This is a genomic window from Micromonospora sp. WMMD754 (genome assembly GCF_049315235.1).
GTDB classification, from domain to species: Bacteria; Actinomycetota; Actinomycetes; order Mycobacteriales; family Micromonosporaceae; genus Micromonospora; species Micromonospora sediminicola.
Genome location: NZ_CP186058.1, coordinates 285,609 through 343,279 on the forward strand (window position 1 = coordinate 285,609; position 57,671 = coordinate 343,279).

The window sequence follows — 57,671 nt, forward strand, 5'->3', positions numbered from 1 at the left end:
CGGCTCGCCGAGCCGGTGCACGGGCTGGCGAAGCAGATGCTGGACAGCCCTCTGATGAGCGTGGACACGCGCACCGTCGACGAGTTCCCGGAGCTGCCGCCGGACCTGCTCAGCGCGTTCGGCGCCACCGACGAGCAGTTGGCCCGGCTGGCCGCCGCCACCCACCTGGTGGTGGTGCAGGCCGAGTACCGGCCGGGCTGGCCGCCGGCGCACGAGTGGGCGGCCCGGGCGGTGGCCGCGGCGGTCGCCGAAACGGTCGGCGGGGACGTGGTGGACGTCTTCGGGCTCCAGTTCCTCGACCCGGCGGCCGCGCTGCGCTCGCTGCCCGACGAGCACGGCCGGATCCGGCTGGTCGACTGGGTGCTGGTGCCCTACTCCTCGGACGCCGACGGGCTCTGGTTCACCACCAAGGGGCTGCGCCGGTTCGGGCTGCTGGAGTTGCAGGCCCAGGGCGTGCCGGACCACCTCACCCGGGCCTGGGGCGCGGTGATGACCGGGGCGGCCCGGCGGCTGCTGCGGGACTGGACCGACGGGCTGGCCGGCGAGGAGGTGCCGGCGTTCGTGCAGCTGCCGGTGCTGGCCACGGTGACCGGGCACGACATCGCGGTCGCGTACGGCAATCCGGAGCAGCACGGCGCGACGGCGCCGGTGCTGCTGCGGTTGGAGCTGGACCCGGCCACCGACCCGGACGCCGACTCGTTCCTGAGCCTCAACCCGCCGCCCGGGCACCCGGGCCCGCCCGGGCGCTACTTCGCCGCCGCCTGCGCGACGCTGTTCAACGGCATCCAGCCGGACGTCCGCTACACCCGCACCGGCGACGCGATGAGCCGGGCGGTGGCCACCGCCCGCGCCTCGCTCGGCGACATCCGGGCCCGGTTCCTGGCCGGCCGGCTGCCCGACGAGAGCCAGCTCGTGGTCAAGTACGGCCTGCCCGGTGACGAGGGCCCCGAGTACGTCTGGGCCGGGGTGACCTCCTGGGAGGTCCCGGAGCGGATCGTCGGCGCCAGCGCCAGCGACGCCAACACCGACCCCGGCGTGCGGATCGGCTCGCCGGTGGTGGTGGAGGCGTCGGACGTGGTCGACTGGGCCGTGCTGGACGGCACCGGCGTGCTGGAGGGCGGCTGGACGCAGGCCGTCCTCGACGCCGGCGAGCGCCTCGCCGAGGACTGACCCGCGCGGTTCAGCGGACGGACGGCTGGACGAACGGGGGCTTCGTCAGGCGCATCCGGGCCCGCCGGCCGCGGATGTCGACCTCCAGCTCCTCGCCGTCGGGCAGCTTCGGGTCCGTGGCGACCAGCGCCAGTGCGACGCCGTGCTTGAGCGTCGGGCTGAACGTGCCGCTGGTGACGACGCCGACCTGCGTGTCGCCGGCGTACACGGCCATGCCGGGACGCGGGATGGCCCGGTCGACGGCGGCGAGGCCGCGCAGCGTACGGGCCGGGCCGGCGGCCTTCTCGGCGCGCAGCGCGTCCCGGCCCCAGAAGGCCGGCTTGTCCCAGCCCACCGCCCAGCCGGAACGGCCCTGCACCGGGGTGATCTCCGGGGAGAGGTCCTGCCCGTGCAGCGGGTAGCCCATCTCGGTGCGCAGTGTGTCCCGGGCGGCCAGGCCGCAGGCGCGCACGTCGTCGGCGGCGGCGAGCAGCGCGTCCCAGACCGCGACCGCGTGCTCGGCGGGCACGACCAGCTCGTAGCCCAGCTCGCCGGTGTAGCCGGTGCGGCAGACGGTCAGCTCCACGCCGGCCAGCGTGGCGGTGGAGAAGCTCATGTACTCGTGCCCGGTGGGCAGGCCGAGCCCGTCGAGCAGCTCCGCCGACCGCGGGCCCTGGACCGCGAGCACGGCGTACGCCTCGTGCTCGTCGGTGACGGTCACGCCGTCCGGCGCGGCGGCGCGCAACCGGCGGGCCACCTCGGCGGTGTTGGCCGCGTTCGGCACCAGGAAGACGTGGTCGTCGGCGTGCAGGTAGGCGATGATGTCGTCCACCACGCCGCCGGTGGCGTCGTCGCAGCAGAGCGTGTACTGCGCCTTTCCGGGCGCGATCCGGCCGAGGTCGTTGGTCAGGCAGGCGTTGACGAAGTCGGCGGCGCCCGGCCCGGTGACCCGGACCTTGCCCAGGTGCGAGACGTCGAACACGCCCACAGCGGTCCGCACCGCCGTGTGCTCCTTGAGCACGCCGCCGCCGGCGTACTCCAGCGGCATCTGCCAGCCCCCGAAGGGGGCGAACTTCGCGCCGAGCGCGGTGTGTCGCTCGTGCAGCGGGGAGCGGCGCAGCCGGGTCTCGGCGGCGTCGGAGGTCACCTCGGTCATGGGTGGCAACTTACCGGCCCGGACCGGGCTGGTTAGCATCGGCGGGATCCCGTCGACGTCCATCGGCGGGACAGCCACGCCTCCGACGGGTAGGTTGCCGCCGGAGAGACCTTCACCGCCGGTACGCGACGACGCGGCCGGCCCGGCCCGCCCGGAGTAGCTTTCGTGACATCGCCCCGCACCACCCTCAGCCTGGTCGACACCGACCCCGCCGAACTCGCCGTCGACGCGATCGTGATCGGCGTGCACAGCCAGACCACCGAGCCGGGCAGCGGCGCACCCGCCCACGCCCTGCTGCTGGCCAGCGGCGCGGAGAGCATCGCCGCCGCGTTCGACGGCAAGCTGACCGAGACGCTGGCCCTGCTCGGCGCGACCGGTGGCCCCGGCGAGGTGATCAAGCTGGCCACGCTGGGCACGGTGACCGCACCGGTGGTCGCCGCCGTCGGGCTCGGCCCGGAGCCCTCCGGCGCCGCCCCCGGGCCCGAGTCGCTGCGCCGCGCCGCCGGCGCCGCGGTCCGGGCGCTGGCCGGCGCCGCGCGCGTCGCGCTCGCCCTGCCGCTGCCCGACGACGCCGACGCGCCGGCCGCGCTGCGCGCGGTCGCCGAGGGCGCGCTGCTCGGCGGCTACCGGTTCGCCGGCTACAAGACCAAGCCGCAGCCGACCCGGCGGGAGCCGGTGGCCGAGGTGCTGGTCGCGGTGCCGGACGCGGCCGACGCGACCGCCCAGGCCGAGGTCACCCGCGCGCAGGCGGTGGCCGGCGCGGTGCGGACCAGCCGGGACTGGGTGAACACCGCGCCGAACGAGCTGCGTCCCCCGGCGTTCGCCGACGTCGTCTCCGCCGCCGCCCGCGAGGCGGGGCTGGAGGTCGAGGTGCTGGACGAGGCGGCGCTGGCCGCCGGCGGCTACGGCGGCATCCTCGCGGTCGGCCAGGGCTCGGAGGCCCCGCCGCGGCTGGTGAAGCTCACCTACACCCCCGCGGGTGGCGGCAACGGCAAGCGGGTCGCGCTCGTCGGCAAGGGCATCACGTTCGACACCGGCGGCATCTCGATCAAGCCGGCGCAGGGCATGTGGGAGATGAAGTCGGACATGGCCGGCGCGGCGGCGGTCGGCGCGGCCATGCTGGCGGTCGCGGCGCTCAAGCCGTCGGTGACGGTCACCGGTTACCTGCCGATGGCCGAGAACATGCCGTCGGGCACCAGCTACCGGCCGGGCGACGTGATCAGCATGTACAACGGCAAGAAGGTGGAGGTGCTCAACACCGACGCCGAGGGCCGGATGGTGCTGGCCGACGCCATCGCCCGGGCGTGCGAGGACGGCGCCGACTACCTGTTCGAGACGTCGACGCTGACCGGCGGCCAGGTGGTCGCGCTGGGCAAGCGGATCGCCGGCGTGATGGGCACCCCGGAGCTGTGCGAGCGGGTCCGGGTGGCCGGTGACGCGACCGGCGAGCCGGCCTGGCCGATGCCGCTGCCGGACGACGTGCGCAAGGGCATGGAGTCCGACGTCGCGGACATCTCGCAGGTCAACGCCGGGATGGACCGGGCCGGGCACATGCTGCAGGGCGGCGTGTTCCTGCGTGAGTTCGTCACCGACGACGTGGCCTGGGCGCACATCGACATCGCCGGGCCGGGCTACCACTCGGGCGAGGCGACCGGCTACTGGACCAAGGGCGGCACCGGCGTGCCGGTGCGCACCCTGCTCCACCTGGTGGACGACGTCGCCGCCAACGGCTGACGTGCAAGGAAGGGCCCCTTCTTAACGCCTGGCGTTGTAGAAGGGGCCCTTCTTAACACCTGGGCTCAGGTAGCTCAGTACAGCTCGGGCCGGCGCTTGCGGCGCTCGTTGTAGTCGCGCATCCGCTGCGGGTAGCCCATCAGCCGCACGTCGTAGATCGGGATGGCGATCTTGTGGGCCCACCGCCGGGCCTCGTCCGGGCTGCCGACCCGCCGACGGGTCCACTCGCCGTCGTCGGCGATCAGCATCACGGTGGTCTCGGTGACCGTCGTCCGCGGTTCCAGGAACGCCTCGACGCCCCGGCGGGTGCGGACGAAGTTCTCAAGGTGGTCCAGATCGGCGCGGTCGGCGGCCCGGTCGCGGCTCACCGCGGCCACCCGCTTGCGTCGTCGGAACAGCGCCACCGGACCCACTCCTCCCCCGGACGTCATCGAAGACGATGCCAAGGGTACGTGTCGCCGACGTGTCGTTGGGCACCTCGGTACGCGCTCGGTCCGTGGTGGTGACAAGATGACCGAGGTGGGGTGTGCCTGTTACTCCGCCGTAACCCCCGATGCAGTGACGCGACCTGGGAGTTGGATGTGAGCGAGCCGAACGACACGACCTTCGACATCGTCATCCTCGGAGGTGGTAGCGGCGGCTACGCGACCGCCCTGCGCGCCGTCCAGCTCGGCCTGACGGTCGCGCTGATCGAGAAGGGCAAGCTCGGCGGGACCTGCCTGCACAACGGGTGCATCCCGACCAAGGCGCTGCTGCACGCCGCCGAGATCGCCGACCAGACCCGCGAGTCCGAGCAGTTCGGCGTGAAGGCCGAGCTGGTCGGCATCGACATGGCGGCCGTCAACTCGTACAAGGACGGCGTGATCTCCCGGCTGTACAAGGGCCTTCAGGGCATGCTCAAGAGCAACAAGGCGATCACCATCGTCGAGGGCCACGGCAAGCTGGTCGGCAAGAACGTCGTCGAGGTCGACGGCAAGCGCTACACCGGCCGCAACATCGTGCTGGCCTCCGGCTCGTACGCGAAGAGCCTGCCCGGCCTGGAGGTCGACGGCGAGCGGATCATCACCAGCGACCACGCGCTGACCCTGGACCGCGTCCCGGCGTCGGCGATCGTGCTCGGCGGCGGCGTGATCGGCGTCGAGTTCGCCAGCGTCTGGAAGTCCTTCGGCGTGGACGTGACCATCGTCGAGGCGCTGCCCCGCCTGGTCGCCGCCGAGGACGAGGAGTCGTCGAAGGCGCTGGAGCGGGCGTTCCGCAAGCGGAAGATCAACTTCAAGGTCGGCAAGCCGTTCGAGAAGGTCGAGAAGACCGACAACGGCGTCAAGCTGACGATCTCCGGTGGCGACACGGTCGAGGCCGAGCTGCTGCTGGTCGCCGTGGGCCGCGGCCCGAACACCGCCAACCTCGGCTACGAGGAGCAGGGCGTCAAGATGGACCGCGGCTACGTGCTGACCGACGAGCGGCTGCGCACCAGCGTGCCGAACGTCTACGCGGTCGGCGACATCGTGCCCGGCCTCCAGCTCGCGCACCGCGGCTTCCAGCAGGGCATCTTCGTCGCCGAGGAGATCGCCGGGAAGACCCCGGCCGTGATCGACGAGGCCGGCATCCCGCGCGTCACCTACTGCGACCCGGAGCTGGCGTCGGTCGGGCTGACCGAGGCGAAGGCCAAGGAGCAGTACGGCGCCGACAAGGTCAAGACCTACAACTACAACCTGGGCGGCAACGGCAAGAGCCAGATCCTCAAGACCGCCGGCCACGTGAAGCTGGTCCGGGTGGACGACGGCCCGGTGGTCGGCGTGCACATGGTCGGCGCCCGGGTGGGTGAGCTGATCGGCGAGGCCCAGCTCATCTACAACTGGGAGGCCTACCCGGCCGAGGTGGCGCAGCTCGTGCACGCCCACCCGACCCAGAACGAGGCCCTGGGCGAGGCGCACCTGGCCCTGGCCGGCAAGCCGCTGCACGCGCACGCCTGACACGACAACCGCGGCGTCCGGCGACGGGCGATGATCCCACCAGGGGAATGAAGGAGTCTGGAGAACATGCCGGTATCGGTCACCATGCCCCGGCTCGGCGAGAGCGTCACCGAGGGCACCGTCACGCGCTGGCTCAAGCAGGAGGGTGACACCGTCGAGGTCGACGAGCCCCTGCTGGAGGTGTCGACCGACAAGGTCGACACCGAGATCCCGTCGCCCGCGGCGGGCGTGCTGAGCCGGATCGTGGTCGGCGAGGACGAGACCGCCGAGGTCGGCAGCGAGCTGGCCGTCATCGCCGGTGAGGGCGAGGACGCGGGCGCGGCCCCCACCGAGAAGGCCGAGCCGGCCACCGAGCCGACGGCCGCCGCCGAGGGCACCGGCCCGGAGCCGGAGCAGCAGGCCGAGCAGGCCGCCGCCGAGCCGGGCGCCGAGGCCGAGCAGCCGGCCGTCGAGGAGCCGGCCCAGCCCGCCGCGTCGTCGGGCGAGGGCACCCCGGTGACCATGCCGGCCCTGGGTGAGAGCGTCACCGAGGGTACGGTCACCCGCTGGCTCAAGCAGGTCGGCGAGACCGTCGAGGTGGACGAGCCGCTGCTGGAGGTCTCCACCGACAAGGTCGACACCGAGATCCCGTCGCCGGTCGCCGGCACGCTGCAGGAGATCAAGGTCGCCGAGGACGAGACCGCCGACGTCGGCGCCGTGCTGGCGATCGTCGGGGCGGCCGGCGCCGCGCCGGCCCAGCCGAAGGCGGAGCCGAAGCCCGAGCCCAAGGCGGAGGCGAAGCCCGAGCCGAAGCCGGAGCCCAAGGCCGAGCCGAAGCCGGAGCCGAAGGTCGAGGAGCCGACCCCGGGTCTGTCCTACAACGAGCCGTCCGCCGAGGCGGAGACGGCCGCGCAGCCGGCCAAGGCCGAGCAGGCCGCCCAGCCGGCCGCGCCGACCGCCACCCCGCAGCGCCCGACCGCCCCGGCCCAGGGCGGCGGCGAGGAGGCCGCCGGCTACGTGACGCCGCTGGTCCGCAAGCTCGCCGCCGAGCACGGCGTCGACCTGGGCTCGGTCAACGGCACCGGCGTGGGTGGCCGGATCCGCAAGCAGGACGTGCTGGAGGCGGCCGAGAAGGCGAAGGCCGCCACGGCCGCGCCGGCCGCCGCCGAGCCCGCCGCCGCGAAGGCGCCGGCCCAGCCGGCCGCCAAGCCGGAGCCGAGCGCCAAGCGGGGCACCACGGAGAAGCTGCCGCGGATCCGGGCCACCATCGCCAAGCGGATGCAGCAGTCGCTGCACGAGACGGCGCAGCTGACCACGGTCGTCGAGGTCGACGTCACCAAGGTCGCCAAGCTGCGGGCCCGGGCCAAGGACTCGTTCCAGGCCAAGCACGGCGTGAAGCTGTCCTTCCTGCCGTTCTTCGCCCTGGCCGCGATCGAGGCGCTGCAGACCCACCCGATCATCCAGGCCAGCATGGACCTGGAGGGCGGCACGATCACCTACCCGGCCGCCGAGCACCTGGGCATCGCGGTGGACACCGAGCGCGGCCTGCTCGTGCCGGTCATCCACAACGCCGGTGACCTCAACATGGGCGGCATCGCCAAGCGGATCGCCGACCTGGCCGAGCGCACCCGGGCCAACAAGATCACTCCGGACGAGATGGCCGGCGCGACGTTCACGCTGACCAACACCGGCAGCCGGGGCGCCCTCTTCGACACCCCGATCGTGCCGTCGCCGCAGTCGGCGATGCTCGGCACGGGTGCCGTGGTGAAGCGTCCGGTCGTGGTCAACGACCCGGAGCTGGGCGAGGTCATCGCGGTGCGGTCGATGGTCTACCTGGCCATGTCGTACGACCACCGCCTGATCGACGGCGCCGACGCCGCCCGCTTCCTGACCTCGGTCAAGGAGCGGCTGGAGGCCGGCAACTTCGAGGCCGAGCTGGGTCTCTGACGTTCGACAGCGGAGGGGCGCGCGGCGACTGCCGCGCGCCCCTCCGGCGTTTCACCTGTCAGCCGCGCAGGTGCTCCTCGGAGACCGTCCAGAGCCGCTCGGCGGACTCCGGGTCCCGGGCGTACGGGGCGTAGCCGGTGCGCGTGCCCGGCTGGTTCACGCCGGCCTCCTGGCAGTCCTCGAAGTACCGGCCACCGGCGCCGGCGACCAGCGGCGAGGCCGCGACCAGCACCGAGGTGGCCGCCCCCTGCTCGGGCGTCTTCCAGTACGCCGCTCCCCCGCCGCTCTGCGCGCGCATCCGGTCCAGTTCCTCATCGCTGATGTAGCGCTGGAGGTTGGTCCGGATCGCTCCCGGCATCAGCGCGTCGACGACGATCCCGTCGTCGGCCCAGCGCCGGCTGGCCTCGACCGCGAAGAGCACGTTCGCGGTCTTGGACTGCCCGTACGCCGCCCACGGGTCGTACGGCCGCTGCCGGAAGTGGATGTCGTCGAACACCACGGGCGAGCGCAGGTGGGCCGCCGAGCTGACCGAGACGACCCGCGCGCCCCCGGCCGCGGCGAGCGCGGGGTGCAGCCCGGTGGCCAGGGCGAAGTGCCCGAGGTGGTTGGTCGCGAACTGCATCTCCCAGCCCTGCTCGGTGCGCATCTCGGGCGAGGCCATGATGCCGGCGTTGTTGACCAGCATGTGCAGCGGGCCGTCCCAGGTGCGGACGAAGGCCGCCACCGAGTCGAGGTCGGCGAGATCGAGCGGGGCGACCAGGATCCGGTCGTTACCGGTGGTGCCGGTGATGTCGGCGGCGGCGCGCTGCCCGGCGTCCGGGTTGCGGACCGCGAGGGTGACGTCCGCCCCGGCGGAGGCGAGCGCGCGGGCGGTCTCGACGCCGATCCCGGAGGCGCCGCCGGTGACGACGGCGCGCCGGCCGGTCAGGTCGAGGTCGCGGACCACCTCCAGGGCGGTGGTCTCGCGGGAGAACGGGGTGGTGACGGGAGTGCTGGTGGTCATGATCCATCCTTGTCGAGGGCGGGGCGGATCGACGTCCGCCCGCTACGATGAGAAGCGGAGGACCCTCCGTTAACACCGAGACTAACCGGAGGATCCTCCGGTTGCCAGTCCGGCCGGGTGCCCGCCCGGTCGAGCCGAGGAGGAGCCGTGCCCGACCGACCGCTGCGCGCCGACGCGCTGCGCAACCGGCAGCGACTGCTGGACGCCGCGGTCCAGGCGTTTTCCCGGGCAGGCGCCGAGGTAACGCTGGATCGGGTGGCCAAGGAGGCCGGGGTCGGCATCGGCACCCTCTACCGCCACTTCCCGACCCGGGAGGCGTTGATCGAGGCGGCCTACCGCAGTGAGCTGGCCAAGCTCTGCGACGCCGGGCCGGAACTGCTGGCGGACCGGCCCGCCGAGGCGGCGCTGCGCGCGTGGATGGACCGGTTCGTCGACTACCTCGCCACCAAGCGGGGCATGGCCGACGCGCTGCGGCTCGCCATCGCCTCCGGCGCCAACCCGTACGCGCACAGCCGGGACCGGCTGCTCGCCGCGCTGGGCGACCTGCTGGCGGCCGGCGCGGCCGAGGGCACCGTGCGCGCCGACGTGGCCGCCACCGACGTGCTCGCGAGCCTGAGCGGCGTCTCCCTGGTGGCGGGTGAGCCCGACCAGCGCGACCAGGCCGGCCGCCTGCTCGACCTGCTGATGGACGGGCTGCGTCACCGGCAGGGCTGACCGGGACCCGGTCCGCGTCGTTCCGGCCCGCCGCCGCCGGGGCGCTGACAGACTCGGCCGGTGAGCGGGTACGGGTGGCGGGGGCGCCTCGGGCCGGCCGTGCCGGTGGCCCCGGGGGCCCGGGTGGACCGGTTCGAGATCTTCTTCGACCTGGTCTTCGTCTTCTCGTTCTTCATCATCACCCGGGCCACCGCCCTCCAGGTGACCGGCGGCGCACTGCTGCACGCGCTGCTGGTCCTGGCCGTGCTCTGGTGGTCGTGGGTGGTGCACAGCGTGGTGGCCACCCGGGTACGGCTCGGCGAGGGCTTCGTCCCGGTGCTCATGACCGTCGGCATGGCCGCGCTGTTCACGTTCGCGCTGTCGCTGCCGAACGCGTTCCGCGACCCGCGCGGCAACGCGGCCGGACCGATCGTCGCGGCGCTGAGCTACACCGTGCTGCGGCTGGTGCACCTGCTGCTCTACCTGCACGTCGTGCGGGACAGCCCGAACGAGCGCCGGCAACTGGTCCGGTTCGCCCCGGAGGTGATCGGCAGCACCGCGCTGCTGCTGGTCGCCGCGCTGGTGCCGCCGAAGGTCGACGGTCTCACCTCGGCCGCGGTGGTGCGGGACGGGCTGTGGGCGACGGTGGTGCTGCTCCAGTACGGCACCGGTCTGATCGCCGGCACCTGGGGCTGGGGCGTCGCCTCGGCCGAGCACTGGACCGAGCGGTACGACCTCATCCTGATCATCGCGCTGGGCGAGTCGGTCATCTCGGTCGGCGTGGGCAGCAACCTGCTCGGGCAGCCGCCCACCTGGCCGGCCGTCGCGGCGGCGGTGCTCGGCATCTTCTTCACCGCCGCGCTCTGGTGGGCGCACTACGACATGGTCGGGCCGGCCGCCCGGATCGCCCTGCACGCCGCCGAGGACGGACCCCGGGTGGCGATGGCCCGGGACGCGTACGCGTACCTGTTCCTGCCGATGATCGCGGGCATCATCCTGTTCGCGCTCGGCGCGGAGATGATCGTGCACGGAATCGCCGACCCGAACGTGCCACCGACCGAGCGGGCGCACGGCGCGGGCGTGCCGCTGCTGTTCGGCGGCGTGATCTGCTTCCTCTGCGGCAACATGCTGTTCCAGGCGCGGACGCTGCGCACGCTGAGCTGGACCCGGGTCGCGGCCGTCCTCCTGCTCGGCGCGTCGATCCCGCTGGCCGAGCGGGTGCCGGGCCTGGCCGCGCTGGGCCTGCTGACCGCGATCACGGTCGGTATGGTGGCCGCCGAGGTGGTCGTCTTCGACGAGGGCCGGCGGGCGCTGCGGAAGCTGGTCTTCGAGGAACGGGCCAGCCACGAGGCGCACGAGGCGGCGTGGCGGGCCCGCTGGCACGAGCAGCCCGACGACCGCGACGAGGGCGAGTGAGCGCGCTGCGGTGAACCGATCGGCGGTGGCCTCCGTGGAACCACTCGGCCCACCACCGGGCCAGGAGAGAACGGGGACCGCATGACCACCGACACCGTCCACGCCGGCGCGGCCGGCACCTGGCAGCTCGGCGACCTGACCGTCAACCGGATGGGCCTCGGCGCGATGCGGCTGACCGCGAACGCCGACGGCAGCCCGAGCGACCGGGACCGGGCCGTCGCCGTGCTGCGCCGCGCGGTCGAGCTGGGCGTCAACCACATCGACACGGCGGCGTTCTACTTCTCCCCGCTGCGCTCCGCCAACGAGCTGATCAACCGGGCGCTGTGGCCGTACCCGGAGGACCTGGTCATCGTGACCAAGGTCGGGCCGGGCCGGGACCCGTCCGGCGAGTGGCTGCCGGCGGCCCGGCCGGACCAGTTGCGCGGCCAGGTCGAGGAGAACCTCCGCCAGCTCGGCCGGGACCACCTCGACGTGGTCAACCTGCGGGTGCACGGCCCGGAGCCGCTGGCCGAGCACTACGGCGCGCTCGCCGAGCTGGTCGACGCCGGGCTGATCCGGCACCTCGGCGTCTCGGCGGTGCGCCCGCACCAGGTCGCCGAGGCGCGGACGGTCGCGCCGGTGGTCTGCGTGCAGAACTCGTACGGCCTCGGCTACCGCCGCAGCCACGACGAGCTGATCCGGGACTGCGCCGCGCACGGCACCGCGTTCGTGCCGTTCTTCTCCATCGTCACCAGCGGGCGGGAGGCCGGCGCCACCGGCGAGGAGCACCCGGAGGTCGTCGCCGTGGCCCGCGAGCACGGGGTCAGCCCGGCCCAGATCCGGCTGGCCTGGACGTTGGGGCGCGGCCCGAACGTGCTCGCGATCCCCGGCACCGGCAACCCGGCACACCTGGAGCAGAACATCGCCGCCGGCGCCCTGCGCCTCTCCCCCGCCGACCTGGCCCGCCTCGACGCGGTCTGAGGCGGCGGGCAGACCCACCCCTTCGGCCCTCGGCAGAAGGGGTGGGTGCGGCGAGGGGCGCGGCCGGAGACTGGGCCGATGGCGATCTTCTCCGTACAGGCCCGGCCCACCGACGCGGCGAGTTGGGCGGAGCTGGCCCGCACCGTCGAGGCCGCCGGTTTCGACGCGCTCTCCGCGGCCGACCATCCCGGCTCCGGCCCGTCCCCGTTCGTGGCGCTCGCCGCCGCGGCGACGGTGACCGGCACGCTGCGCCTGCGCTCGTACGTCTCCAACGCCGGCGTCCGGGAGCCGGTCCTGCTCGCCGCCGACGTGGCCACCCTGGACGTGGTCTCCGGCGGGCGGGCCGGGCTCGGCCTCGGCGCCGGCCACACCCCGGCCGAGTGGCGGGCGGTCGGGCGCGAACGCCCCGACGTCGCCGGCCGGGTCCGCCGGTGCGTCGCGGTGGCCGAGGCGGTGCGGGCGCTGCTGGCCGGCGACGAGGTCACCGTCGACACGCCGGACCTGACCGCGCACGCCGCCCGCCTGGACGCGCCCCGACCGGTCCAGGACCGGATCCCGCTCACCGTGGGCACGGCCAACTCGACGTTGCTGCGCTGGGCCGGCGCGCACGCCGACGTGGTCGGCCTGACCGGCTTCGGCCGCACCCTCGCCGACGGCCACCAGCACGAGGCCCGCTGGCGGGCCGACCAGATCGAGGCGCAGCTCGCCCACGTGGCGGCGGGCGCGGCCGGCCGGGACGCGCCGCCGGTCCTGGAGGCGTTGGTCCAGCGGTTCGCCGTGACCGACGACGCCGAGTCGGTCGCCGCGGAGACGGCCGCCGAGACCGGCCTCACCCCGGCGGAGGTGCTGGCCACCCCGTTCGTGCTGGCCGGCACCGCCGACGAGATCGCCGCGGCCGTCGCCGGGCACGAGCGCCGCTGGGGCGTCACCCGTTTCGTGGTACGCGCCGACGCCGTCGCCGCGCTCGCGCCGCTCCTGCCCCGGCTGGCCGGAAACGGGTCGACTTCGAGCGCGCTCGAGATAGGACACTGAGGCCATGACGACGACACGACGACTCGGGCGCAGCGGCATCGAGGTCAGCGCCATCGGCATGGGCTGCTGGGCGATCGGCGGCCCGCTCTGGGCCGGCGCCCAGCCGCTGGGCTGGGGCGAGGTGGACGACGACGAGTCGGTCCGCACCGTCCACCGGGCCCTGGACCTCGGCGCGAACCTCTTCGACACCTCCTGCAACTACGGGGCCGGGCACAGCGAACGGGTGCTCGGCCGGGCGCTCGCCGGTCGCCGGGACCGGGCGGTGATCGCCACGAAGTTCGGCTACCTCACCGACGAGGCGACCCGGCAGGCCACCGGCGAGGACGCCGGCCCCGCACACGCGCGGCGCAGCCTGGAGGGGTCGCTGCGCCGCCTCGGCACCGACCACGTGGACCTCTACCAGCTCCACCTCAACGGCCTGCCGGTGCCCCGCGCGCTGGACCTGGTCGACACCCTGGAGGCGCTGGTCGACGAGGGGAAGATCCGGGCGTACGGCTGGAGCACCGACGACCCCGAGTCGGCGCGGGCGTTCGCGGCGGCCGGGCCGCGCTGCGCGGCGATCCAGCACGACCAGTCGGTGCTGCGGGACAACGCCGCGATGCTCGCGGTCTGCGAGGAGTTCGACCTGGCCAGCCTCAACCGGGGCCCACTGGCGATGGGCCTGCTCACCGCGAAGTACCAGGGCACCCCGGCCGCCCGGGGCGGCGACGACGTACGCGGGTCGGCTCCCGAGTGGCTGGACTGGTTCAGCGAGGGTGTGCCGCGCGCCGAGTGGGCCGAGCGGGTGGCCCGGGTCCGCGAGGCGCTCACCGCCGACGGCCGCACGCTCGCCCAGGGCGCGCTGGGCTGGCTGCTCGCCCGCAGCGCGCGCACGCTGCCCATCCCCGGCTGCCGGACGGTGGGCCAGGCCGAGGAGAACATCGGCGCGCTGGCGTACGGGCCGCTGCCGGAGACGGCGTACGCCGAGGTGGAGCGCCTCCTGGCCGACCTGCGCACGGCTACGGCGGCGGCGTGAGCGCCGTGACGCCCGGAGACGCCGGGTCCGACCGCCGCTTCGCGCTGCCGCCCGGCGCGGACGAGCGCACGCTGCTCGACACGTTCCTCGACTTCCAGCGCGACGCCCTGGTCCGCAAGTGCGCCGACCTGTCCGACGAGCAGCTGCGGTCGCGGCCGGTGCCGTCCACCGGCCTGTCCCTGCTCGGCCTGGTCCGGCACCTCGCGACCGTCGAACGCTGGTACTTCCAGGGCGTGGTCGCGGACGCGCCCTGGCCCGGCGACCTGTTCGACCTGACCGACGACTTCGACGCGCCGTTCCACGACGTCGCCGAGGCCACCGGCCCGGGCACCTTCGCGATCTGGCGGGACCAGGTGGCGACCTCCCGCCGGATCGCCGCCGCCCTCCCCCTCGACGCGGTCGGGCGCACGCCGGGGACCGGGGCCGAACGATCGCTGCGCTGGGTGCTCCTGCACATGATCGACGAGTACGCCCGGCACCTGGGCCAGGCCGACATCCTGCGCGAGGCCGTCGACGGCCGCACGGGCGAGTGAGTGAGTGAGACGACTCCGCAACACGGGGGCGTGACGAGTGAGTGATTTCGCTCAACGCATCCGGATCGCGCTCCGTACTCGAAGATATGAGCATGCGGATCCTCATGGCCGGCGTCTCCGGCTTCCTCGGCACCCGACTGGTCGACCGGCTCGCCGCGGACGGCCACCAGGTCATCCGCCTGGTCCGCCGCGCGCCGCGCACCCCCGACGAGCGGCAGTGGAATCCGTCCGCCGCGCAGCTCGACCCGCAGCTGGTCGCCGACGCCGACGCGGTGGTCAACCTGGCCGGCGCCGGGGTGGGTGACAAGCGCTGGAACGACGACTACAAGAAGCTGATCCGGACCAGCCGGGTGGACAGCACCACCACACTGGCCATCACGATCGCCGGGCTGCCCGCGACGGACCGGCCGGCGGCCCTGCTGAACTCCTCCGCCGTCGGCTGGTACGGCAACACCGGCGACCGGACCGTCGAGGAGGACGCGCCGGCCGGCGAGGGGTTCCTGGCCGACGTCTGCCGGGTCTGGGAGGCCGCGACCAGACCGGCCGAGGATGCCGGGGTACGGGTGGTGCGCCTGCGTACCGGGCTGCCGCTGCACCGCGACGGCGGTCTGCTCAAGCCGCAGCTGCTGCCGTTCCGGCTGGGTGTCGGCGGCAAGCTGGGCAGCGGCCGGCAGTGGCTGCCGTGGATCTCGATGCGGGACTGGCTGGACGCCGCGGTGTTCCTGCTGGCCCGCGACGACGTGGCCGGCCCGGTCAACGTGGTGGGCCCGGCGCCGGTCACCAACGCCGAGTTCACCCGGGAGCTGGCCCGTCAGCTGCACCGGCCGGCGATCATGCCGATCCCGGCGCTGGCGCTGAAGGTGGCGCTGGGCGGCTTCGCGCACGAGGCGCTCACCAGCACCCGGGTGCTGCCGGGGGTGCTCGGCAGGGCCGGTTTCACCTGGGCCCACCCGGAGCTGGCGGGCGCGCTGCACGCCGCCCTCACCGAGTGACCGGCGAGGGCGGCGCGGTGCGGGCGGTCAGCAGCCGATGACCCAGTAGCTGGGGCCGGTCTGCTTCAGCGCGGTGGTGTAGAAGGTGTTGTAGAGGCCCATCCGCTGGCCGCTGCCGAGCGCGTAGGCGTACCCGCCGGACTGGTAGGCCCGGCCGGCCACGACGTGCGCGTAGTTGCTGGCGGTGACGCAGACCGGCGACGTGGTGGGCGTCGGCGAGGGCGACGAGGTCGGGGTGGGCGAGGCGGTCGCCGTCGGGGTCGGGCTCGGCGTGGTGCCGCCGCCCAGGCCGAAGAAGAGCGCGTCCCGGTAGGTCGAGCAGATGGTGTCCAGGAAGTACGCCCCGGCGGTGCCGCACTGGTCGGCCGCCGAGCCCGGGTCGACCGGGGTGCCGTGGCCCATGCCGGAGACGCGGTAGACGCGCACCTGGTCGTTGCCGTAGACCTCCAGGCTGGTGCCGCCCGGCAGCGACGAGGTGCTGGTCGGGGTCTGGGACACGCCCAGCACGTTGGTCCACTGGTCGCGCGACTCGGTCGCGTTCGCCACGTTGACCGTGTAGTCGCTGGTGCCGTGCCAGACCGCCACCCGGGGCCGCTTGCCGGAGTAGCCGGAGTAGGCGTTGCGGACCAGGTCGCCCCACTGCGCGGGGGTCTTGTCCACGCCCGGGTTCATGCAGCTGAAGGCGCTGGTCGTGCTGGTGGCGCAGCGGTACGGGATGCCGGCGATCACCGAGCCGGCGGCGAACACGTCGGGGTAGGTGGCGAGCATGACGGAGCTCATCGCGCCGCCGGCGGACAGGCCGCTGACGAAGACCCGGCCGGCGTCGGTGCCGTAGTTCGTCTTCGCGTAGTCGACCATCTGCTTGATCGACAGGGCCTCGCCCTGGCCTCGGGCGGTGTCTCCGGTCTCGAACCAGTTGAAGCAGGAGTTGGCGTTGTTGCCGGACGGCTGCTGCGGCACGATCAGCGCGAACTTCCACTGGTCGGCGTACTTCTGCCAGCCGGAGTTGGTGAAGTACGTCGAGGCGTTCTGGGTGCAGCCGTGCAGCAGCACCACGGCCGGCGCGTTGGCCGGCAGGCCGTCCGGCCGGTAGGCGTACATGGCCAGGTTGCCGGGGTTGGAGCCGAACCCGCTGACCTGGGTCAGCGAGGCGGCCTGCGCGGGCAGGGCGGAGACCAGGACGGCGGCCGCGGCCAGCACGACCCCGGCCGCCGCCCCGGCGAGGCGGGTGATGAGGGATGAGGAGCGGGACACGGGGACCTCCCGATCGTGGAATGTGAACTGAGTCACCCTCCGAGTTGCCGCGACGTTACGTCCGTGTTTCATCGACAGGAATGGTTGCCGGTCACACATTCACCGTCCGGGCGGTGTGCCCAGGTCCGATTGGTAACGTCCGCTGCGTGCCGTTCTCCCCGTCCCCGGTCACCGGCCCGTCGCCGGGCACCGCCGCTCGCGACCGGCGCGCCGACCTGCTGGTGACGCTGGCCGCGGTGGCCCTGGCGCTCTGGGTCACCAGCGGCATGTGGCGGGACCCGAACAGCCGCACGATCACCGTCAACTCCAGCGACCAGGCGCTGTTCGAGTGGCTGCTGGCGTTCGGCGGACACGCGTTGACCCACGGCGAGAACCCGCTCTTCACCCACCTGATCAACGTCCCGGACGGCGTGAACCTCGCGGTCAACACCTCGATCACCGTGTACGCGGCGGTCTTCGCGCCGCTGACGTACCTGATCGGGCCACCCACGACGTTCCTGGTGATCCTCACGCTCAACCTGGCCGCCACCGCGGTGGCCTGGTACTGGCTGCTCAGCCGGCACCTCGTCGGCAGCCGGCTGGCCGCCGGGGTGGGCGCGCTGTTCATCGCCTACTGCCCGGCCATGGTGTCGCACGCCAACGCGCACCTGAACTGGACCGCGGGCTGGCTGGTGCCGCTGCTGGTCTGGGGCGTGTTCCGGCTGCGCCGGCCGGGGCGCGCGGTCACCGGGGGGATCGTGCTGGGGCTGCTGGTGGCGGTCGCCTTCTCGATCGCCGCCGAGGGGCTGTTCTTCACCGCCCTGGCGCTCGGCGTGTTCCTGCTGGTCTGGGCGCTGGCCCCGGCGCGCCGGGCCGAGGCGCGCGCCGCGCTGCCGCGGATGGCGGCCGGGCTCGGCGTGACCGCGCTGGTGGCCGGGGCGCTGCTGGCGTACCCGCTCTGGCTGCACTTCGCCGGGCCGCAACGGTTCCACGGCACCGGCTTCGACCCGCTGGTGCACTCCGAGGACATCGCCGCCTACGGGTCGTACCCGCGCCGCTCGCTGGCCGGCTGGGCCGGGTGGGGCACCTCGCTGGCGCCCAACCCGACCGAGGAGAACTCCTTCTTCGGCGTCCCGCTGCTGCTGGTCGCGGTCGCCTGCTTCGCCCTGCTCTGGCGGCGCGCCGACCGGGCGTTCCGGGCCACCCTGGCCGCGCTCGGCGTGACCGCGGTGGTCTTCGCCGTGCTCTCCTGGGGGCCGACGGCCAAGTGGAACGGCCGGCGCACCGACCAGCTGCTGCCGTTCGGGGTGCTGGACAACCTGCCGGTGGTCAACGCCGCGCTGCCGTCGCGGTTGGCGCTGGTCGTCGCGCCGGTGATCGGCCTGCTGCTGGCGTACGCGGTCGACAGCCTGCGGGCCCGGCCGCCCCGGCGCCGGCTCGGCGGCGCGGCCTGGACGGTCGGGTTCGCCGTCGCGCTGCTGCCGTTGCTGCCCACCCCGCTGCTCACCAGCGTGCGCGAACCGGTCCCGGCGTTCATCACCACCGGCGCCTGGACGCGCTACGTCCCGCCCGACGGGGTGCTCACGCCGCTGCCGCTGACCGTCGACGTCTACCCCGACGGCCAGCGCTGGCAGGCGCACGCCCTGGCCCACCGGCAGGGTGAGTTCCGCATCCCGGCGGGCTTCTTCCTCGGCCCGGGCGGCCCGGACGACCGGGGCCGGATCGGCCCGGTGCCGCGCACCTTCGACACGCTGATGGACCAGGCCGGCCGGACCGGCCTGGTGCCGATCATCACCGAGGGCAGCATCCAGCAGTCGCGGGCCGACCTGCGCTACTGGGGCGTGCGGGCGGTCGTGCTGGCCGACCGGGTGCACGGCGCCAAGTACGACGTCGACGAGGAGGCGCTGCGCCGCACCGCCACCGCCCTGCTGGGCCCGCCCGAGCGGGTCGAGGACGTCTGGGTGTGGCGGGTGCCGGCGGCGTGACGCGACGAGCGTCACGGGTCGGGGTCCCGGCCGGCGGGACTAGGCTGGACGGGTGAGCGTGACGACTTCCGGGCTGACCGCCGTCCGCGCCGGCCTGCTCGACTACCAGGCCGCCTGGGACGAGCAGCGCCGGCTGCACGACGCCGTGGTGGCCGGCGAGCAGGGCGACACCGTGCTGCTGCTGGAGCACCCCAGCGTCTACACCGCCGGCAAGCGGACCGAGCCGTGGGACCGGCCGGTGGACGGCACCCCGGTGGTGGACGTGGACCGCGGCGGCAAGATCACCTGGCACGGCCCGGGGCAGCTCGTCGGCTACCCGATCGTCCGGCTGCCCGACCCGGTCGACGTGGTCGCGTACGTCCGGCGCACCGAGCAGTTGCTGATCGACGTCTGCGCCGAGTTCGGGCTGACCGCCGGCCGGGTCGAGGGGCGCAGCGGCGTGTGGGTGCCGGAGGACGACCGGGGCCCGGCCCGCAAGGTGGCCGCCATCGGCATCCGGGTGGCCCGCGGCGTCACGCTGCACGGCTTCTCCGTCAACTGCGACTGCGACCTGGGCTTCTTCGACCGGATCGTGCCGTGCGGCATCCGCGACGCCGGGGTCACCTCGCTCACCGCCGAGCTGGGCCGGCCGGTCACCGTGGCCGACGTGCTCCCGGTGGTCGAGCGGCACCTGCCCACCCTGACCCGGGTCTGAGAATTCTGCCGGTGGTGTGTCCCGCCGGCCGGCAGGCCGATCGTCCCTATGGTGAAGGCCGGCGAACACGCCGGCCACCGAGTTCACCGGAGGCGACCATGCCCCTGTACGCCGCGCTGATCTACGCCGCCGACGTCGACTGGACCCGGCCCGAACACGCCGCCGAGATGCGGGAGTACAACGAGTTCGGGGCGGCCGCCGCGGCGGTGATCAGAGGCGGGAACGCGCTGTACCCGACCGCGACCGCCACCACGGTCCGGGTCTCCGGCAAGGGTGGCGAGATCCTCACCACCGACGGCCCGTACGCCGAGACCAAGGAGGCGCTGACCGGCTTCTACCTGCTGGAGTGCGCCGACCTGGACGAGGCGGTGCGGATCGCGGCCACCATCCCGGCGGCGTGGGCCGGGGCGGTCGAGGTCCGGCCGGTCATCCAGTTCTGAGATGGCGGCGTTGCCCGGTGACGCGGCCGTGGCCCGGGTGGTCCGCGACGAGCGGGCGCGGATCCTGGCCACGCTGATCCGCGTCACCGGCAGCGTCGACCTCGCCGAGGACGCCACCCAGGACGCGGTGGTGCGCGCGCTGGAGGTGTGGCCGCGCGACGGCGTGCCGGACAACCCGCGGGCCTGGCTGCTCGTGGTGGCCCGCCGCCGCGCGATCGACCTGATCCGTCGGGAGGCCAACCGGGCCGGGAAGGAGGCCGAGGCGATGGCCCTGCGCGACGTTCCCCCCGATCCACCCGGAGCGGTTCGCGACGACCTGCTGCGGCTGGTGTTCACCTGCTGCCATCCGGCGCTGTCGCTGGACGCGCAGGTGGCGCTGGCTCTGCGTACCCTCGGCGGGTTGACCACCGCGGAGGTGGCCCGCGCGTTGCTGGTCGCCGAGGACACGATGGCCAAGCGGCTCACCCGCGCCAAGCAGAAGATCACTCAGGCCCGGATCCCCTACCGGGTACCGGAGGCGGAGCAGTTGCCGGACCGGCTCACCGGTGTCGCCACCACCATCTACCTGATCTTCAACGAGGGGTACGCGGCCGGCGCCGGAGCCGACCTCGTGCGCGGCGCGACGGCCGACGAGGCGATCCGGTTGGCCCGGTTGCTCGCGGAGTTGATGCCGGACGAGCCCACCGTGCTGGGCCTGCTCGCGCTGCTCCTGCTGCAGGACTCCCGCCGCCACGCCCGACGCGGTCCGGACGGGCGGCTGCTCCTGCTGGCCGAGCAGGACCGGTCGACCTGGGACCGGGACGCGATCGTCGAAGGGGTCACCCTGGTCGGGCGGGCGCTGCGTCGCGCCCCGCACCGACCCGACCGGTACGCGGTGCAGGCCGCCATCGCTGCCTGCCACGCGCTCGCCCCGAGCTGGCCGCAGACACCGTGGGAGGCCGTGATCTCCTGGTACGACGTGCTGCTCCGGCTGTGGGACACGCCGGTGGTCCGCCTCAATCGGGCTGTGGCAGTGGCCGAGCGGGACGGCCCCGGGGCCGGGCTGGCCCTGGTCGACTCGATCGACGGGCTGGCCGGCTATCCGTGGTGGCACGCTGCCCGGGCCGAACTGCTGCGGCGCCTGGGTCGGTGGGTCGAGGCGGTGGCCGCCTACGACCGAGCGTTGACGCTGGAGCTGAACGAACCCCAGGCCGCGCATCTTCGACACCGCCGGGCCGAGTTGGCCGGTTGACGCGTGCCCTCGTCCGGTCCGGCCGGCCCGACGACGCCGGGCCGGCCGGGTCGGTCACGGCGTCAGGCGGTGCAGGTCGCGCGGGAAGGCGGTCACCTCGCGAACGTTCGCCGCGCCGGTGAGCCGGGCGACGAACCGTTCCAGCCCGATCGCGAAGCCGCCGTGCGGCGGCATCCCGTGCCGGAACGCGTCCACGTACCCGGCGTAGGGCTCCACCGGCTCCCCCCGGGCCGCCAACGCGGCCAGGTAGTCGGCGTGCCGGTGCAGCCGCTGCCCGCCGGTGACCAGCTCGACGCCGCGGAACAGCAGGTCGAACCCGTTGGAGTACGCCGGCCGGGCCGGGTCCGGGTGGGTGTAGAAGGGGCGCTTCGCCATCGGGTAGCCGGTGACGAAGAGGAAGTCGCTGCCGTGCTCGGCGTGGGCCCACTCCCCCAGCGCCCGCTCGTGGGCGGGAGCCAGGTCGGGTTCGTCGGCCGGGGCGCCGGCGATCGTCAGCGCATCGGTGAAGTGGACCGCCGGGATCTCGGCGGGCACCGGCGGCACCGTGACGCCGAGCGTGCCCAGCGCGGCGCCGGCCCGGTCCGCCACGGCCGCGAGCATCCCGGCCACCGTGTCCCGCAGCACCGCCATCACGTCCCGGTGGTCGGTCACGAACCCCAGCTCGACGTCGAGCGAGGTGTACTGCGCCAGGTGGCGCACCGTGTCGTGCGGCTCGGCGCGGAACACCGGCCCCACCTCGTACACCCGCTCGAAGACGCCCACCATGAGCTGCTTGTAGAACTGCGGCGACTGGGCCAGGTAGGCGGGCCGGCCGAACCAGTCCAGCGCGAACACGTTCGCGCCGCTCTCGGTGGACGAGCCGACCACCTTCGGCGTGTGCACCTCGACGAACCGTCGCGCGTCGAGCGTGGCCCGGAAACCGGCCACCGCCGCCGCCGAGATCCGCAGCGCGGCGGACCGGGTGGGGTGGCGCAGCGCGGTCGGCGCGTGGTCGAGCTGGGTGGGCAGGCTCGCGGTGAGCGCCGGCCGGTACAGGTCGAACGGGGGCGGTACGGCGGGCGGGCCGAGCGGACGTACCGTCGGCTCGACGACCTCGACCCCGGCGGGCGCGGCGGGGTTCGCTACCACGGTGCCGACCACCTCGACGACGGTCTCCTCGGTCAGCGCCTCGACCTGCGCACGCACGTCGGGCGCGGCGACCACCACCTGGGCGAGCCCGGCGGCGTCCCGGACGATCAGGAACGCCACCGACTTGAGCAGCCGGCGGCGGTGGACCCAGCCGGCGAGCCGGACGGTCGCGCCGACATGGTGGGTGAGCTGGGAGGACAGGATGCGTTGCACGGTGGCTACCTCCTCGGTCGTTCGCAACGCGATCCGCAGAGAGGCGTGGGCGAGCGGGAACCTCGCGGTGCCACCACACCTTCGCCCCCGCCGAAACGGGAGCCTCGTTCGTCGCCTTTTCACCGGGGCCAGCCGGGCGGGTTCTACTGGGCGCGGGTGTTAGAAGGGGGCCCCGCCTCTACCGGAGACGTTAAGAAGGGGCCCTTCCTTACACGCGGCCGTTCCTCCCGCAGCTCGGGAGGGTCTTCGCGGGCCGGCGCCAGACCGCCTCGCAGCAACCGGCGGCTCTCTGGGCTGGCGGGTCGGTCCGCTACTCGGCTCCGTCGCAGCTCTGCCCGGCACGCTAGCACCACGATCGCCGGAATGTGACGGGGTTTTTTGACCGCTCGTGTCCGGTGTCACAACGTTTCCGGGGTGACGGCCGTCGCCCGACGTTCATCGACCGCCGCCGACCGGCGTAGGCTCGATTTCGTGACGATCGAGCAAAACGCGCCGACGACTGAGCAGCCAGCGCGCACCGCGACCGCCGCCCCGGAGGGGCGGCGCCTGCTGCGGATCGAAGCGCGCAACGCCGAGACGCCGATCGAGCGCAAACCGCCGTGGATCAAGGTCAAGGCCAAGATGGGGCCGGAGTACACCCAGCTGCGCGGGCTCGTCTCGCGCGAAGGGCTGCACACCGTCTGCCAGGAGGCCGGGTGCCCCAACATCTACGAGTGCTGGGAGGACCGGGAGGCCACCTTCCTCATCGGCGGCGACCAGTGCACCCGGCGCTGTGACTTCTGCCAGATCGACACCGGCAAGCCGGCCGAGTTCGACGCCGACGAGCCGCGCCGGGTCGCCGAGTCCGTCGCCGCGATGGGCCTGCGCTACGCGACCATCACCGGCGTGGCCCGTGACGACCTGCCCGACGGCGGCGCCTGGCTCTACGCCGAGACGGTCCGGCAGATCCATGCCCTCCAGTCCGGCTGCGGCGTCGAGCTGCTGATCCCCGACTTCAACGCGGTTCCCGAGCAGCTCGCCGAGGTCTTCGGCTCGCGCCCGGAGGTGCTCGCGCACAACGTCGAGACGGTGCCGCGCATCTTCAAGCGGATCCGCCCGGCGTTCCGCTACGAGCGCTCGCTCGACGTGATCCGGCAGGCCCGGGCCGACGGCCTGGTCACCAAGAGCAACCTCATCCTCGGCATGGGCGAGGAGCGCGCCGAGATCTCCCAGGCGCTGCGCGACCTGCACGAGGCCGGCTGCGAGCTGATCACCATCACGCAGTACCTGCGCCCCTCCCCCCGGCACCACCCGGTCACCCGCTGGGTCAAGCCGGAGGAGTTCGTCGAGCTGCGCGAGGAGGCCGAGGAGATCGGCTTCGCCGGCGTGATGAGCGGGCCGTTGGTCCGCTCGTCGTACCGGGCCGGGCGGCTCTACCAGCAGGCGCTCGCCGCCCGCCAGGAAGTCGTCGCCACCCGCTGACGGCTCGTCCTCCGCGCCGCCGGTCGGCGCGGAGGACTACCGGGCCCGGCGCTGCGTCGGCGCGGGCGGCGGCGGCGGGTCGAGCAGACCGAGGCGGTGGGCCAGCGCGGCGGCCTCCACCCGGTTGGTCACGTCCAGCTTCGCGATGATCCGGGAGACGTGCACGCTGGCCGTCTTCGGCGAGATGAAGAGCCGCTCGGCGATCCGGCTGTTGCTGTGCCCCTCGGCGACCAGCCGCAGCACCTCCCGCTCCCGGCTGGTCAACAGGTCCGGCCCCGGCCGGCCGGTGCCGCGCAGCCCGACCCGGCGCGCCAGCGTGGCCACCTGCTCCCCCAGCGGGGTGGCGCCCAGGCGATCGGCCACCTCGGCCGCCTCCCGGACGGCGGCGGCCACCTCGTCCCGCTCGCCGGCCGCCGCGGCGGCCTCGGCCAGCCCGAGCAGCGCCCGAGCCAACGGGTACGGCTGCCCGGTCGCCCGCCACTGCGCCACCGCCGACCGCCACGCGCCCAGTGCCTCACCGCCCGCGCCGGGGCCGGTCAGGATCGCGGCGACCTGCGCGCGGTGGGCGCGCTCGGCCGGGTGCCGGACGGGCAGCACGGCGGCCAGCGCGGAGACCTCACCGGCCAGTGCCGCGTCACCGGCCAACACGGCGGCGCGGGCCGCCACGTGGAGCACCGGCCACCCCTCGCGGGGCCGGTCGGCCAGGTGCGCGTCGGCCAGGGCGGCGCAGGCCGCGCGTACCGCCTCCACCTTGTCGTCGGCCGCCAGGGCCGCTTCCACGCGCAGCTCGTGCAGCGGCAGGCGGTGGTTCGGCCAGAGATAGGGCCGGCCCAGGAACGCCAGCGCCCGCCCGACCAGTTCGTCGGCCGCGGGATGCGCCCGGGCCAGCCGGAGCCCGGCCCGCAGTTGCAGCCAGTGCAGGCCGGTCATACCCGGCGGATCGATCCGGGCCGCCTCCGCGCAGGTGTCGTCGGCCTCGTCCCACCGCCCCAGGGCGATCAGCGCCTCGGCCCGGTTGGACAGCAGGTAGGCGCCGATCGAACGGCTGATCCCGACCCGACGCGCCTCGCTCACCCCGGCCGCCGCGGCCTCCTCGGACTCGGCGTACCGGCCCAGCTCGTAGAGCACGTCGGAGAGGAAGACCAGGGCACTGACCAGCGCCCGTGAGTCGCCGGCGGCCCGGGCCCGCGCCTCCACCCGGCGCAGCTCGGCCAGCCCGAGGTCGGGGGTGTCCTCGGTGCGGTGCAGCACCGCGATCCGGGTGGGCAGAAGCGCCAGGTCGGTGCTGCCGATCTCGGCCGCGCCGGCCATCGCCTCGGCGGCCACCGAGGCGGCCTCCCCCGGGTCGACCTTCATCAGGTGCGCCGCGATGTCGGCCAGCACGCCGAGCCGGTCCGCGCCGCCCGGCGCGCCGGCCGCCAGCCGGTACGCCTCGCGCAGCTCGGCGGCGCCGTCGCTCTTGCCGAGCAGGGCGAGCAGCCGGCCCCGCTGGTCGAGCAGGGCGGCGGCCCGCAGCGGCTCGGCGGTGGAGTCGACCTCGGCCAGCGCGGCCCGGGTGAGGGTGAGCGCCCGGCCGAGGTCACCCGCGGTGACGGCGGCGGTGAGCGTCTCCTCCAGCACCCGCAGGTGGTCCATGCCGAGACGGTCCGCGGCGTCGGGGACCAGCTCCCACAGTTCGAGGACGCGCTCCAGCAGCCGGCTCTGCTCGGCGTACGCGTATCGCTCGGCCGCCGCCGCGGCGGCGACCCGGGCCGCGGTGAGGGCGCGGGGGTGGTCGTGTGCGGCGTACCAGTGGTGGGCGATCTCGGCCGGGGCACGACCGGCGGCCACCAGGTGCGGCTGCGCCTCGATCGCGGCGGCGTAGCGGGCGTGCAGTCGGGCGTGCTCGCCGGGGAGCAGGTCGTCGTGCACCGCCTCGCGGACCAGCGCGTGCCGGAACTCGTAGTCCCCGTCCGGGTCGGCGACCACGAGCTGACCGGCGACGGCGGCGCGCAGCGCGTCCTCCAGCTCGGCCTCGGGCAGCCCGGCCACCTCGGCGAGAAGTTGATGGGCGAAGCGGGTGCCGCCGGCGGCGGCGATCCGCAGCACCCGCTGGGCCGGCTCGGTCAGCCGGTCGACGCGGGCCAACAGCAGGTCCCGCAGCGTCTCCGGGATGGTGGCGCAGCCGATGGGCCCGCCGGCGGCGGCCAGCTCCTCGATGAAGAACGGGTTGCCCTGGGTGCGGTCGTGCACGTCGTCGACGGCGCGGGCGGCCGGCTCCGCGCCGAGCAGGTCGGCGAGCACGGCGGCGGTGCCGTCGTGGTCGAGCCGGCCCAGCTCGATCCGGTCCACGCCCCGGACCCGGTCCAGCTCGGCGAGGAAGGGCCGCAGCGGGTGGCCGCGGTGCAGCTCGTCGGTGCGGTAGGTGCAGACGACCAGCAGGCGGGTGGCGCGGGCGGCGCGCACCAGGAACCCGATCAGGTCGCGGGTGGACCGGTCGGCCCAGTGCAGGTCCTCGATCACCAGCACCAGCGGGCGTTCCTCGGCGATGCGCCGGAACAGGTCGGCGACCAGGTCGAACAGGTAGCCGCGCGGGGTGTCGGCGAGGGCCGGCCCGGCGGGCGCGGCGGCGCCGGCCGGCATCCGGGCCAGCTCCGGCAGCAGCCGGGCGAACTCCGCCTCGTAGCCGGCGAAGACCGTCGGGCCGTCGTGCCGCAGCACGTCGCGCAGCGCGGCCGCGAACGGGGCGAAGGGCAGGCCGGCCTCGCCCAGTTCGAGGCAGTGGCCGACCAGCAGCCGCGCTCCGGCCGCGGCGACGTGGGCGCCGAACTCCTCGATCAGTCGGGTCTTGCCGACGCCGGCCTCCCCGCCGACCAGCACCGTGGTCGGGTCGCCGCCGCGGGCCCGGGCCAGCGCCTCGCGCAGCACGGCCAGCTCGGGCTGCCGGCCGACGAGCACGGTGCTGGCGGCGCGTACGGTCACGCCGTCGAGCATGCCATGGCGGTCCGACGGCGTGACCGGTCCAACCGGCGTCGCCGGTCCGGCCGCCCCCGTGGCGGCCGGACCGGCGAGGACCGGGCCCGTGGTCTCCGGCCTCCGCGCCGATCCGGCGACGACCGGTTCGGTGCCGGCGCCGGCGACCGGCGGGGCGGTCACCGGCGGGCGTCGGTGGTGCGGGCGGTGTGCTGACGCCGGCCCAGCCACCCGTGCGCGTGCCGGCGGGGCAGCGACCGGGCGAGCCGGTCGAGGGCCGCGTCGGCCTGCAGCTCGGAGGCGTGGCTGCGGTGGATGCTGAGCAGAAATTCCGCGTCGTTGCCGAACATCGTCGATCTCCCTGTCGTGGGGTGTGCCGTCCCTGTCGACATCGACTTTCCGCGCGAAGGTCCCCCCGGGGCATGGGTACGGTGCCTGATCTTCGCCCGCCCCACCTCCTTACCCGGGGGCCGGAAAGGGCCGGCGCGGCCGTAAGGTACTCAGCCGACGCCGGAAGGGGCGGCCACGGATCAACGGGCCGGGCGCCGACCACTAGACTCTGCGGCATGGCAAAGCCCCAGGAGAAGGTCTCGTTCGGCCAGCGGCTGAAGCAGATCGGGATGGTGTTCCGGTTCACCGCCAAGCAGGACAAGTGGTTCGCGCCGCTGACGGCGGCGGCGGTGCTGATCCCGCTCGCGCTCACCGTGGTCGCGGTGCTCGCCTGGGGCTGGCTCTGGCTGCCGATCGGCATCCTGCTCACCCTGCTCGCCGTGCTGATCGTGCTCAACCTGCGGTCCAACAAGGCGATGATGAACGCCGCCGAGGGGCAGCCCGGCGCGGCGGCGCAGATCATGGAGAGCATGCGCGGCGACTGGCGGGTCACCCCGGCGGTCAGCTCCACCACCCAGATGGACATGGTGCACCTGGTGGTGGGCCGGCCCGGCGTGATCCTGCTGGCCGAGGGGAACCCGCAGCGCGTCCGGGGCCTGCTCGGCCAGGAGAAGCGCCGGCTGGCCAAGGTGATCGGCAGCGCCCCGCTGCACGACTACGTGATCGGTCAGGGTGACGGTGAGCTGCCGGTCCGCAAGCTGCGGATGACGCTGATGCGGCTGCCCCGCAGCCTCTCCCCCAAGGACGTCAACGCCCTCGACAAGCGCCTCAAGGCGCTGACCGCGCGGCCGCAGATGCCCAAGGGCGCGGTCCCGAAGAACATGCGGCCGCCGCGCGGCGCGTTCCGGCAGACCCGGGGTCGCTGACGTCAGACGTACGCGGAGAAGGAGCCGGTCCCCCACGGGGGCCGGCTCCTTCTCGGTGCGGGTCAGCGGCGGGGCGCGTCGGTGACGACCGAGCCGGTGAGGCGGTCGTGCAGGCCGCGCCGGTGCTCGTCCATGATCAGGGCCGGCACGACGAGGGCCAGCAGGAGGCCGCGCAGCAGCGCCCGGACGATCCCGATCCGGCCGCCGTCGGCCCACGCCACGCAGCGGACCCGGGTCAGGAACATGCCCGGGGTCTGGGCGAACAGGCCGAGGAAGAAGCCGTACTCCAGGACCAGCACCAGGACCGGTGACCAGCCGTCCCGGGTGGGGTGGGCGAAGGTGCCGGCGACCAGCAGGCACAGGATCCAGTCGATGAGCAGCGCGCCGAAGCGGCGGCCGAGGCTGGGCGGCGTGAAGGCGGGGTCGGTGGCGGGCGGCACCGGGGTGGCGGTATCGGTCACAGCGGCCAGGGTAGCGCCGCGTCGGCACCCACCGGTAAATCCGACGAGCGCCACAAATGACCACAGACGGGGCGGGGATGACGCTCCGCGAGCGACGTAACACGGCGGAAACAGAGGAGACACGGCCGGGCAACCGCCCGGCCATAGCGTCGCCAGGAGCCAGCCACCGGAGTGGACCTGCCAGGAGGACGTGTGTTCGCCAATCCCGAGGAACTCCTGCGATACCTCAAGAACGAGGACGTGAAGTTCGTCGACGTACGTTTCTGTGACCTGCCCGGCGTGATGCAGCACTTCAACCTGCCGGTCGAGTCCTTCGACGACAGCGTCTTCACCGACGGCCTCGCGTTCGACGGCTCGTCGATCCGCGGCTTCCAGGCCATCCACGAGTCGGACATGCTCCTGCTCCCGGACGTGGCCACCGCCTTCGTCGACCCGTTCCGGGCGCAGAAGACGGTCGCGATCAACTTCTTCATCCACGACCCGTTCACCCGGGAGGCCTACTCCCGGGACCCGCGCAACGTCGCCAAGAAGGCCGAGGCCTACCTCGCCGCCAGCGGCATCGCCGACACCGCCTACTTCGGGGCCGAGGCCGAGTTCTACATCTTCGACTCGATCCGCCACGAGACCTCCGCGCACCAGTCGTTCTACTACATCGACTCGATCGAGGGCGCCTGGAACACCGGCCGGGTCGAGGAGGGCGGCAACCGCGGCTACAAGACCGCCTACAAGGGCGGCTACTTCCCCGTCCCGCCGGTCGACCACTACGCCGACCTGCGCGACTCGATCGTGCGGCGCCTGGTCGACACCGGGTTCACCGTGGAGCGCTCGCACCACGAGGTGGGCACCGCCGGCCAGTCCGAGATCAACTACCGGTTCTCGACCCTGCTGCACGCCGCGGACCAGCTCCAGCTCTTCAAGTACATCGTGAAGAACGAGGCGTGGGCCAACGGCAAGACCGCCACGTTCATGCCCAAGCCGCTGTTCGGTGACAACGGCTCCGGCATGCACACCCACCAGAGCCTCTGGCTGAACGGCGAACCGCTGTTCTACGACGAGACCGGCTACGCCGGCCTGTCCGACACCGCCCGCTGGTACATCGGCGGCCTGCTGCACCACGCGCCCTCGCTGCTGGCGTTCACCAACCCGACCGTCAACTCCTACCGGCGCCTCGTGCCCGGCTTCGAGGCCCCGGTCAACCTGGTCTACTCCCAGCGCAACCGGTCCGCCTGCACCCGCATCCCGGTCACCGGCAGCAACCCCAAGGCCAAGCGCGTCGAGTTCCGCGTCCCCGACCCCTCGGCCAACGTCTACCTCGCCTTCTCCGCGATGATGATGGCCGGCCTGGACGGCATCAAGAGCAAGATCGAGCCGCCGGCCCCGATCGACAAGGACCTCTACGACCTCCCGCCGGAGGAGTGGGGCGACGTCAAGCAGGTGCCGGGCTCGCTGCCGGCCGTGCTCGACTCGCTGGAGGCCGACCACGACTACCTGCTCGACGGCGGTGTCTTCACGCCCGACCTGATCTCCACCTGGATCGACTGGAAGCGGGCCAACGAGGTCGACCCGGTGCGCCTGCGCCCGACCCCGCACGAGTTCGCGATGTACTTCGACTGCTGAGACAGATCGAGGCGCTGACCCGCACCAGTCGGGTCCGGCCTCACAAACGGCGGTCATGTCCGGCTCCCAGCCGGACATGACCGCCGTTTCGTGTCGAACGTGACGGTCGCGCGCCGATCGCGGCATGGCCGGACGTCAGCGATGATGGGGCGACCGCTCGTAGGGGTAGTGATGACGACACGACCGACGCTGTTCCTGACCGTAGGACTGCCGGGCACCGGGAAGACCACGGAGGCGCGGCGCATTGAGGTCGCGGAGAAGGCCCTTCGTCTGACGAAGGACGAGTGGGTGAAGGCCCTCTACGGGTTGGCGAACCCGCCGTCGGCTTCCGACGTCATCGAGGGACGGCTCATCGAGATCGCGCTGCGGGCGCTCGAACTCGGCGTCAACGTCGTCATCGACTTCGGCCTCTGGGGCCGGGATGAGCGTTCGGCCCTACGTCAGGCAGCAGCCGACCTCGGCGCGTCGGTGACGATGCGCTACTTCCAGCTCACACCGGCCGAGCAGCGGCAACGACTTGACCGGCGGCTGGCCGAGGAGCCGCACACGACCTGGCACATGTCCGACGAGGAACTCGCCACGTGGGCTGCCCGCATGAGCGTCCCGACGCCGGGGGAACTGGACGGCAGCGAACCTGTCGACGACCCACCGGAAGGGTTCGCCAGCTGGGACGAGTGGCGCAGGCACCGCTGGCCCGCCGCGATCTCCTAGAACCAGCCCGCCACGGCGAGAACCTCCGTCCAGCCGGCCCGGCCGTGTCACGCGGCACGGCGGCGCAACACGGCCCGGACACCGACGACGGCGACGACCACCACCAGCACCGTCATCAGCACCGCGCCCGGCGCCTTGCTGAACCGGGCCAGATTGGATCCGTCCGGCAGAGTGAGCGCCGACGCGACCGCGCAAGGTGCCACGAACCACACCTGCCGGGCCAGCGGCACCGCCGCGACCGCGAGCAGGGTCAGCGGCCAGATCGCGTACCAGGGGTGGAAGACCGGGGCGAGCAGCACGGTGGCGGCGAGCGCCAGGCCCGCGCCGAGCAGCGCCACCCGCGGGCGGGCCGACGTCAGCCGGGCCACCCGTTGCCGGACGTCGTTGAGCCGCCGCAGCGCCGTCCATGCCTGCCACCAGAGCGCGACGAGCGTCCCGGCGAGCAGCACCAGCGCGACCGTCCGGGCCACCGGCACCGCCGCGGGCCGCTGCCCGGCCAGCTCACCGGCGTAGTCGATCACGAGACCGACGGCGGTGGGCGGGGAGGTCCACTGCTGCGAGTCGCCGCTGTGCCCGAGCCCGCCGATCCAGCCCAGCCCGAGGCCGGTGGCGAGCGAGACGACCAGCAGCGTGCCGAGCACCGACGCGGCCAGTTGCCCGCCGTCGCGCAGCAGCGCCCGCCAGGTGTAGCGGCCGAGCACGGCGGCGAGCGCCGCGAACGGCAGCGCCACGACGGCGACCGCCTTCACCGCCACGGCCAGGCCGAGCAGCACCCCGGCCACCAGCAGCGCGCGCGGCCTGCCCGGCCGGCGGACCAGCACCAGCAGGCCGAGCAGGAGCAGCCCGAGCGCGAGCGCGTCGTTGTGCGCGCCGGCCACCAGGTGGGTCCCGACCAGCGGGCACGCGAGCACCAGCCAGGCGGCGCGGCGGGTCGGCACCCCGGCGGCGCGGGCCAGGCCGGGCAGGCAGAGCGCGACCAGCAGCACCCCGGCCACCGCGACCAGCCGCAGCGCCACGATCGTCCCGACCAGGCCGCCACCGACGAGCACCGCCAGCCCGGCCAGCAGCACGAAGAACGGCCCGTACGGCGCGGGGGTGTCCCGCCAGATCGGCGACACCGAGTCGGTCCACGGGCAGCCGGCCGCGGCGACGCCCACCCGGTAGGGGCTGACCCCGCGCGTCCAGGTCCAGCCCTGGCAGGCGTACGAGTAGACGTCCCGGCTGCCCAGCGGCGGCGCGGCCAGCAGCGGCAGGGTCCAGAGCCCGGCGGTCAGGTATGCCCAGCGGCCCGACGGGGCGCCCCAGCGCAGTGACCACCAGGCGCCCACCAGCAGCGCCGTGCCGACCAGCCAGCAGAGCAGCGTCGCCGGCCCGTGCGGGGCCTGCCAGAGACCGGCGAGCGTGGCGCGCGGCGGCGCGTCGGGCAGCGCCCCGCCGAGCCAGCCCGCGAGGGTGAGCAGGATCGCGCCGGCGAGACCGGCATACCGGGCGACGCTGGCGGCGACCGGTCGGACCGGCGCGTCGGGCTCGCTCACCGGCACACTCCTCAGGACACGGGAACCGGCTGCCGACCCTTCCGGGCCGACCGTACCAACCGCACGACCAGCACGATCACGAACAGCGTCATCAGCGGCGCACCCGGCATCTTGGTGTACCGGGGTAAACCGGTCCCGTCGGCCAGCACCAGGAACGACGACACCACGGTGACGATCGCGAACCACCGGGTCCGCCGCGCGGTGGCGGCCAGCACGGCCAGCGGCCACAGCCAGTACCAGGGGTGGAACAGCGGGGAGAGCGCGACGGTGGCGGTCAGCGCCAGCGCCGCGTGCCAGAACGGCTCGCCCCGGCGCCAGGACCGGAACCAGAGCCAGACCAGCACCGCGACCAGCACCACCATGCCGATCGCCCGGGTCACCGGCAGCGCGTCCACGTGCACGCCGAACGGCGCCAGCAGGTAGCCCACGGTCTGCCCGACCGCGGTCGGCGGCGAGGTCCAGGCCACCACCAGCCCGCCCTGCTCCAGCCCGCTGATGAAGCCGAGCCCCAGCCCGGCGGCGAGCGTCGCGCCGGCCAGCGCCGCCAGCGCGCCGCCGACCACCCACGCGCCGTCGCGGACCAGCGCCCGGATCCGGTACGGCCCGACGATCGCGGCCAGCGCCGCGAACGGCAGCACCACCAGCGCGGTGATCTTGACGCCGGCGGCCAGGCCGAGCAGCACGCCACCGGCGAGCAGCGGACCCGGCCGACCCGGTCGGGCCGCCACCACGGCCAGCCCGGCGACGAGCAGGCCGACCATCAGCGCGTCGTTGTGCGCGCCGGAGGCCAGGTGCACCGGCACCAGCGGGCTGGCCAGCGCCAGCCAGAGCGCCCGCTCCGGCGGCACCCCGCAGCGGCGGGCCAGCACCGGCAGCGCCCAGGCGGTCAGCGCCACCCCGGCGACGGCGAGCAGCCGGAACAGCGCGACCGCGCCCCACAGCGAACCGGTGGCCTTGACCACCGCGCCGGAGAGCAGCACGAACAGCGGCCCGTACGGCGCCGGGGTGTCCCGCCAGATGAACGAGATGGTGTCCAGCCAGGGGCAGGGCAGCGCGGACACGCCCTGCTCGTACGGGTTGATGCCGCCCGAGAAGCTGGCCCCCTGGCAGGCGTAGGCGTAGACGTCGCGGCTGCCCAGCGGCGGGGCGACCAGCATCGGCAGCAGCCAGAGCGCGACCGTGACCAGCACCCAGCGGGCGGACGGCACCCGGTCGCGCAGCGACCACCAGGCCCATGCCAGCAGCCCGGTGCCGACCAGCCAGAGCCCGATGATCAGCGGACCGTTCGGGCCCTGCCAGATGCTGACCGGCGTCGGACGCAGCTCGCCGTCGGGCAGGGCGCCGCCGAGGAAGGCGGCCACGGCGAGCAGCACCGAGCCCGCCAGGCCGATCCAGCGCGAGAGGTGGTGAGGCACGTCCGACATGCTGCCAGTACGGTGGTTCGCGATCAGGAGGTGGGCATGCGGGGCACTCGGGTGGTGGCGGTGTCCGCCGCGTCGGCGCTCGTCCTGGCCGTGCTCCAGCTCACTCTGCCGGTCACCGGGTCGGACCTGTCCGCGCAGGTCGCCCGCGCCGACTTCTTCGCCGCGCACGGGTCCGCCCTGGTCGACCTGCGCTGGTACGGCGGGGTGCACCCGTGGGGCTACAGCCTCGTCTCGCCGCCGCTGATGGCGGCACTCGGGGTACGCCCCACCGGCGCGCTCGCCCTGTTCGCCTCGGCCACCGCGTTCGCGGCCCTGCTGGTCCGGCTCCGGGTGCCCCGCCCGCTGCTCGGCAGCCTGGTCGGCGTGGTCACCATCGCCGGCAACCTGGTCTCCGGCCGGGTCACCTACGCCCTCGGCGTCGCGTTCGGCCTGGCCGCGCTGCTGGCGCTCACCTTGCCCGCCGCCCCGGGCGGCCGGCCGTCGGGCGCTCCCGCCGGGACGGCCGGCCCGGCCCGGCGGTTCCGCGCCGGGTGGGTACGCGCCGCGGCAGTCGGCGTCGCCGCGCTGCTCGCCTCCGCGGCCAGTCCGGTGGCCGGGCTCTTCGTCGGCCTGGCCGGCGTCGCGCTGCTGCTGACCCGCCGGTACGCCGACGGCCTGCTGCTCGCCGTGCCGGCGGCCGGCCCGCTGGCGGTGACCGGGCTGCTGTTCGGCGAGGGCGGCTGGATGAACATCAGCCGGGCGGACACGACGCACGCCGTGGTGACGAGCCTGCTGGTGGCGGCGCTGGTGGCGTACCGGCCGGTCCGGGTGGGCGCGCTGCTGTCCGGGGCGGGGGTGCTGGCGGCGGCGCTGCTGCCCACCCCGGTCGGGTTGAACGCCACCCGCCTGGTGGTGATGTTCGCGCTGCCGGTGCTGGCCGCCGCCGCGACGCCGCCGGACCGGTTCACCGCGCGGTGGCCGACCGTGCGCCGGCTCCCCCGGGCCGCCGGCGCGGTGGCACTGGCCGCCCTGCTGGCGGTGGTCTGCTGGTGGCAGCCGCCGGTGGTCACCGCCGACCTGCGCAGCGCCGGCGACCCGACGGCCGATCCGGCCTACTTCGCGCCGCTGCGCGCGGAGCTGGACCGGCGCGGGCTCACCGGGCGGGTGGAGGTGCCGCCGACGCGCAACTACTGGGAGGCCGCCCGCCTCGGCGAGGTGCCGCTGGCCCGGGGCTGGTTGCGGCAGGCCGACATCGACCGCAACCCGCTGTTCTTCACCACGGTCCCCGGCGCCTCGGGCACCGGCGTCCCGCTGACCCCCGACTCCTACCGGGCCTGGCTGGCCGACAACGCGGTGCAGTACGTGGCCGTGCCGGACGTCGAGCTGTCCTGGGTGGGGCGGCCGGAGGCGGAGCTGGTGACCGCGGGCCAGCCGTACCTGACCGAGGTCTGGTCGGGCCGGCACTGGCGGCTGTACGCGGTGGCCGACCCCACCCCGCTCGTGGGCGCGCCCGGCGAGCTGGTCCGGCAGGACGGCGCCTCGGTCACCTTCAGCGCCCCCGGACCCGGCCCGGTCCCGGTCCGGGTCCGGCACGACCGCTGGCTGACCGTCACCGGCGGCGCGACGATCGCCGCCGACGGCGGGTGGACCGTGGTGACGGTCCCCCGCGCCGGCACGTACACCCTCGGCAGCTGAGCCGCCGGCTCACCCGGCGCGCAGGCTCCGGGCCAGGGCCGGGATCATCACCGCCGCCGCGACGAGGTGCAGCCCGACCAGCGCGGCGACGGTGGCGGCGTCCGCCCCGACCAGGAACGGCGGGACCAACGAGATCGCGGTCAGCGTCCCGGCCGTCCACCCGAACCGCGCGGCGGGGCGGGCGCTCCACCGCAGCAGGGCGGCGGCGAGGACCACGCCGACGACCGAGAAGAAGCCGGTCACCACCGCGAACCCGCCCAGCGGGATCCGCTCGCCGCCGTCGGGGATCGCGAAGTCGACGCCGAGGGCGCGGGCGAGCGCGGCGGCGAGCGTGGTGGCCAGCACCGCCGCGAGCGTGGCGAGCAGGCCGGTGCCGGCGAGCCGGCGGAAGCGGTGGCCGGTCCGGCCCGCCACCGGTCCGGCGGCCACCGCGGTGTCGTTGCCGCTGGTCATGTCGTTCCTCCAGGGTTCGTTGTCGGGGGTGTGGATGCGCACCGTCGCGGTGCGCCGGTCGGGGTTGCGCAGGGCGCGTACGCCGGTGTCGCGCAGCCAGAAGCAGGCGTCGCGGCCGAGGACCGGCCCGGGTGCGCCGTCGCGCAGCTCCAGCTGCACCCGCCCGCGGGTGACGACGGCGAACGCGTCGCGCCACTGGGCCGCGACCACGGCGACGCGCGCGCCGCCGGGCAGCGTGAGCGTCCGCACCGGGGGCTACTCGGTGCCGTCGGCCGGCAGGCGCTCGGGCAGGCCGAGCCGGGGGAACTGGTCGGCGTGGAACGTGACGATCTCGGTGATCGCCCCGTCGGTGACGCGCAGGGCGTCGAGCGTCAGCGGCAGGTACGCGCCCTCCCCCTCCCGCCAGAGATAGAAGGCGACGGCGGGCTGCCGGTTCACCGCGGTCGGGACGGCGCGTAGGCGCCCCAGCTCCCCGAAGCCGTCCGCGACCCAGTCGCCGACCACCGCGTCGCGGCCGACCTGGAGGCCCGGCGTGGGCGGCATCGAGCAGCGGACGTCGTCGCGCAGCAGCGCGGCGAGCCGGTCGATGTCCTTGTCGACGCTGGCGTCGGTGAAGCGGCGCACCAGCTCGCGGGTGCCGGCGTCCTCGTCGCCGCCGGTCCAGTCCTGTCGCTCGGCGGGCAGGTGCGCGCGCATGCCGGCGCGGGCCCGCTGCAACGCGCTGTTCACCGAGTTGACGGAGTCGCCGAGCAGCTCGGCGACGTCCCGCGCCGGCCAGCCGAGCACGTCGCGCAGGATCAGCACGGCGCGTGGGCGCGGCGCGAGGTGCTGGACCGCGACCAGGTACGCCAGCTCGATCGTCTCCCGCGCGACGGCGACCGCCTCCGGCTCGTCCGCGTCGCCGGCGGGCAGCTCGTCGAGCAGTCGGTCCGGGTAGGGCTGCAACCAGGGCACCTCGCCGCCGGTCGCCGGTTGCGGGCGACGCTTGGCCAGCAGGTCCAGGCAGGCGTTGGTGGCGATCCGATAGAGCCAGGCGCGCACCGTCGACCGTCCCGCGTAGGTCTCCCGGCGCCGCCACGCCCGCAGGAACGTCTCCTGCACGGCGTCCTCGGCGTCCTCGAACGACCCGAGCATCCGGTAGCAGTGCACGTGCAGCTCCCGCCGGTGCCGCTCGGTCAGCCCGGAGAAGACCGGTTCGTCGACCTCGCCCCACCCCGCGGGCCGTGTGTCCGCACTCATCTCGTCATCCTCACGTCTCGTCGTGTGCCGTCGTAGGTGTGACGGGCACGGGCGCGAGAACTCATCACCCGGGGCGGTTTCCGCCCGAGCTCAGAGCGGGGCTTCGAGGATGCGCTGGACGACGGTGCGGGAGTGGCGGCCGGTGCGCAGGTATTCGTCGAGGAACTCGCCCGGGTCCTCGTGACCCAGCAGGCGCACCACGCCCGCCAGCTCCACCCCGTGCCGGGGCAGCTGGTCGCCGGCCCGACCCCGGACCAGCATCAACGCGTCGCGGACCTGCGCGGCGAGGGTCCAGCCGGCGGCCAGCTCGGCTGCGTCCCCGCCGTCGAGCAGGCCGGCGTCGCGGGCGGCGGCCAGGGCGTCGAGGGTACGGGTGACGCGCAGCTCCGGCAGCCGGCCGGCGTGCCGGAGCTGGAGCAGCTGCACCGCCCACTCGACGTCGGCGAGGCCGCCCCGGCCCAGCTTGGTGTGGGTGGCCGGGTCGGCGCCGCGGGGCAGGCGCTCGGTCTCCACCCGCGCCTTGATCCGGCGGATCTCCACCACCTGCTCGCGGGTCAGCCCGTCGGCCGGGTAGCGCACCGGGTCGATCATCGCCTCGAACTGCGCGCCCAGGTCGGCGTCGCCGCAGACGAACCGGGCCCGCAGCAGCGCCTGCGCCTCCCACACCCGCGACCACCGGGCGTAGTACTGGGCGTAGGCGGCCAGGCTGCGCACCAGCGGGCCCTGCCGGCCCTCCGGGCGCAGGTCGGCGTCGACGCCGAGCGGCGGGTCGGGGGCGGGCGCGGAGAGCAGCCGACGCAACTCCTCGGCGATCGCGTGCGCGGCGGCGCTGGCCGCGCTCTCCTCCGTCCCGGCCGGCGGGTCGTAGACGAAGAGCACGTCGGCGTCGGAGAGGTAGTTGGACTCGTACCCGCCGAGCCGGCCCATGCCGATCACCGCGAAGCGCAGGCCGGGCGGGCCGGGCTGGGCGGCCCGGGCGGCGCGCAGCGCGGCGGCCAGCGTGGCGTCGGTGACGTGGGACAGCGCGGTGCCGACCGCGGTCACGTCGACCACTGTGGGCCGGCGTTCCCCGCCGCCGACCGGGCGCGGGGTGAGCGGGGCGAGCGACCCGGCCCGGCTGAGCACGTCGGCGCAGGCGATCCGGACCAGCTCGCGGCGGCGCAACGCGCGGACCGCCCGGGTGGCCTCGACCGGGTCGTCGTGCCGGGCCGCCGCGGCGGTGAAGCCTTCGACCAGGGTGTCCCGGGGGCGCGGGGTCAGCTCGGTGTCCTCGGCGAGCAGCCGCAGCGCCTCCGGCTCGCGGGCCAGCAGGTCGGCGGCGTAGCGGGAGGAGGAGAGCACCCGGGCCAGCCGGCGCGCCACCGGGCCGGAGTCGCGCAGCAGGCGCAGGTACCAGGGGGTGCTGCCGAGCTTGTCGGAGACCTGCCGGTAGTTGAGCAGCCCCCGGTCCGGCTCCGGGGCGTCGGCGAACTCGTCCAGCAGCACCGGTAGCAGCGTGCGCTGGATCGCGGCGGTGCGGCTGACGCCGCCGGTGAGCGCCTGCAGGTGCCGCAGCGCCCCGGCCGGGTCGGCGAAGCCGAGCACCTCCAGCCGGTGCCGGGCCGCCTCGGGCGTGAGGCGCAGCCCTTCGGCCGGCACCCGGGCGACGGATTCCAGCAGCGGCCGGTAGAGCAGCTTGGCGTGCAGCCGGCGTACCTCGGCGGCGTGGGTGACCCACTCGGCGCGGAACTCCTCGACGGCGCTGCGGCCCGGGGTGGCCGCGTAGCCGAGCGCGGCGGCGAGCCAGCGCAGCGCGGCCGGTTCGGTCGGCACGGTGTGGGTGCGGCGCAGGCCCTGCAGCTGGAGCCGGTGCTCGACGGCGCGCAGGAAGCGGTAGCCGCGGAGCAGCGCCTCGCCGTCGGCGCGGCCGACGTAGCCGCCGGCGACCAGGGCGCGCAGCGCCGGGACGGTGCCGGGCACCCGCAGCGACTCGTCGCCGCGGCCGTGCACGAGCTGGAGCAGTTGGACGGCGAACTCGATGTCGCGCAGCCCGCCCGGACCGCGCTTGATCTCGCGTTCCAGCTCCTTCGGCGGCACGTTGTCGAGGATCTTGCGGCGCATGGCGCGGACGTCCTCGACCGCCTCCGGCCGCTCGGCGGCGGTCCAGACCAGCGGGGCGAGCGCCTCGATCCACTCCCGGGCCAGGTCCAGGTCGCCGGCCGCCGGGCGGGCCTTGAGCAGCGCCTGGAACTCCCAGGTGCGGGCCCAACGCTTGTAGTAGGCCAGGTGGCTGGCGAGCGTGCGGACCAGCGGGCCCCGGTTGCCCTCCGGGCGCAGCGCCGCGTCGACCGGCCAGGCGACCAGCCCGCAGACGTGGATCAGCCGGGTGGCGACCTGGGTGGCGGCGGACAGGTCGTCGTCGGCGGCGGCGACGAAGATGACGTCGACGTCGGAGACGTAGTTGAGCTCGTCGCCCCCGCACTTGCCCATCGCCACCACCGCCAGCCGGGGCCGGGGGGTGCCCTCGGGCAGCTCGTCGACGGCGATGTCGTAGGCGGCGGCCAGGGTGGCGTCGGCCAGCCCGGACAGCGCGGCCATGGTCTGCTCCAGGCCCCGCCCGCCGGTCAGGTCGGCCGCCGCGATCCGCAGCAGCGCCAGCCGGTACGCCTGCCGCAGCAGCGGGACCGCGCCGGTGACGGTGGTCAGCCGGCCCGCCACGGTCAGGTCGAGCCGCCCGTCGGCGGTGGGGGCGAGACCGTCCGGCTCGGTGGCCAGCACGGCCCACTGCCCCGGGTTGGCCACCAGGTGGTCGCCGAGCGCCGAGGACGCGCCGAGCACGGCGACCAGCCGGCGGCGCAGCCCGGGGTCGGCGGCCAGCGCGTCGCGGACCGCCACCTCGTCCCCGGCGCGCCGCTCCGACTCGACCAGCCGGTGCAGCTGGCGCAGGGCCAGGTCCGGGTCGGCGGCCCGGGACAGCGCGGTGAGCAGCTCGGCGGCGTGCTCGTCGGCCGGTTCCTGCGCCTCCGGGCGCCACAGGTCGAGCCCGTCCGGGCCGAGCAGGTCGGCGGCGCGGGTGGCGCCGTCTCCCTCGGCGAAGCCGTAGCGGGCCAGGCGTCCGCGGGCCGGCCGGGTCACGTCACGCCCCGAGCAGCGGCAGGCTGCGGCGGGTGCTGTCGTCGCCGAGTTCGCCGAGGGCGAGCGCGGCGAACCGGATCGCGAACGGCTGCCAGGCCTCCTCGACGTCGGCCATCGCCCGGTCGCAGGCGGCCACCACCAGCTCCGGGTCGTAGCCCAGCTCGGCCAGCGTGGCCGAGTCGCGGGACCACTCGGCGATCATCGCGGTGTCGCACTCGATGTGGAACTGCAGGCCCCAGGCCCGGTCGCCGAGGCGGAACGCCTGGTGCGGGTAGCGGGTGGAGGCGGCGAGCAGCGTCGCACCGTGCGGCAGCTCGGTGATCTCGTCGGCGTGCCACTGAAGCACGTCGGGCATCAACGGCACGTAGCGGAACAGCGGGTCGGTCTCGGCGGCGTCGCGCCGGCCCACCACGGTGGGGCCGATCTCCGGCCCGGACGGGCTGCGCTCGACCCGGCCGGCGTGCGCGGTGGCGAGCAGTTGCGCGCCCAGGCAGATGGCCAGCGTGGGCACCCGCCGGCGGACCGCCTTGCGCAGCAGCCCCTCCAGCGCCGGGAACCAGGCCGCGCCGGGGCTGTCGTCGGGCAGCGGGTAGGCCTGCTGGTCGCCGCCGAGGACCACCAGGGCGGCGTATCCCTCCAGGTCGGCGGGGAGCGCGTCGCCGGCGTGCGGGCGCACGACGCGCAGCTCCAGGCCCCCTTCGGTGAGCCACTCCCCCAGGCGGCGGAGGTCGTCGGTCGGGTCGTTCTCGATCACCAGCGCGGTCGCCACGACGTCGAGGCTAGCCGGTGCGCCCGGCGGCGGACGGTCCGGCTCGGCCGCACTAGGCTCCCGGTCGTGCCCACCGACGACTGCCTGCGCCCACCGGCCCTGCGTCCCGGCGACGCGGTGATGCTGGTGTCGCCGTCCGGCCCGACCCGCCCGGAGCGGGTGGCCCGCGGCGTCGAGCTGCTCACCGGCTGGGGCCTGCGGCCGGTGCCCGCGCCGAACGCGTACGCCCGCCGGGGTTACCTGGCCGGCGACGACGCGCTGCGGGCCGCGGACCTGAACGCGGCGTTCGCCGACCCGGAGATCCGCGGGGTGATCTGCACCCGGGGCGGCTACGGGGCGCAGCGGGTGGTCGACCTGATCGACATGGCCGCGGTACGCCGGGACCCGAAGGTGGTGGCGGGCTTCTCCGACATCACCGCGCTGCAGTTCGCGCTCTGGCGCGGCGCGCGGCTCGCCGGGGTGCACGGCCCGGGCGCCGCCTGGCGGGACGAGCGCACCCCGATCCGCTCGGCGGAGTCGCTGCACGCGGCGCTGACCAGCACCGAACCGGTGACCGTCGCGGCGGTCGAGGCGGAGGAGACGTATCCGGTGCGGGTGCCCGGCCGGGCCGAGGGCCGGTTGCTGGGCGGGAACCTGTGCCTGATCACCGCGTCGATCGGCACCCCGGACATGCCCGACCTGACCGGCGCGATCCTGCTGGTCGAGGAGGTGCAGGAGCCGCCCTACAAGATCGACCGGATGCTCACCCACCTGCGCCGCTGCGGCGCCCTGGACGGGCTCGCCGGGGTGGCGGTCGGCCAGTTCACCGAGTGCGCCGACGGCTGGGACACGACGGTGGTGGACGTGCTCACCGACCGCCTCGGCGACCTCGGCGTCCCGGTGCTCGGCGGCCTCCCCGTCGGCCACGGCCCCGGTCAGCTCACCGTCCCGGTGGGCACCCCCGCCGTCCTCGACACCACCACCGCCACCCTGACGGTCACCCCCGCCGTCCGCTGACCCCTGTCGATCCCGGGGGGAGGTGGGCGACGGCGCCGGTTTCCAGGGCGGCCCAGACCGCGCCGTCGGGGGTGACCGTCAGGCCGTGGGGTTCGGAATTCGGCGTCGGCAGGTCGTGGGCGGTGACGTGGCCGTCGGGGGCGACGTGGGCGATGCGGTTCGCGGCCCACTCGGTGAACCAGCAGCCGCCCGCCGGGTCGGCGACGATCGCGTGCGGGCGGGACGTCCGGTCCGGCAGCGGGAACTCGTCGATCCGCCCGTCCGGGGTGATCCGGCCGAGCTGCCCGGCGCCGATCTCGACGAACCAGAGCGCGTCGTCGCCGCCCCGGGTGATGCCGACCGGCCCGGCCGCGTCCGTGGGCAGCGGGTGCACCGCCACCGACCCGTCGAGGTCGACCCGGGCGATCGCGTTCGCCTGGTTCAGCGTCAGCCAGAGCGCCTCGTCCGGCCCGACGGCCAGCATCGACGGGAACGCCTTGGTGACCGGCAGCGGGAACGTGGCGACCTCCCCGTCGACGGTGACCCGGCCGACCGTGTCGTCGCCCATGCCGGCGTACCAGAGCGCACCGTCCGGCCCGGCGACCAGGCCGCACGGGGAACAGCCGGGCGGTAGCGCGACCGAGCCGCTCTCGCCGTCGACGGTGGTCCGGCCGAGCCGGTGGTCGCCGGAGCGGGTGTACCAGAGCGCGCCGTCCGGGCCGGTGGTGATGATCAGCGGCCGGCTCTCCGGCGGGTCGGCGCGGTAGGTCCGCACCTCGCCGTCGAGGCCGAGCCGGGCGACACCGCCGGAACCGGCCAGCGTCAGCCAGAGCGCGCCGTCCGGCCCGACCGTGATCGCGTACGGGCCGGAGCCCGGCCCGGTGAGCGGGACCTCGCGGATGACGGGCTGAGTCATGAGGGATGCCTTCCGTCGGGATTCCGCCCAGCCTCACGGCCGCCCCGGCGGCCCCGCAACCGCATTTGTCCGGATCGGTGGCCCGATTGCCAGCTCGCTGACAGGTTCGCCACGGGTGGCCCCCAGCTCCGGCGGTCACTGTCGGTGACGTCATCGCACCACCACCGAACAGGAGAACCGCATGATCCGCACGACGAGGAAGCGCCTGCTGGTCGGCCTCGCCGCCGCCGGGGTGCTCGGCGTCGGGATCGCCGCCCCGACGGTGGCGCTCGCCGACGACAAGAGCCCCGCCCCGAGCGCCAGCACGAGCGCCGACCGCGACGGCGAGCGCCAGCAGCGGCACGCCGACCGGCAGGCCGAGTTCGCCGACGCGCTCGCCAAGGAGCTGGGCGTCCCGGCCGACAAGGTGACCGCCGCGCTGGAGAAGCTGCGCGAGCAGCGCCAGGCCGACCGGCCGGAGCGGCCGCAGCCGCCGTCGACGCAGGACCGGCAGGCCGCCCTGAAGGAGCGGCTGGACCAGGCCGTCAAGGACGGGAAGCTGACCCAGGAGCAGGCCGACGCCGTGCTCAAGGCCGCCGAGGCCGGCGTGTTCCCCGGCCCGGGCGGGGGCGGCCACCGCGGCTGGCACGGCCAGGACGGCAGGCCCGGCGAGTGACCCGGTGGCCCCGCCTCCCCTCGCCGGCCGCACCTCCCTCCCGGCCGGCCCCGGCGGGGCCACCCAGGCGAGGGCGGGGTCCGGACACGTCCGGACCCCGCCACGCCGTCGTCAGCGCAGGTACGGCCCGTCCCCGCCGACCTTCCCCGGCGCCGGGTTGCCGGGCAGGTCGAGCACGTAGACCCGCAGGTTGCCCCGGCCGCTGACCGAGGCGGTCAGCGTGCCGTCGGTGACCGTGCGGACGTCGCCGGTGACCGCGTCGGTGTACCGGCCGTTCGGCACGCCACTGAACGTGGCGCCGCCGGACACGGTGACCAGGGCGAAGCTGTCCACCGCGCCCTGGGTGAAGCGCCGCTTGTACGCCATCGCGCCGCTGACGCCCTCGGTCGAGTACTGCCCCTTCTGCAGCGCCGGCACGGCCCGCCGGATCAGGTTGAGCCGTTGCACGTGCTTCACCAGCGGTTGGCTGAGCGTGGTGGCGACCGCCCCGCTGGCCGAGCCGACCACCCCGAAGTCGGCGGCGGTGACGCTGCCGGCGAGGTGGTCGCCGTAGTAGGCCCGGCCGGTGGTGTCGAGCGGGCAGCTCGGTCCGCAGTCGATCCGGGCGCCCTTGCGGAACTCGATCTCCGAGCCGTAGTAGAGCGTCGGGATGCCGCGGAACGTCCACATCAGGCTCATGTTCTCCGCCCAGGCGTCGGTGCCGCCGGCGTAGCGGGTGGAGGACTTGTTCGGCCCGTAGTCGTGGCTGTCGACGTAGACCACGTTGTAGGTGGCGTCGTTGTAGCTGTCGTCGGAGTCCTTCCCGTTGCCGAACGCGTTGCCGGCGTCGGAGAAGTTCATGTGCATCCGCATGTCGATCACGTTCATGCCGGAGAACTTCGAGTGGTCCGGCGCGTGGTACGCGTTGCCGCGCAGGAACGCGTTGTCGGTGGTGGGCTGTCCGGACGGGCCGAGCAGCTGCTCGTAGTCGTACTGCTCGATCGCGGCCCGCACGTCGTCGGGGCTGTACTCCCTGCGCTCGGACCAGGTGAAGAACTGGGCGGAGTGGTTGACGGAGCCCCGGTTCCACTTGTCGTTGACGAACGCGGCGACCTCGCCGAAGACGTAGAAGTCCCGGCCCTTCTCGCCGAACCTCGACACGGCGTGCTGCTGGATGGCGGGCAGGAAGCGCCGGTTCCAGGTGACCCGGGGGATGTGCACGGCGGTGTCGATCCGGAAGCCGTCCACCCCCATGTCGATGAACCGGTTGTACGCGTCGATCAGGTAGCGCTGCACCTGCGCGTTCTCGGTGTTGAAGTCGGCCAGGTCCTCGTGCAGCCAGCAGCTGCGCGCGTCCTCGCCCTCCCAGTTGCCGATCCAGCACTGGTGGTACCTGTCGGCGGGGAAGAGCCTGCTGTTCGGCGTGGGCCACTGGCACTGGTAGAGGGTGTAGCCCTCGGCGCTGCGCCCGCCGGTCGGCGTACCCCAGTTCAGGCACTGGTTGCCGGCGGGCGCGGCGGACGACCAGACGTCGCCGTTGTACGGCCGGCCCTTGGCCTTGGCGTTCTGCGCCGGGGTGAGCGCCGGGTCGGTGCCGGTGGCCTCGACCATCGGGTCGTAGGCCCGGCCGGCCTGCGGCTGGTCGTAATACCACTTCCACTGGTCGTCGCGGGTGCCGTAGACGGTGGGCGTGAACAGGCCCTTGGCGCCCCACCGGGAGCTGTGGTTGTAGACCACGTCCTGGAAGATCTTGATGCCCTTGGCGTGCGCGGCGTTGATCAGGTCCTGGTAGGACGCGCCGGCGCTCTCCAGCCGCGGGTCGACCCGGTAGAAGTCCCAGCCGTGGTAGCCGTGGTAGTCGTAGTCGGAGCGGTTGAGCACCACCGGCGTGATCCAGATGGCGGAGAACCCGAGCGCCTTGACGTAGTCGAGCTTGTCGACGAGCCCCTTGAAGTCGCCCCGGAACATCGGGTCGTCGTTCGCCGCGTTTCCCGAGGCGACGTGCTGGCTGCCGCCCCGGTTGTTGGCCGGGTCGCCGTCGGCGAACCGCGCGGTCATGACGAAGTAGATGCTGTCCTCGCGCGGATCGCCGCCGAGTGGCGCGCCGCCGGCCGGCGGGTTGCCGGTGGTCGCGGACGCCGGCGCGCTCGCCGCCGACCGGTTGCCGGCCGCGTCGAGCGCCCGCACCGTCCAGGTGTACGTGGTGGCGGGCCGCAGGTCGTACGCGACGTACCGGGTGGTGGTGCTGGTGACCGTGACGGCGCCCGCGCCCCCGGTGCGGGTCAGCTCGTAGCCGGTGACGGCCCGGTCGTCGGTCGCGGCGGTCCAGCTCAGGGTGACCGCCAGCCCGTCGGCGACGGCGGTGAGCCCGCTCGGCGTGGACGGCGGGCCGGTGTCCGGCACGACCGGCGCGCACGGGTCGGCGGCCCCGGCGGTGACCCGGCCGTTGTCGACGATGCTGCGCCCGGCGCCGAGGGTGTAGTCGGCGCCGCCGTTGTTGTCCCAGGTGCCGGCGTTGTCGTTGAACGCGGCGGTGAGCCCGGTGGCGGCGCCGAGGTCGACGACCCGGCGGGCCCAACCGGCGCAGCGCGTCTCCATGGCCACGCCCGGCGCGGTGGTCCAGGTGCCGCCGGTGGGCCGGTAGTGCAGGTTCGCGGTGGACCAGCCGCGCGGGGTGAGGTGGTACCAGACCTCGGCGGTGTTCCCGCCGCCGGTGCTTCCGGTCGGTGTCGGCGTCGGCGTGGATGTCGGCGGGGGCGTGGCGCAGGGATCGCCCGCGCCGATCCGCCCGGCGGCGACGGTCACCGCGCCGGCGGTGAGCCGGTAGTTGGCGCCGTTGTTGTTGTCCCAGACGCCGCTGCCGTTGGTGAAGACGACCTGGAGGCCGGTGGCCGCACCGAGGTCGACGGTCCGGCGACGCCACCCGGCGCAGGCGGTGTCCATCGGTACGCCGGGCACGGCGGTCCAGGCCTGCCCGTCGACGCCGTAGTGGATGTTGACCGACGCGCCCCAGGCGGCCGGTGGCTGGTAGTAGACGGTGACGGTGTTGGCCGCCGCGGCGGCGGTGAACGGCAGCAGCGCGGCGAGCACGCCGGCGGCGAGCGCGAGCGCTCCCCACCGGCGGCGGGTGGTGGTGGTCGTGCCCCTCATGGCGCTCTCCTGACACCCCCGCCCGCACGACGGGCGCAAGGGGATGAAGGCGTTGCAAGAACTTGCGACGCGTGGTGCCAGGAAGTTACCAGCTTCGATCCCCGGAAACCAGGGGTTCACAATCGACGGTGCGCGCAACCGCTTGCACCCACCGCAACACCTTGCTCCCGGCTGGCCCACCGGCCGGGAGCAAGGGTGCGGTCAGCCGGCGGCCGGCGGGGTGAAGACGCCGAGCAGGTTGCCGGACGGGTCGCGCAGGCGGGCGTGCGTCAGCCCACTCGGCGTCGTGACCGGCTGCGCCAGCACCGTGCCACCCGCCGACTCGGCGCGGCGGCAGGTCTCCGCCACGTCGGTCACCTGCGCGTAGAAGATCGCGTAGTTGTCGGCGGCGGAGTCGGTGCCCCGGATCGCGCCGCCGATCCCCGGCTCCCCGCCGGCCGCCGTCTGCCGGTACGACCCACCCGGGCCGCCCTGCTCCTCGAAGGACCAGCCGAACATCTCGGCGTAGAACCGCTGCGCCTCGTCCGGCCGGTCGGAGCCGATCTCGAACCAGGTCACGGGCGTGCTGGACATGCTGCCTCCTGTCGTCGCGCCGGCCGTCCGGCCGGCGTCGTCAGAAGTCAGCCTGAGCGGCCGCCGCGACACCGTCCTGTCGGTGTTTCGGAATCACACCGCCACGTCACCGCCGGACAAAGCCCGTCCGGTGGACGGTCGTGGCGGCACGGGAGCCAGCACCAGCGGTCGGATCCGATCGACGAGATCCGGGCGGCGTCCGGCGAACAGCCGGGCGAGCCGGTCGGCCTCCGCCGGGCTGAGGTGGAACTCGTCGATCCCCAGTTCGGTGAGGCGGACCACCGCCTCCACCGCCAACTCCTCGGTGTACGCGCTCCACGAGCCCTGGTCGGCGTGCAACGTTCGCCCCACGATGCGGGCGACCTGACGGGTCTCCGGGTCGTCGGCGCCGATCAGCGCGAGGCAACAGCGGAGGAAGGCGCCGGCGGCCCGGTCCCCGGCCGTCGGCACGAACTCGAGACTGCTCAGCACCGCGATCGCGGCGGCCCGGGTCACGAGGCGATCGGCGGCGAGCCGGTCCAGCAGCACCACCGCCATGTCGACCTCGTCCCGCTCGTCCGAGCCGTGGAAGGCGATCACCAGCGACGCGACCACGCGATAGTGTGCCGCCCGGTCCGCGGGCCCGAGGCCCGGCATCCCCAGGACCGTCGTCACGAGCATGCGGCCCACCGACAGTTGCCCCGTGTCGCCACCACGTACCACCCAGGCGAACCCCGGTGGGAACATCTCCACCAGCGGCTCCAGCGCGTGCTGGACCGCGTCACCGGCGACGCCACACTCGAAGTTGGCCACCGAACGCAGGAAGGCGGCGTCCGGCCCGGACTCCACCTGCAACCAGTTCGACTCCGACGACGAGGTGGGCGGGAACGTCCACCCGAGGTCCACGTCCGGCGGTCTCCATCCCTCCGGAGCGAGGCTCAGGCCGATCTCCCGGCGCCGGCCGTCGCCCCGCCGGTCCAGCGCGACGGCGTTCACCAGACTCCGGTACTCGCCCTCGGCGAGCTGCGAGCGCCAGAGCAGTGCCTGGCGCGTCCAGGGCACCCGGACGTCCGGCTCCGCCGGATAGAGCTGACCGCCGGCCAGCTCCTCGACCGCGCAGAGCGCCAGCACAAGCAGGTTCGCACTGTAGACGGCGTGCCGTTCGGGCACCGACAGCGCCCGGGGCCGGTACGAGGCGAACGTCCGCCCGGGCCGTCCGTGGTGCACGCTCTGGAACAGGCGCAGCAGCACGTCGAGGATGCCCGCCGCGTGATCGCCCGGAGACGACCGGAGAGCCTCGACGAGGAACGCGACGACCGGCGCCCGCCCGGTCAGGGTCGCGAACGACAGCAGCGCGTGCAGTGGATCGTCGTCGACCGACGCGCTCCGCAACATGGTCGTCGCCGCCTCCCGTGCAGCCAACTCCTCCAGCACGAGCGCGGTCGTCCGGGCGACCAGGAACTCGCCGAAGGTGGCATGCAGGAACTCGTACGTCTCCGTCCGCTGGTCCCCCCGCAGCGCCTGCGTCCGGTGGACGAAGAAGAAGCGCCCCAGCACGATCTCCGCGGCCCGCAACGGCACCCGGAGGCTGCCGTCGGCGCGCGCCTGCGGCGCCCCGCCGGCCAGGAACGCGAGCTCGCCGAGGTCCGTCTCCAACTCCTCCTCGGTGACCCACTGCACGCCCCGGTTGAACATCGCGAAGGCCACCACGGCCAGCCGGCGCAGCTCCGCCTCGGTGGCGCGGGACAACTCCCGCTCGGACAGCCCCTCCCGGTGCTTGACCACCTCACGCCGGGCGAAGCTACGCAGCAGCTTCTCGTACAGCTCACCCCGGCCGAGCGTGCCGGCCGACCGCAGGTCGTTGCCGTCGGCGGCGTAGAGAGCGAGCATGAGCAACAGCAGTGGCTGCCCGGCCAGCTCGCGGTGGGTCAGCACGGCCGCCGGATCCAGCGGCGGCACGCCGAGCACCGCGAAACCGTCGGAGTTGGCCGCGTTCCAGGTGGTCACCCAGCGGGCGACCCGTGCCGGGTCGAACGGCTCCAGCCGGAGCGCGACGGTCCCCGGCGGTGGCTTCGCCCGGTCGGCCACACTGGTCCGGCTCGTGACCAGCACCGCCACCGGTCGCCCCTGATCCACCTCGCGCTGCTGGAACTGGGCCACCTTGAGCAGGTAGTCCGTCTGGGTCACGCCGGTGGCCTGGAGCAGTTCGTCGAAGCCGTCCAGCAGCACCACCGGCAGGGCGTCGCCGGCCGACCGCGCCAGCTTGGGCCATGCCAACCGCTCCCCGGTGGCGTCCCGCACGGCCTGCTCGATCTGATCCTGAAGGTCCGCCTCCAACCGGACCTCCCGCAGCACCACGCGGACGACCAGGAAGTCACGGGCCGGCAGCTGGGCCGCGAGGACCCGGGTCAGCACGGACTTGCCGGAACCGGGCTGACCCAGCACCAGCAACGGCGCGTGAACCGCCTGGGGGGAGGTGAGATGCCCGATCAGGAACTGGACGAGATCCTCGCGGGCCGGCTGCACCGCCCACCACGACTCGTCGCTCGGCCGCGACTGCTCGCCCAGTGCGGCCACCCGGTACGACGGCGGCACGTACGCGACGCCGAGCGCCGGGACCCGGAGACCGTCCGGCACCTCACCCGAGTTGATGATCGGCCGGTCGAGCTGTGCGCGGTACGAGCGGGCCAACGCCTCCCGCCAGTCGCTGGGCGTGCCGCCGGTGGCCATCGCCGCCAACGTCTCGCGCAGCTCGACCAACCCGACCGCGAGCTGGCGTACCTCTCCGCGGGTCGCCTCGTGCTCGTGCAGCCCGGCCCAGAACGCGACCTCCGGGAAATCCGCCGCCAAGGCGGTGAGCAGATCACGATGGCGCTCGACCGCGAACTCCGGTATCCGCTCCAGCGCCTGCCGCAGCGACTGCTTCTCCCCGTCGGTCAGCCGTTCGCCCACGGCCAGCCCGTCGACGAAGTCCGCGACCCGCCCGACCAGAAGCACGTAGTGGTTCCGCAGCAATTCCCGCAGCCTCGCATAGGGCACCTCGGGCGCGGGGAGCGGCGCCGGGATCTCGAAGAGGACCCGTGCGACGGACCGCCTGCTCTCCGACCCCGCCCCTGCCAGGGTCAGCTGCTCGGACCGACGCAGCTCCAGGTCGGCGAAGTCGAAGGGCAGGTCCGCCTCGGCCAGCGCCTCGAAGAACGCGGTCACCGCGATCACCGCGTGCGCGGCCTCCAACCGCTGCGTGCGCCCGTACCGGGACAGCCCGGAGCGCTTCTCGGACGCGACCCGTACCACTTCGTGGCCGAGCCGGACGAACTCCGCCTTGGCGTCGAAGAGGCCGAGCAGCGCCGGCACCGGCACCGACGCGGCCAGCAGCACTCCCCCGGTCAGCTTGTCGAACCAGTCGACGACCTTGCTCTTCTCCCCGCCCAACAGGCGTACGGCGTCGGCGTAGCTGAGCGTGTCGGGCACGCGTGTTCCTCCCCCGGGGCGGCAGACCCGCCAGCCTCCCCCATCCGGACCGGAAACGCTGTCGGGTTTCAGACCAGGGTGAGCGGGCGGACCCGGTCGACCGGGAGGTCGAGGTCGTCGGGGCGCAGCTCCCGGGTCACCGGCTCGGCCAGCGGGCGCACCGAACGGATCCGGTCGGTGCGGAAACACCGCAGCCCGTCGCGCAGCCGGCACCAGGCGACCAGGTACCAGTGCGTCGCGTTGCCCAGGTAGGCCAGCGGCTCCACGTCACGCGCCGAGTCGGCGCCGTCGCGGTCGGCGTACCGCAGGCGCAGCACGCGCCCGGCGGCGACCGCGTCGGCGACGGCGGCTGGGACGGGGGTGCCCGGCCCTTCGCCCACCAGGTGCACCCGGCCGGCGAGCCGGTGCGCCTCGGCCACCGCGGCGGGCGGCATCACCGCGACCAGCTTGCGCAGCGCGGCCCCGGCCGCCGAGGCGAACGGGGAGCCACCGAGGCGGTGCAGCGCGACGGCCATCGCCACCGCCTCGGCCGGGTTCAGGTTGACCGGCGGCAGCGTGCGCGCCCGGTCGACCACGTAGCCGCCAGTGCGGCCCGGCTCGGCCCAGATCGGCACCCCGGCGCCCTGCAACGCGCTGATGTCGCGCTCGACGGTGCGGGTGCTGACCTCGAAGCGGTGGGCCAGCCAGCGCGCGCTGCGCGGGCGCGGCGCCACCGCCCGCAGCTCCTCGACCAGGGCGTAGAGACGGTCGGTGCGGTTCACGTCCCGGACGCTATGCCCCGGGTCCGACAACCGTCAGGCGATGCAGGCGCAGACGATCAGCGCGGCGCCGAAGTGGGTGGCGGCGCTGACCCGGGCCGCCGGGTGCGGCTCGTCGGCGGCGATGACGTCGCCGAGCTTGCCCGGGGTGAGCAGGTCCAGCACCAGGAACGCCAGCGCCATCACCAGCAGACCGACCAGCCCGAAGATCACCGTGGAGGCCAGCCCCTTGGCGAAGGAGCTGTAGCTGGTCAGCACGGCCGTGAACACGATGCCTGCGATGCCGAGCTGGTTGGCGGCGAGCAGCAGCGCCGCGTTGCCGTTGCGGCGCGTCCAGATCAGCTCCCGCAGCTTGCCCGGCGTGAGCAGGTCGACCAGCAGGAACCCGGCGGCCATCAGGCCCACCCCGACGACCCCGAACACGATGCTCTGCCACGCCCCGTTGAGCAGGTCTCCCAGCACCGAACGCCCTCCCCGGCTCCGTTCGCCCGGCGCGGGTGCGCGGGCGGTGCCGCAGACGATAGCGGCACCGCGCCACGGTGATCTAGAGCGAGAGGTAGTGCTGCCGCTCGTAGGGGGTGACCTCGCGGCGGTACTGCTCCCACTCGGCCCGCTTGTTGCGCAGGAAGAAGTCGAAGACGTGCTCGCCGAGCACCTCGGCGACCAGCTCGGAGCCGGCCATCACGTCGATCGCCTCGGACAGGTTCTCCGGCAGCGCCTCGTAGCCCATGGCGCGGCGCTCGGCGCTGCTCAGCGACCAGACGTCGTCCTCGGCGCCCGGGGGCAGCTCGTAGCCCTCCTCGATGCCCTTGAGGCCGGCGCCGAGCATCACCGCGAACGCCAGGTAGGGGTTGGTCGCCGAGTCCAGCGACCGCACCTCGACCCGGGCCGAGTTCGGCTTGCCGTAGGCCGGGACCCGGACCAGCGCGGAGCGGTTCAGGTGACCCCAGCAGACGTACGCCGGGCTCTCGGTGATCCGGTCGGGCAGGGCCTGCGGGAACAGCCGCTTGTAGGAGTTGACCCACTGGTTGGTGACCGCGGTGTATTCCCGGGCGTGGGTGAGCAGCCCGGCGATGAACGACTTGGCGACCTTGGACAGCTTCATCGGGTCGCCGGCGTCGTGGAACGCGTTGCGCTCCCCCTCGAACAGCGACAGGTGGGTGTGCATGCCGCTGCCCGGCTGGTCGGTGAACGGCTTCGGCATGAAGCTGGCCTGCACCCCGGTGGAGAGCGCCACCTCCTTCACCACGTGCCGGAACGTCATGATGTTGTCGGCGGTGGTGAGCGCGTCGGCGTAGCGCAGGTCGATCTCCTGCTGACCCGGAGCGACCTCGTGGTGGCTGAACTCCACCGAGATGCCGATCCGCTCCAGCGCCAGCACGGCCTGGCGGCGGAAGTCCCGCGCCACGGCGTGCGTGGTGTGCTCGAAGTAGCCGCCGGTGTCCACCGGAACGGGCACCGAGCCGTCCTGCGGGCCGTTCTCCAGCAGGAAGAACTCGATCTCGGGGTGGGTGTAGAAGGTGAAGCCCTTGTCGGCCGCCCGGGAGAGCATCCGGCGCAGCACGTGACGCGGGTCGGCCCAGGACGGGCTGCCGTCGGGCAGCAGGATGTCGCAGAACATCCGCGCGCTCTCGCCGCTGACCCCGCCCTCGAACGGGAACACCTGGAACGTGGTCGGGTCGGGCATGGCCACCATGTCCGACTCGAAGACCCGGGCGAAGCCCTCGATGGCGGAGCCGTCGAAGCCGATGCCCTCCTCGAAGGCCGCCTCCAGCTCCGCCGGGGCCACCGAGACGCTCTTCAGCGTGCCGAGCACGTCGGTGAACCACAGCCGGACGAAACGGATGTCCCGCTCCTCCAGCGTACGGAGGACGAACTCCTGCTGACGGTCCACATCCACCCCTCGTGACACGTACGTCCTGCACCGGTCGGGCCGGCCCGGCTGACCGCTCAGTCTTCACCGGCCTCGTTACGCCGACGTTACGCCCTCCCCCGGCGGGTCGTCCTGCCGTGTCCCGCCCCGGGGGACGCCGGGCGGGCGGTGGCCCGCGTCTCCCGCGACCGGCGGGACTGGGGCGGGACGACTGGGGGAAGATGGGGACATGCCCACCCTGCGTCTCGCCCTGTGCCAGGTCAACCCGACGGTCGGCGACCTCACCGGAAACGCCGAGCGGGTCCGCGCGTGGACCCGCAAGGCCGCCGACTCCGGCGCCCAGCTGGCCCTCTTCCCCGAGCTGATGGTGACCGGCTACCCGGTCGAGGACCTGGTCTTCCGCCGGTCCTTCGTCGCCGCGTCCCGGGCCGCGCTGCACCGGCTCGCCGCCGACCTGGCCGCCGACGGCCTCGGCGACCTGCCGGTCCTGGTCGGCTACCTGGACGCGGACGGGCCGCCGCAGGTCAGCTCCGACGCCGAGCCGGGCCGGGGGGCCCGCAACGCGGCGGCGCTGCTGCACCGCGGCGAGGTGGTGGCCACCTACTTCAAGCACCACCTGCCCAACTACGGGGTGTTCGACGAGGACCGCTACTTCGTTCCCGGCGACACGCTGACCGTGGTGCGCGTCGGCGGGGTCGACGTGGCGCTGACCATCTGCGAGGACCTGTGGCAGGCCGGCGGCCCGTTCGCGGTGGCCCGGCAGGCCGGCGTCGGGCTGGTGCTGAGCATCAACGGCTCGCCGTACGAGCTGAACAAGGACGACGCGCGGCTGCCGCTGGTGCGCCGGCGCGCCGCCGAGGCGGGCGCGGCGATCGCGTACGTGAACATGGTCGGCGGCCAGGACGAGCTGGTCTACGACGGCGACTCGCTGATCGTGGCCGCCGACGGCACGCTGCTGGCCCGGGCGCCGCAGTTCGTCGAGCACCTGCTGGTGCACGACGTGGAGCTGCCGGCCGCGCCGGAGGCGACCGGCGGCGCCACCGACCTGGCCGACGGGATGCGGCTGGTCCGCCACGAGGTCTCCGGCATCCCGGCCGCGCCGACCGGTGAGGCGGCGACCGGCGGGATCATCGAGCCGGTCGCCGACGAGGCCGAGGTGTGGCAGGCGCTGGTGCTGGGGCTGCGCGACTACGTGGACAAGAACCGCTTCCCCTCGGTGGTGCTCGGCCTCTCCGGCGGCATCGACTCGGCGGTGGCGGCGGCCCTCGCGGTGGACGCGCTCGGCCCGCAGCGGGTGGTCGGCGTCTCGATGCCCAGCCAGCACTCCTCCGAGCACTCCCGCACCGACGCCGAGGACCTGGCCAAGCGGACCGGCCTCGACTACCGCGTCGAGCCGATCCAGCCGATGGTGGACACGTTCCTGGCCAACATGTCGCTGTCCGGCGTGGCGGTGGAGAACCTCCAGGCCCGGGTGCGCGGCGTGATCCTGATGGCGCTGTCGAACCAGGAGGGCCACCTGGTGCTCACCACCGGCAACAAGAGCGAGCTGGCGGTGGGCTACTCGACGCTCTACGGCGATTCGGTGGGCGGCTACAACCCGGTCAAGGACGTGTGGAAGACGCTGGTCTGGCGGCTGGCGAAGTGGCGCAACGCGGACGCGGCCCGGCGCGGGGAGACCCCGCCGATCCCGGAGAACTCGATCGGCAAGCCGCCGTCGGCCGAGCTGAGCCCCGGCCAGCTCGACAGCGACACGCTGCCCGACTACGACGTGCTCGACCCGATCCTGATCGGCTACGTCGACGGTGACCTGGGCCGCGACGGCCTGATCGAGTCCGGCCACGACCCGGCGGTGGTGGACAAGGTGCTGCGGATGGTGGATACCGCCGAGTACAAGCGGCGGCAGTCCGCGCCCGGCACCAAGATCTCCATGAAGGCGTTCGGGCGGGACCGGCGACTGCCGATCACCAACCGCTGGCGCGAGGACGGCTGAGCGGGCCTCGGCCGGGAGTGAATTCCTCCACTCCGACCTGCCCCCGACCGGCCGCCCGGTGCGACGATCGCGGGGAACCCGGGGACCGCGCGCGCGGCCTCGAGGAAGGAGATTGTCATGGTGGAGTCCACCCCGACCGAGGTGACCGCCCTCTACGGCGGGCCGGCCACCCGGCGGATCCGCACCCGTGACCTGATCGCCGCCAAGGAGCGCGGCGAGCGGTGGGCCATGCTCACCTCGTACGACCAGTACACCGCCTCGATCTTCGACCAGGCGGGAATCCCGGTGCTGCTGGTCGGCGACTCGGCGGCGAACAACGTCTTCGGCTACGAGACCACGCTGCCGGTCACCGCCGAGGAGCTGCTGCCGCTGGTCCGCGCCGTGGTGCGGGCCACGAGGCACTCGCTGATCGTCGGCGACCTGCCCTTCGGCTCCTACGAGGAGGGGCCGGCGCAGGCGCTGCGCACCGCGGTGCGGTTCATGAAGGAGGGCGGCTGCCACGCGGTGAAGCTGGAGGGCGGCCGGCGCTGCGCCGCCCAGATCGAGGCGATCGTGGGGGCCGGCATCCCGGTGATGGCGCACATCGGCTTCACCCCGCAGAGCGAGCACACGCTCGGCGGCTACCGCGTGCAGGGCCGGGGCGACACCGCCGAGGAGGTGCTCGCCGACGCGCGGGCGGTGGCCGACGCGGGCGCGTTCGCGGTGGTGCTGGAGATGGTGCCGGGCGAGGTGGCCAAGCGCGTCACCGGTGAGCTGCGCATCCCCACCGTCGGCATCGGCGCCGGCCCGGACACCGACGGGCAGGTGCTGGTCTGGCAGGACATGGCCGGGCTGCGCACCGGCCGGGCGCCCCGGTTCGTCAAGCGTTACGCCGACCTGGCCGGCGCGCTCACCGACGCCACCCGCCGGTTCGCCGACGAGGTACGCGGCGGCGAGTTCCCCGCCCCCGAACACACCTTCTGAGGTGTAAGGAAGGGCCCCTTCTTAACGCCTGGCGTAGAGGAGGGGCCCCTTCTTAACGAGCGCCGCTCAGAGATCCGTGACCCGGATGCCGGCGTGCGCCTTGTAGCGCTTGTTGATCGCGATCAGGTTCGCGGTGAACGCCTCGATCTGGTGGGCGTTGCGCAGCCGGCCGGCGTAGATGCCCCGCATCCCGGGGATCCGGGCGGCCAACGCGGCGACCACGCCCACCAGGTCCCGGTCCTCGGTGCAGATCAGCACGTCGAGGTCGATCCGATCGACCTCCGGGTCGGCCAGCAGCGGCGCGCTGACGTGGTTGAACGCGGCGCAGACCCGGGAGTCGGGCAGCAGCGCGGCGGCCTGCTGCACGGCGCTGCCCTCGGCCACGGTGAGCGCGTACGGGCCCTGCTTGTCGAAGCCGAGCGGGTTGACGCAGTCCACGACGATCTTGCCGGCCAGCGGTTCGGCGAGCGCGGCGACGGTGGCGGCGTGCCCGTCCCACGGCACCGCCACGATCACCACGTCGCTGCGCCGGGCGACCTCGTCGTTGTCGGCGCCGGTGACCGTCGCGCCGGCCGGCATCCCGGGCAGGGCGGCGATCTCGGCGGCGGCCTGAGCGGCCCGGTCGGCGGCGCGGGAGCCGATCAGCACGGTCTGCCCGGCCCGGGCGAACCGGTAGGCGAGTCCCCGCCCCTGGTCGCCGGTGCCACCGATGATGCCGACGGTCAGCCCGGAGACGTCGGGCAGCGTGGTCGCGTCGTAAGCCATGCGGTCATCCTCGCAAAGGGTGCCCGGCGTCGGCGCGTCGAGGCGCTGTGACAATCCCCGCCCCCGCCGGGTCGGTGCGGGACGTCCACCGCCGGTCAGGCGCGTTCGAAGGCGACCTTGCGCTCCACCGGGTCGGCGACGGTCAGCCGGACCCGGACGCGCTCGCCCAGCGGCAGGTCGCCGACGCAGCGGGCCCGCACCGGCGGCTCGTCCAGCGCGACAGTGCCGCCGGGCGGCCGGCCGGCCCGGCCGTTGCCCGCCGGGCGCGGCTCGTCCACGTCCAGCACCGCCGCCTCGAACGTCTCCCCCACCCGGTGCGCCAGCAGCACCGCCTCGGCCAGCTCGATCGCGCCCCGGGTGGCCGCGCCGGCGGTACGGTCGGTCGTCGCCATCACCTCCGGCAGCTTCGGCAGCGCGTCCCGGACGTGCTCGGGTACCTCCCGGCCCTCGTG

47 protein-coding genes (2 of these 47 cut by a window edge) are annotated in these 57,671 nt (G+C 74.3%); 24 read left to right on the forward strand and 23 right to left on the reverse strand.

Annotated elements, in window-relative coordinates; translation table 11 throughout:
• Positions 1 to 1,170, forward strand: partial view of a DUF2314 domain-containing protein gene (locus tag ACN27B_RS01290; protein WP_091573183.1) — the 3' portion only. Its footprint begins 123 nt before the window's first position; only the last 1,170 of its 1,293 coding nucleotides appear in the window; its start codon lies off the left edge, out of view; the stop codon is at positions 1,168 to 1,170.
• A 10-nt stretch (positions 1,171 to 1,180) separates the two neighbouring features.
• Here ACN27B_RS01290 and gcvT read toward each other — a convergent pair whose 3' ends face one another.
• Positions 1,181 to 2,305, reverse strand: coding sequence for a glycine cleavage system aminomethyltransferase GcvT (gene gcvT / locus ACN27B_RS01295; RefSeq protein ID WP_172967951.1), 1,125 nt, complete (start codon positions 2,303 to 2,305; stop codon positions 1,181 to 1,183).
• A 165-nt stretch (positions 2,306 to 2,470) separates the two neighbouring features.
• On the opposite strand from gcvT, the gene ACN27B_RS01300 reads away from it, so the two are divergent.
• Positions 2,471 to 4,039, forward strand: coding sequence for a leucyl aminopeptidase (locus tag ACN27B_RS01300; RefSeq protein WP_099164216.1), 1,569 nt, complete (start codon positions 2,471 to 2,473; stop codon positions 4,037 to 4,039).
• 74 nt (positions 4,040 to 4,113) lie between these two features.
• Here the strand turns inward: ACN27B_RS01300 and ACN27B_RS01305 are convergent, their stop codons facing one another.
• The gene (locus tag ACN27B_RS01305) at positions 4,114 to 4,443 is read right to left on the reverse strand and encodes a hypothetical protein (protein ID WP_099164983.1); all 330 of its coding nucleotides are present in this window, start codon (positions 4,441 to 4,443) and stop codon (positions 4,114 to 4,116) included.
• Positions 4,444 to 4,620: 177 nt separating this feature from the next.
• On the opposite strand from ACN27B_RS01305, the gene lpdA reads away from it, so the two are divergent.
• The gene (gene lpdA, locus ACN27B_RS01310; RefSeq protein ID WP_099164215.1) at positions 4,621 to 6,012 is read left to right on the forward strand and encodes a dihydrolipoyl dehydrogenase; all 1,392 of its coding nucleotides are present in this window, start codon (positions 4,621 to 4,623) and stop codon (positions 6,010 to 6,012) included.
• 66 nt (positions 6,013 to 6,078) lie between these two features.
• The gene (sucB, locus tag ACN27B_RS01315; protein WP_099164214.1) at positions 6,079 to 7,938 is read left to right on the forward strand and encodes a 2-oxoglutarate dehydrogenase, E2 component, dihydrolipoamide succinyltransferase; all 1,860 of its coding nucleotides are present in this window, start codon (positions 6,079 to 6,081) and stop codon (positions 7,936 to 7,938) included.
• Between the two features lie 58 nt (positions 7,939 to 7,996).
• Here the strand turns inward: sucB and ACN27B_RS01320 are convergent, their stop codons facing one another.
• Positions 7,997 to 8,941, reverse strand: a complete 945-nt coding sequence (locus tag ACN27B_RS01320) for an SDR family NAD(P)-dependent oxidoreductase (protein ID WP_099164213.1) — start codon at positions 8,939 to 8,941, stop codon at positions 7,997 to 7,999.
• A 147-nt stretch (positions 8,942 to 9,088) separates the two neighbouring features.
• Here ACN27B_RS01320 and ACN27B_RS01325 point away from each other — a divergent pair, with 147 nt between their 5' ends.
• From ACN27B_RS01325 to ACN27B_RS01355, 7 genes are all read left to right on the forward strand, one after another.
• Positions 9,089 to 9,655, forward strand: a complete 567-nt coding sequence (locus ACN27B_RS01325; protein WP_099164212.1) for a TetR/AcrR family transcriptional regulator — start codon at positions 9,089 to 9,091, stop codon at positions 9,653 to 9,655.
• Between the two features lie 60 nt (positions 9,656 to 9,715).
• Positions 9,716 to 11,050: a low temperature requirement protein A gene (locus ACN27B_RS01330; protein WP_099164211.1), complete on the forward strand. Its 1,335-nt coding sequence runs from the start codon at positions 9,716 to 9,718 to the stop codon at positions 11,048 to 11,050.
• Between the two features lie 81 nt (positions 11,051 to 11,131).
• A complete protein-coding gene (locus tag ACN27B_RS01335) occupies positions 11,132 to 12,010 on the forward strand; it encodes an oxidoreductase (protein ID WP_422743104.1) in 879 nt (292 codons plus the stop codon).
• 78 nt (positions 12,011 to 12,088) lie between these two features.
• Positions 12,089 to 13,042 carry an LLM class flavin-dependent oxidoreductase gene (locus ACN27B_RS01340; RefSeq protein ID WP_422743106.1) on the forward strand — a complete coding sequence of 318 codons (954 nt, stop codon included), beginning with the start codon at positions 12,089 to 12,091 and terminating at the stop codon, positions 13,040 to 13,042.
• 4 nt (positions 13,043 to 13,046) lie between these two features.
• Entirely contained in the window at positions 13,047 to 14,057 is a 1,011-nt protein-coding gene (locus ACN27B_RS01345) for an aldo/keto reductase (protein ID WP_422743108.1), read from the forward strand.
• Positions 14,054 to 14,590: a DinB family protein gene (locus ACN27B_RS01350; RefSeq protein WP_422743110.1), complete on the forward strand. Its 537-nt coding sequence runs from the start codon at positions 14,054 to 14,056 to the stop codon at positions 14,588 to 14,590. The genes ACN27B_RS01345 and ACN27B_RS01350 overlap by 4 nt, the downstream gene beginning before the upstream one ends.
• 92 nt (positions 14,591 to 14,682) lie before the next feature.
• On the forward strand, positions 14,683 to 15,582 hold the full coding sequence (locus tag ACN27B_RS01355; protein WP_422743112.1) for a TIGR01777 family oxidoreductase: 900 nt from the start codon (positions 14,683 to 14,685) through the stop codon (positions 15,580 to 15,582).
• A gap of 27 nt (positions 15,583 to 15,609) precedes the next feature.
• Here the strand turns inward: ACN27B_RS01355 and ACN27B_RS01360 are convergent, their stop codons facing one another.
• Entirely contained in the window at positions 15,610 to 16,836 is a 1,227-nt protein-coding gene (locus ACN27B_RS01360; RefSeq protein ID WP_099164207.1) for a PHB depolymerase family esterase, read from the reverse strand.
• 146 nt (positions 16,837 to 16,982) lie between these two features.
• On the opposite strand from ACN27B_RS01360, the gene ACN27B_RS01365 reads away from it, so the two are divergent.
• From ACN27B_RS01365 to ACN27B_RS01380, 4 genes are all read left to right on the forward strand, one after another.
• Complete coding sequence (locus tag ACN27B_RS01365; protein WP_422743114.1) at positions 16,983 to 18,800, forward strand: DUF2079 domain-containing protein; 1,818 nt, start codon at positions 16,983 to 16,985, stop codon at positions 18,798 to 18,800.
• A 52-nt stretch (positions 18,801 to 18,852) separates the two neighbouring features.
• A complete protein-coding gene (gene lipB, locus ACN27B_RS01370; protein ID WP_099164205.1) occupies positions 18,853 to 19,494 on the forward strand; it encodes a lipoyl(octanoyl) transferase LipB in 642 nt (213 codons plus the stop codon).
• A 98-nt stretch (positions 19,495 to 19,592) separates the two neighbouring features.
• Entirely contained in the window at positions 19,593 to 19,934 is a 342-nt protein-coding gene (locus ACN27B_RS01375) for a YciI family protein (protein WP_099164204.1), read from the forward strand.
• 1 nt (position 19,935) lies between these two features.
• On the forward strand, positions 19,936 to 21,165 hold the full coding sequence (locus ACN27B_RS01380; protein ID WP_099164203.1) for an RNA polymerase sigma factor: 1,230 nt from the start codon (positions 19,936 to 19,938) through the stop codon (positions 21,163 to 21,165).
• A 54-nt stretch (positions 21,166 to 21,219) separates the two neighbouring features.
• On the opposite strand, the gene aspS is transcribed toward ACN27B_RS01380, so the two are convergent.
• On the reverse strand, positions 21,220 to 22,506 hold the full coding sequence (gene aspS, locus ACN27B_RS01385) for an aspartate--tRNA(Asn) ligase (RefSeq protein ID WP_099164202.1): 1,287 nt from the start codon (positions 22,504 to 22,506) through the stop codon (positions 21,220 to 21,222).
• A 414-nt stretch (positions 22,507 to 22,920) separates the two neighbouring features.
• Between aspS and lipA the strand changes: the two genes are divergently transcribed.
• A complete protein-coding gene (lipA, locus tag ACN27B_RS01390) occupies positions 22,921 to 23,967 on the forward strand; it encodes a lipoyl synthase (protein ID WP_172967949.1) in 1,047 nt (348 codons plus the stop codon).
• 36 nt (positions 23,968 to 24,003) lie between these two features.
• Here the strand turns inward: lipA and ACN27B_RS01395 are convergent, their stop codons facing one another.
• Together ACN27B_RS01395 and ACN27B_RS01400 are read right to left on the reverse strand one after the other, a co-directional pair.
• Positions 24,004 to 26,928: a helix-turn-helix transcriptional regulator gene (locus tag ACN27B_RS01395; protein ID WP_422743118.1), complete on the reverse strand. Its 2,925-nt coding sequence runs from the start codon at positions 26,926 to 26,928 to the stop codon at positions 24,004 to 24,006.
• Between the two features lie 170 nt (positions 26,929 to 27,098).
• Positions 27,099 to 27,269, reverse strand: coding sequence for a hypothetical protein (locus tag ACN27B_RS01400; RefSeq protein WP_172967948.1), 171 nt, complete (start codon positions 27,267 to 27,269; stop codon positions 27,099 to 27,101).
• A gap of 216 nt (positions 27,270 to 27,485) precedes the next feature.
• Here ACN27B_RS01400 and ACN27B_RS01405 point away from each other — a divergent pair, with 216 nt between their 5' ends.
• Positions 27,486 to 28,175 carry a DUF4191 domain-containing protein gene (locus tag ACN27B_RS01405; RefSeq protein ID WP_091573168.1) on the forward strand — a complete coding sequence of 230 codons (690 nt, stop codon included), beginning with the start codon at positions 27,486 to 27,488 and terminating at the stop codon, positions 28,173 to 28,175.
• A 62-nt stretch (positions 28,176 to 28,237) separates the two neighbouring features.
• Here ACN27B_RS01405 and ACN27B_RS01410 read toward each other — a convergent pair whose 3' ends face one another.
• Positions 28,238 to 28,636: an RDD family protein gene (locus ACN27B_RS01410; RefSeq protein WP_091573167.1), complete on the reverse strand. Its 399-nt coding sequence runs from the start codon at positions 28,634 to 28,636 to the stop codon at positions 28,238 to 28,240.
• Positions 28,637 to 28,828: 192 nt separating this feature from the next.
• On the opposite strand from ACN27B_RS01410, the gene glnA (ACN27B_RS01415) reads away from it, so the two are divergent.
• Together glnA (ACN27B_RS01415) and ACN27B_RS01420 are read left to right on the forward strand one after the other, a co-directional pair.
• Positions 28,829 to 30,253 carry a type I glutamate--ammonia ligase gene (gene glnA / locus ACN27B_RS01415; RefSeq protein WP_422743121.1) on the forward strand — a complete coding sequence of 475 codons (1,425 nt, stop codon included), beginning with the start codon at positions 28,829 to 28,831 and terminating at the stop codon, positions 30,251 to 30,253.
• Between the two features lie 171 nt (positions 30,254 to 30,424).
• Positions 30,425 to 30,964, forward strand: coding sequence for an ATP-binding protein (locus tag ACN27B_RS01420; protein WP_099164979.1), 540 nt, complete (start codon positions 30,425 to 30,427; stop codon positions 30,962 to 30,964).
• A gap of 47 nt (positions 30,965 to 31,011) precedes the next feature.
• Here the strand turns inward: ACN27B_RS01420 and mptB (ACN27B_RS01425) are convergent, their stop codons facing one another.
• Together mptB (ACN27B_RS01425) and mptB (ACN27B_RS01430) are read right to left on the reverse strand one after the other, a co-directional pair.
• The gene (gene mptB, locus ACN27B_RS01425) at positions 31,012 to 32,499 is read right to left on the reverse strand and encodes a polyprenol phosphomannose-dependent alpha 1,6 mannosyltransferase MptB (RefSeq protein ID WP_422743123.1); all 1,488 of its coding nucleotides are present in this window, start codon (positions 32,497 to 32,499) and stop codon (positions 31,012 to 31,014) included.
• Between the two features lie 11 nt (positions 32,500 to 32,510).
• Complete coding sequence (gene mptB / locus ACN27B_RS01430) at positions 32,511 to 34,061, reverse strand: polyprenol phosphomannose-dependent alpha 1,6 mannosyltransferase MptB (protein WP_172968083.1); 1,551 nt, start codon at positions 34,059 to 34,061, stop codon at positions 32,511 to 32,513.
• Between mptB (ACN27B_RS01430) and ACN27B_RS01435 the strand changes: the two genes are divergently transcribed.
• Positions 33,960 to 35,597, forward strand: coding sequence for a hypothetical protein (locus ACN27B_RS01435; RefSeq protein WP_422743125.1), 1,638 nt, complete (start codon positions 33,960 to 33,962; stop codon positions 35,595 to 35,597). The genes mptB (ACN27B_RS01430) and ACN27B_RS01435 overlap by 102 nt on opposite strands.
• Positions 35,598 to 35,606: 9 nt before the next feature.
• On the opposite strand, the gene ACN27B_RS01440 is transcribed toward ACN27B_RS01435, so the two are convergent.
• From ACN27B_RS01440 to ACN27B_RS01455, 4 genes are all read right to left on the reverse strand, one after another.
• Positions 35,607 to 36,299, reverse strand: a complete 693-nt coding sequence (locus ACN27B_RS01440; protein WP_422743127.1) for a DUF6069 family protein — start codon at positions 36,297 to 36,299, stop codon at positions 35,607 to 35,609.
• Between the two features lie 6 nt (positions 36,300 to 36,305).
• Positions 36,306 to 37,289, reverse strand: a complete 984-nt coding sequence (locus tag ACN27B_RS01445; protein ID WP_422743129.1) for an RNA polymerase subunit sigma-70 — start codon at positions 37,287 to 37,289, stop codon at positions 36,306 to 36,308.
• Positions 37,290 to 37,379: 90 nt separating this feature from the next.
• Entirely contained in the window at positions 37,380 to 40,403 is a 3,024-nt protein-coding gene (locus tag ACN27B_RS01450) for a bifunctional [glutamine synthetase] adenylyltransferase/[glutamine synthetase]-adenylyl-L-tyrosine phosphorylase (protein WP_422743131.1), read from the reverse strand.
• A 1-nt stretch (position 40,404) separates the two neighbouring features.
• The gene (locus tag ACN27B_RS01455; RefSeq protein ID WP_422743133.1) at positions 40,405 to 41,172 is read right to left on the reverse strand and encodes a type 1 glutamine amidotransferase; all 768 of its coding nucleotides are present in this window, start codon (positions 41,170 to 41,172) and stop codon (positions 40,405 to 40,407) included.
• 66 nt (positions 41,173 to 41,238) lie between these two features.
• Between ACN27B_RS01455 and ACN27B_RS01460 the strand changes: the two genes are divergently transcribed.
• Positions 41,239 to 42,168: a S66 peptidase family protein gene (locus tag ACN27B_RS01460; protein ID WP_422743135.1), complete on the forward strand. Its 930-nt coding sequence runs from the start codon at positions 41,239 to 41,241 to the stop codon at positions 42,166 to 42,168.
• Here ACN27B_RS01460 and ACN27B_RS01465 read toward each other — a convergent pair.
• Positions 42,149 to 43,063 (reverse strand): virginiamycin B lyase family protein, encoded by a 915-nt coding sequence (locus ACN27B_RS01465; protein ID WP_099164193.1) that lies wholly within the window; start codon positions 43,061 to 43,063, stop codon positions 42,149 to 42,151. The two genes, ACN27B_RS01460 and ACN27B_RS01465, sit on opposite strands and share 20 nt — an antisense overlap.
• A gap of 181 nt (positions 43,064 to 43,244) precedes the next feature.
• Here ACN27B_RS01465 and ACN27B_RS01470 point away from each other — a divergent pair, with 181 nt between their 5' ends.
• Entirely contained in the window at positions 43,245 to 43,718 is a 474-nt protein-coding gene (locus tag ACN27B_RS01470; RefSeq protein WP_422743137.1) for a hypothetical protein, read from the forward strand.
• A 111-nt stretch (positions 43,719 to 43,829) separates the two neighbouring features.
• On the opposite strand, the gene ACN27B_RS01475 is transcribed toward ACN27B_RS01470, so the two are convergent.
• The 6 genes from ACN27B_RS01475 to glnA (ACN27B_RS01500) form a co-directional block, all read right to left on the reverse strand.
• Entirely contained in the window at positions 43,830 to 46,847 is a 3,018-nt protein-coding gene (locus ACN27B_RS01475; protein WP_422743139.1) for a carbohydrate binding domain-containing protein, read from the reverse strand.
• A gap of 201 nt (positions 46,848 to 47,048) precedes the next feature.
• Entirely contained in the window at positions 47,049 to 47,420 is a 372-nt protein-coding gene (locus ACN27B_RS01480) for a VOC family protein (RefSeq protein ID WP_396824884.1), read from the reverse strand.
• A gap of 93 nt (positions 47,421 to 47,513) precedes the next feature.
• Entirely contained in the window at positions 47,514 to 50,870 is a 3,357-nt protein-coding gene (locus ACN27B_RS01485; protein WP_422743141.1) for an NACHT domain-containing protein, read from the reverse strand.
• Between the two features lie 68 nt (positions 50,871 to 50,938).
• Positions 50,939 to 51,631, reverse strand: a complete 693-nt coding sequence (locus tag ACN27B_RS01490; RefSeq protein ID WP_422743143.1) for a helix-turn-helix transcriptional regulator — start codon at positions 51,629 to 51,631, stop codon at positions 50,939 to 50,941.
• 33 nt (positions 51,632 to 51,664) lie between these two features.
• Positions 51,665 to 52,090, reverse strand: coding sequence for a DUF350 domain-containing protein (locus tag ACN27B_RS01495; protein WP_091572853.1), 426 nt, complete (start codon positions 52,088 to 52,090; stop codon positions 51,665 to 51,667).
• An 82-nt stretch (positions 52,091 to 52,172) separates the two neighbouring features.
• Positions 52,173 to 53,522, reverse strand: coding sequence for a type I glutamate--ammonia ligase (glnA, locus tag ACN27B_RS01500; RefSeq protein ID WP_091572849.1), 1,350 nt, complete (start codon positions 53,520 to 53,522; stop codon positions 52,173 to 52,175).
• A 208-nt stretch (positions 53,523 to 53,730) separates the two neighbouring features.
• Here glnA (ACN27B_RS01500) and ACN27B_RS01505 point away from each other — a divergent pair, with 208 nt between their 5' ends.
• Complete coding sequence (locus tag ACN27B_RS01505) at positions 53,731 to 55,491, forward strand: NAD+ synthase (protein ID WP_396824887.1); 1,761 nt, start codon at positions 53,731 to 53,733, stop codon at positions 55,489 to 55,491.
• Positions 55,492 to 55,608: 117 nt separating this feature from the next.
• Positions 55,609 to 56,454, forward strand: coding sequence for a 3-methyl-2-oxobutanoate hydroxymethyltransferase (gene panB / locus ACN27B_RS01510; RefSeq protein WP_099164186.1), 846 nt, complete (start codon positions 55,609 to 55,611; stop codon positions 56,452 to 56,454).
• Between the two features lie 66 nt (positions 56,455 to 56,520).
• Here panB and npdG read toward each other — a convergent pair whose 3' ends face one another.
• Entirely contained in the window at positions 56,521 to 57,219 is a 699-nt protein-coding gene (npdG, locus tag ACN27B_RS01515) for an NADPH-dependent F420 reductase (protein ID WP_091572837.1), read from the reverse strand.
• A gap of 95 nt (positions 57,220 to 57,314) precedes the next feature.
• On the reverse strand, positions 57,315 to 57,671 hold the end of the coding sequence (locus tag ACN27B_RS01520) for an RNB domain-containing ribonuclease (protein ID WP_422743147.1). The gene runs 1,080 nt beyond the window's last position; the window shows 357 of its 1,437 coding nt (coding positions 1,081–1,437); its start codon lies off the right edge, out of view — the gene reads right to left on this strand; its stop codon occupies positions 57,315 to 57,317.

Coding starts and splice junctions, on each gene's coding strand:
- gcvT (WP_172967951.1), bottom strand. CDS start 2,305: ATGACCGAGGTGACCTCCGACGCCGCCGAGACCCGGCTGCGCCGCTCC.
- sucB (WP_099164214.1), top strand. CDS start 6,079: ATGCCGGTATCGGTCACCATGCCCCGGCTCGGCGAGAGCGTCACCGAG.
- ACN27B_RS01320 (WP_099164213.1), bottom strand. CDS start 8,941: ATGACCACCAGCACTCCCGTCACCACCCCGTTCTCCCGCGAGACCACC.
- ACN27B_RS01335 (WP_422743104.1), top strand. CDS start 11,132: ATGACCACCGACACCGTCCACGCCGGCGCGGCCGGCACCTGGCAGCTC.
- ACN27B_RS01340 (WP_422743106.1), top strand. CDS start 12,089: ATGGCGATCTTCTCCGTACAGGCCCGGCCCACCGACGCGGCGAGTTGG.
- ACN27B_RS01345 (WP_422743108.1), top strand. CDS start 13,047: ATGACGACGACACGACGACTCGGGCGCAGCGGCATCGAGGTCAGCGCC.
- ACN27B_RS01355 (WP_422743112.1), top strand. CDS start 14,683: ATGCGGATCCTCATGGCCGGCGTCTCCGGCTTCCTCGGCACCCGACTG.
- ACN27B_RS01375 (WP_099164204.1), top strand. CDS start 19,593: ATGCCCCTGTACGCCGCGCTGATCTACGCCGCCGACGTCGACTGGACC.
- ACN27B_RS01380 (WP_099164203.1), top strand. CDS start 19,936: ATGGCGGCGTTGCCCGGTGACGCGGCCGTGGCCCGGGTGGTCCGCGAC.
- ACN27B_RS01400 (WP_172967948.1), bottom strand. CDS start 27,269: ATGTTCGGCAACGACGCGGAATTTCTGCTCAGCATCCACCGCAGCCAC.
- ACN27B_RS01405 (WP_091573168.1), top strand. CDS start 27,486: ATGGCAAAGCCCCAGGAGAAGGTCTCGTTCGGCCAGCGGCTGAAGCAG.
- ACN27B_RS01420 (WP_099164979.1), top strand. CDS start 30,425: ATGACGACACGACCGACGCTGTTCCTGACCGTAGGACTGCCGGGCACC.
- ACN27B_RS01435 (WP_422743125.1), top strand. CDS start 33,960: ATGCGGGGCACTCGGGTGGTGGCGGTGTCCGCCGCGTCGGCGCTCGTC.
- ACN27B_RS01445 (WP_422743129.1), bottom strand. CDS start 37,289: ATGAGTGCGGACACACGGCCCGCGGGGTGGGGCGAGGTCGACGAACCG.
- ACN27B_RS01465 (WP_099164193.1), bottom strand. CDS start 43,063: ATGACTCAGCCCGTCATCCGCGAGGTCCCGCTCACCGGGCCGGGCTCC.
- ACN27B_RS01470 (WP_422743137.1), top strand. CDS start 43,245: ATGATCCGCACGACGAGGAAGCGCCTGCTGGTCGGCCTCGCCGCCGCC.
- ACN27B_RS01475 (WP_422743139.1), bottom strand. CDS start 46,847: ATGAGGGGCACGACCACCACCACCCGCCGCCGGTGGGGAGCGCTCGCG.
- ACN27B_RS01480 (WP_396824884.1), bottom strand. CDS start 47,420: ATGTCCAGCACGCCCGTGACCTGGTTCGAGATCGGCTCCGACCGGCCG.
- ACN27B_RS01505 (WP_396824887.1), top strand. CDS start 53,731: ATGCCCACCCTGCGTCTCGCCCTGTGCCAGGTCAACCCGACGGTCGGC.
- panB (WP_099164186.1), top strand. CDS start 55,609: ATGGTGGAGTCCACCCCGACCGAGGTGACCGCCCTCTACGGCGGGCCG.
- npdG (WP_091572837.1), bottom strand. CDS start 57,219: ATGGCTTACGACGCGACCACGCTGCCCGACGTCTCCGGGCTGACCGTC.